Origin of the sequence: Nocardia carnea (assembly GCF_029868855.1) — a bacterium.
Classification (GTDB): Bacteria; Actinomycetota; Actinomycetes; order Mycobacteriales; family Mycobacteriaceae; genus Nocardia; species Nocardia carnea_A.
In genome coordinates this window covers 1-57,158 of sequence record NZ_JARWOV010000077.1, presented here as the reverse complement: position 1 = coordinate 57,158, position 57,158 = coordinate 1, and the positions used below count along the sequence as shown (strand labels likewise).

Below are 57,158 nucleotides of genomic sequence, written 5' to 3'. Positions count from 1 at the left end.
GTGCCTGCGGGAGAACGGGAAGGTCGGGAGCGACGCCGATTTCGTGTTCTACAACCAGCCGGTATCCCCCGATTCGGCGGTGCGGCTGGTGGCCGGCGAGATCACGGTCGATCTGGCGGCGGTCACCGGCAGCACCGACCGGATGGTGGTCGCGGCGTCGGTGGACACCGGAACGTTCGGCACGATTCCGCTCACAGTGCGGATTGCCGAAGCCGGCGCCGGTGACTACGAACTGCCCATAACCGGTCTGACCTCGGAGACGACGGTGCTGCTCGCGGAGGTGTACCGGCGGGCGGGCGGTTGGAAACTCCGCAATATCGGCCAAGGGTATGCCACCGGGTTGGCCGGACTGGCCACCGATTTCGGGATCACCGTCGACGACGACCCCACCACACCGCCACCCATCCCGGTCCCACCGGCACGGAGCACATCGACCCCGCCACCGGCGGGATATCCGGCACCATCGGCACCCGGGCACCACGCACCGGCGGGTGCGGTGCGGCATCCAGCCCCTGGTCCCCCGGGGTACCTGCCGCCGACCGCGCCGGGCTATCCGCAACAGAGCGGACCGGTCTCCCCGCAGCAGAGCGCACCCGGGTACTCGCCGACCTCGGATTTTCCGGCCGCCGCTGTGGTACCGGGTAGCCCGCCGGCCGGGTCCGCGGCTGCGCCCGGTCATCCGCCGGCGCTCCCGGGGACGACAGGCGCCGGGCATTCCCCATCTCCACCGTCCGGTGTGAATTTCAGTAAGGGCGCCGTCACGCTCACCAAAGGCGCCGGGCCGGTGTTGCTGGAGAAGGCGCCGCTGGTCCGGCTGCGGGTGGCATGGGCCAGTGGCACCGACTACGAGGCCTACGCCCTGGTCGTGCTGTCCGACGGAAAAGTCGTGCACGTCGCCACCTTTCCGGCGGCGGGTATTCCGGCGAGCCCCCAGTACGGCGATCTGGTACGCCATCTCGGTGACCGCGGGCGCGGGGATATCCAGCGTGGCGGCGGCCAGACCGAGGAGATCATCGAGGTGCGGCTGGCACCCGAGATCGTCGCGGTGGTGCCGGTCGCGTATTCGGCGATCAACAACGGGACCGGCTCCTTCCACAAGTACCGGGTCACGCTGTCCATCGAGAGCGGTGCGGATTCGGTGACCATTCCGGCCGACCAGGCGAAGAAGTCGAGCTGGATCTTCACCTGCGTACCGGGCATCGTCTACAACCGGCCCGAGGGTGTGCTCATCGAACGCCTCGAGCTCTACTCCCGCCGCTTCTCCGAACACCGCCCCGCGGTGACATTGCAGCCGGACGGGCGGGTGGCGGTCCGGATGGACAAGGGCCCGGTGAACCAGTTCAAAGCCGACCACACCTGAAGCCCGGAGGCGGCAGCGCGTAGGTCTTGCGTCCGTGCCGGCGGCGCACCGTTCTGGAGCGGATTCGGTGTCGCCCCGCGCGCGGTCCACGGTCGGCACGGGAGACAATTGTGCCGTGACGAGTTCCGCCGAACATCCGTCCTTCACCTATTCGGAGGTGGGCGCCACCCGTGGCGCGTTGCCCGCCGGGTATCACCGTCTGGAAGTCCGCCGCCGGCTCGGGCGCGGACGCGACGATTTCCGGCGCTTCGGCGACGCCGTACTTGCCTACCGGATGCAGCGTGCTCTGCGACTGCTGGCCGAGGCGGAAAAACAGCGGGCGGAACCGGGAACGCATGTCACGGTCCGGCTCGGGATCGGGCGGTTCGGCGTGCTCGCGCCGTGCCGGGTGGTGTATGTCCTGGACGAGGAGGATCGCCGCGGGTTCGCCTACGGCACACTGCCGGGCCACCCCGCATCGGGTGAGGAGCTTTTCGCGGTCGAGTACGACCGCGCCACAGCGCAGGTGTACGGAGTGGTCACCGCCTTCTCCCGGCCCGCGGCCTGGTACACGCGGTTCGGCGGACCGATGACCCGCGCTGTTCAACGGCTTGCCGCCGAAGCGTATCTGGTGGCTCTGCGCCGCACACCACCCGAATCGTGACGCCCACCGCCCGAACCGCAGCAACGGCCCGTACACCCACTGACCGAGTCCCACCCGAACCGCCTCGACAACTTCCGCAGTCACTCATCGAGTTCCACACGGCATCCGGAGACCGACGAACTGCCCCCGCCACGGCCCCGTCGCTTTCCGGCACTGTCCTATCAAATATTGCAATCATTGATGAACTAAGCGTTTCGCTATAAACTCGCGGCTATGGTGCACTTTTCCGGCCGGAAGCGGCTGTCGTGACGGCCCCGCGGCGTGGACGGGTCACCCAGCACCGGGTGGCGCAGACGGTGGCGGACGAACTGCGCACGCGCATCCTCAACGGCACCGACGACTACCGTCTGCCCACCCAGGATCAGCTGGTGCAGGAGTTCGGCGTCTCCTACCCCTCCATCCGCGAGGCGATCCGGATTCTCGAAACCGAGGGGCTGGTCACCGTGCGGCGCGGCAATGTCGGCGGCGCCGAGGTACACCGGCCCGACGAGACGTCGGCGGCGTACCACCTCGGCCTCGCCCTGCAGGGCGGCCGGGTGACCCTGCGCGATCTGGCGTCCGGGCTCCAGATGCTGGAACCGATGTGCGCGGCCGAATGTGCCCGGCGCGAAGACCGGCTCGAGGTCGTGGTGCCGGTACTCACCGAGAACATCGAGAAATCGAAGGATCTGGTGGACGACGGAGTCGCCTTCACCCAGACCGCGCGCGAATTCCACGATCTGGTGGTCTCGTTCACGCCGAACGCGACCGTCCGCTATGTGGTGAGCAGTCTGGTCGCGCTGTGGTCGGCGCAGGAGGAGGCATGGGCCGAGGCGCTCACCGGCCGCGGCGAGTATCCGTCGCGGGAGCAGGCGCGGGCCGCGGTGCGCACCCATCAGAAGATCGTCGACGATATCGCCTCCGGTCAGGCCTCGGCGGCCGAACATATGGCCTGCGCGCATCTCGCGGCGACCCAGGCGCTGCTGCTGGACCGGTTCGACGACGGCATCGTCAACGCGTCGTCCACCATGGCCCAGCAGGCGATCCGCAACGCCCAGGGTATCCGCCGCTGAACTACAGCCGCGCCTCGCTCGGGATATCGGTGACAGGCCCCCGTTCGAACGCGCGGATCATCGCTTCCTGGGTGAACGAAGCGATCAACCGGCCGCTTCCGGTGCTGATCTGGCCACGGATATGCGCGGAACCGGCTCCCACATAGGTCGCTTCGTGGTGATAGCGCAACCAGCCGTCCCATTTCACCGGATCGTGGAAGGTCACCGCGATTCCCATCGGTGCGGTCGACAGAGTGTGGTGGGCCTGTGCGGTACCGAGTCCGGGATGCGGGCGCAGCGCCGTGGAGATGCCGAGATGTCCCGTGAAATGCGCGAGTACGGCACGGTGCAGATCGTCGCGCGCCGGTACCTCGTCGTAGCGCAGCCAGGCGTCCACCACCGGCGGGCCGATATCGTCCGGGTCGTTGATATCGGCGCAGCCGACGATACGGACCTCGCGGCCGGGCAGTGGCAGACTTTCGGCCGGTAGTGCTTCGTCCGGTCCGGGCACCGGCGGTCCGGCCGGTTCGTCGCGGCGGACCAGGTCGGGTTGTGGTGTGTCCAGCAGCACCGTGCAACTCGTGCGGACCTTCAATTGCTGCCGGACGGTCACGGTGGCGCTGGCGAAACTGCGGCCGGCCTTGATCGGGGTGACGGTGAAGTCCAATGGAATATCGGGGTCGGCGGCGGAGACGAACAGGGCATGCGCGTTGCGCACGGTGCGGCCGGGCAGCGCTTTGGTGGCCGCGACGATGCTCTGCCCGAGGATCTGGCTGCCGTCGACCACTCGCCGGGTGCCGCCGTCGCTGTCGCCGAGATAGCGCGCCGGTACGACGGGGTCGGGCCGGACATCGAAGATTTCCAGCATTCGGGCCATCGACGACTCGGGGCTACCGCCCGTGGTTTCCGGCGGATGCCCGGCGTTCACGAGCGCACCCCGGTGTACCGGCCCGGACCGATGGTCACCTGCACCGCGGACTGGTCGAACGCGATATAGCCGGCCAGTCGCGCGACCTGCGGGTGCGGTTGCGGGTAAGACCACGCGACCCACGGACGGTCGCTCCCCGGCAGGGTCCAATACGACGCCTCGCCCTTGAACGGGCACACCGTATGCAGTTCGACGGGTTCGAGCAGGCCCGAGTTCACGGCCTGCGACGGGAAGTACACCACGAGGCCGTGATCCTGTTCGTCCACCAGCAGGCATTCGTCACTCACCGCCAACTGCCGGCCGTCGAGGGTGGCGGTCATCGTATTGGTGCGGGCCAGCAGATCGACCCGGTAGTCGGGGCGGTGCTGATACCCGGAAGGTACGGCTTCTTCGCTCATCATTGCTCCGAATCTCGGTAGGGCCGCCGGAATACATTCAGCGGCCGGCGATCCACTGATTTCACTGTCGCACAGGCAAGTATGGTTCGAGATCGGGTTCCGGCCGGACTCCGAACGACCGCATCGCCATGGCCGGCATCGCGTACGCACCCACGGTGAAGACGATATCCATCAGCTGCTGTTCGTCGAACTCTGCCGCAAGTGCCTGCCAGGCGGCGTCCCCGACCGTGCCCGCTTCACGCAGGTCATCGGCCGCCCGCAGCAGTGCGGCATCCGGTGAGGACCAGCCCGCGGCGGAGGGACCCTGGGCGATCCGGCGGATCTCCTCATCGGTCAGTCCGGCATTGCCGCCGAGTACGGCGTGCTGGGCCCGTTCGTAGTCACTGTCCCAGAGACGGGCGACCCGCAGAATCAGCAGTTCACGCTGCCGATCGGACAAGGCGGTGCCGTACAGCAGATGGCCGTTGAACGGCAGGACAGCCATGGTGAACCTGGGATGCCGGGCCAGGGTCCCGAGCAGATTGGTCCCCGAGCGGGTATTCGCGGGCGCGGGGCCGCCGTGGTGTACCCGAGTGCGGAAGTCGGCGAAGCACGCCCGGAGTTCCGCCGGCCATTCCGCGGGCTTCAGCGGGGGTATGCGCTCCATCTGCAACTCCTTGTCATCCATCTGCGTGGTCACGCTCCGCTACCGCCTCCGGGCCCGACTCGCTCATGCTCCGCCTGTTCGGCATGAGCGAGGGCCCTGCGTGGTCACGCTCCGCTACCGCCTCCGGGCCCGACTCGCTCATGCGATGGGTTCGGAACCGAGTACGGTCGACCGAGCCATGCGACGGGGTTCGGACCGATCGAATTCGCAGGCCCGGTGCATCAGGCCGGTGTTGTCCCACAGCACCATGTCGCCCACCGACCAGGTGTGGGTGTAGACGCGGTCGGGGGTGGTCGCGCGGTTTTCGAGATCGTCGAGCAGGCCCCGGCCGCCGGCCGGGTCGGTGCCCTCGATATGCGCGGCGGTGGCACCGAAAACCAGTGAGCGGCGGCCGGATTCGTGTTGCCATACCAGCGGGTGCACGCGGGGCGGGCGGCGCTCCCATTCGGCGATCTGCTCCGGGGTGGGATCGGGGTGGCTCAATCGCTGTACCCGCACCATTTTGTGTACGACCCGGATATCGGCCAGTTCTTCCTTCTCCCGCCCGCTCAGTTCGTCGTAGGCGACATAGGTGCTGGCGAACGCGGTTTCCCCGCCGTGGGCCGCGATCACCCGGGCGCTCATGATCGACGTCTCGGCGATCATCCGGTCCAGGCAGCCGTCGATATGCCAGTAGTCGTTGCTCGGGAAGTACGGCGCCAGCGGGTTCGCCGGATCGAAGCTGATCTCCATCACGTTCTTGTTCGGGAACTGCGGGAAAACAGCGAGCTCACCGAGTTCTGCACCGAACTCCACCTGTGCCGCATCGGTGGCGTGCAATTCGCGGAACAGCACCACCCCGTATTTTTCCAGTAGTTCCTGGCATATTCCCGGCAGATCGGGGTCGGCGACCAGCCGTTCGGCGTCGACGTCGAGAACCTCGACACCGACTTTCTCGCTCAGCTCTCGCGTGGCCACTGCAGGCATGACTGTCTCCTCACTTCCACGGTCAGCACGGGATATTCGGCCGGCGGATATTCCGCAACGGGCGCGCGTACGAGGGATCCTGCGGGCTGCGCGAAGGTGCACCGTTGGCGTGGATATCGGGAACATCGGCGAACGGTATGGGCATCGTCGGGACCATGCCCGACCATTCGATGATGTTGGTGCGCAGAATGATCCGCCATTTCCCGGCGCGCCGTTCGAGGCGGTCGAGATAGCGACCGCCGGCGAGCCAGTTGCTGTCGTCGCGGTTGCGGGCAGCGAAAAGATAGTAGGTTTCGGTGTGGGCGGTGTCGGCGTCGATATCGCAGGTGTGATTGAGCAGGTTGTGATGGGTCGCGTACTGCCCCTTCTCGTGCATCGCCGACGCCCACCCGTAGAGATCTTCCGGGCAGCCCACGAAATCACCGGCCGCGATTTCGGCGTCCGGGTGGAACGACGACAGGAACAGTGCGCGGTCGAACCGGTCCATTCCGCGACTGAAGCGGGTCAGGCAGTCGAGAATGTCCTGGCGGTCCAGGAGGGCGGCGAGCCTGGCCTGCTGATCGGTCGCGATGCTCATGATGTCCTCGGAATATCGTCGGTGCGCATGGGTTATGGGATCGGTGACCAGATCGGGGCGCCGCGGATTTCGCGCAGCGAGGGGATCTCGCGGCCGTCGATATCGGTGATGCCGTAGTCGCGACCCAGTTCCGCGGTGATGAAAGTCCCGCCGGTGCGCTGCATCAGTGCGGGATCCACGGAAAGTGCGGCGATGACCCGGCCCGGGTATTCGGGGGAACAGCCGTGCGCCGGGGTGGTGGCCGACTGCCCGGCCAGGCCCGGGACGGTCGCGAGATTGCGTTCCGCACGTTCGGTCATGGTCAGGCCCTGCCACAGCGATACCGAGGCGACGCCGAACGGTTTCAATTCGACCGCCATATCGCGGGCCATCCGGTCCACCGCGGATTTGGCGGTGCCGAACACCACCCCGTAGGTGTAGGCGACGCCCGTGTAGCCGGAAATCGCGACGATCAACCCGGATCCGTCCGGCACCATCAGTGCGGCGGCGTGCCGGGCAGCCACGAAATTCGATCGGACCCCGATATCGACCATTTCCCAGTTCGACAGCGGCTTCTTCCAGAACGGTTCCGGATCGGTCAGATCCTCCGGCAGCGAGAACGCATTGTTGACCAGGATGTCCAGCCGCCCCTGTTCGGCGGCAACCCGGTCGAACAAGGCGGCCACCTCGTCGTCGCGGCCGTGGTCGACCCGCACCGCGATACCCTGTCCGCCGCGGCGTGTGCAGTCGGCGGCGGTCGCACCGATCGTGCCGGGCAGCGCATGCTCGCCGGCGGCAACCGTACGGCCGGTGACGTATACGGTCGCACCCTGCTCCGCCAGCGCCAGCGCGATCCCCTTGCCGATACCGCGGCTGGCCCCGGTGACCACGGCGACCCGGCCGGACAGTGCACCCATCTGCGCCACCTACCCGCCGAAGAATTCTTCGCTGTAGTCACCGTGCGCGCGCCCGATGAACCGTTCCTCGCGCAGCGGGGCACCCAGCACACCCTGCGACCAGTCCGCCGAAACCCCTTCGTCCCGCACCCAGTCGTACAGCATGATCCGCTGCGCGATCCGCCACCGGCCGTCGCGGCATTCGAACCGGTCCAGACAGCGGCCGCCGAGTACCGAATCACGGTGCTCGGCGCCGGTATCGAGACGGTGGTAGGCGATCACCTGTGTTTCGGTGAGGGCGTGCTCACCGCGCAGGTCGATCGAGGTCTGCCCCAGCAGATGCTGGGTCGACACCACCGTCGGCGAGCCGGGGATCACCCAGTTCAGGTACTGGTCGAAGGTGCCGTCGAATATGCCGAAATCGACCGTGGCATCGGACCAGAACGCGTCCTTGACGAGGGTCGCATCGCGGCGATCCTCGCCCCGCGCGAGCCGGACCAGACAGTCACGGATACGCGCATGGGCCAGGATCGTCCGCACTTCGCCGGCGACGTCGTTCACCTCGGACGCCCTTATGCCTCGGCAGCTTCGGGGGCGTAACCGAGAATGCCCTTGACTTCGAGGTATTCCTCGAAACCGGCTTCGCCCCATTCGCGGCCGTTACCGCTCTTCTTGAAACCGCCGAACGGCGCCGCGAAATCGAAACCGCCGTTGATCCCGATCGACCCGGCACGCAGGCGCCGGGCGACAGCGCGCGCCTGGTCCAGATCCCGGCCGGCGACGAATCCGGCGAGGCCGTATTCGGTGTCGTTGGCGATGGCGACGGCATCGTCGATATCGTCGTAGCCGATGATGACCAGTACCGGACCGAAGATTTCCTCCCGCGCAATGGTCATATCGTTCGTGACGTCGGCGAAAACGGTGGGTTTGACGTAGTAGCCCTTCTCCAGGCCGTCCGGTCGCCCGGTACCGCCGGCTACGAGCGTGGCGCCCTCGTCGATCCCTTTCTGGATCAGGGATTGGATCTTCTCGAACTGCGCGGCGGCGACCACGGGACCGACAGCCACGTCACCGGTGGGGTCGCCGACGGTGATCGTTTCGGCGGCGGCACGGGCGGCCTCGATCGCCTCCGCCATACGAGCGCTGGGAACCAGCATTCGCGCGGGCGAACTGCAGGTCTGCCCGGAATTGCCCATCATGTTTCCGACGCCCGCGCCGACATTGGTGGCGAAATCCGCGTCGTCGAGGACGATATTCGGGCCTTTACCGCCCAATTCCTGGGTCACTCGCTTCACGGTCGGTGCCGCGTTACGGGCAATGTCGACGCCCGCGCGGGTGGATCCGGTGAACGAGATCATGTCGACCTCGGGATGCGACGACAGCGGAACGCCGACACCCGGGCCGTCGCCCTGGACAAGGTTGAACACACCGGCCGGAACACCGGCGGCAGCGAGGATCTCGGCGAAGATCTGCCCCGTGAACGGTGACCGTTCCGACGGTTTCAGCACCATCGTGCAGCCGGTGCCCAGCGCGGGGAAAACCTTCACGGCGATCTGGTTCATCGGCCAGTTCCACGGCGTGATCAGCCCGCAGACCCCGATCGGTTCCTTCACGATCAAGGTAGCGCCGCGCTGTTCTTCGAATCGGTAGTTCTCCAGCACCTCGATCGCCTGCTGCAGATGTCCCGCCGCCAGATCCACCTGGAATCCGTTCGCCAGCCCGGCGGGTGCGCCCATCTCCTCGGTGAGTGCCGCGGCCAGATCGGCGGTGCGCTTCTGGTATTCCGCGCCGACGGCCCGGAAGAGGTCCAGCCGTTCGCCGACCGTACTCGCGGCCCAGGCGGGGAAGGCCGCGCGCGCCGCGGTGACGGCCGCGTCCACATCGGCGGCCGATCCGGCCGCGACCCTCCCGGCGACCTCCTCGGTGGCGGGGTTGACCACGTCGAACGTCCGGTTTCCGGCCGGCCGGACCCATTGCCCGTCGATATAGAACTTCAGGTATTCGCGCATCACTGCATCCCTTCCGCGTACCAGGTGCGGAACTCGTCGTAGCTCGGCATCTCCTCGGAATTCGCCTTCGGATCCACCGCCACGTGGATGACTCCGGGTTTACCGCTGGCGAAAGCGCGTTTGATGGCGGGCGCGATCTCGGCGTCGGTATCGACGTATTCGCCGTAGCAGCCGAAACCCTCGGCGACCTTGTCGAGCCGGGTCTCCTTGCTCCAGTGCACCGCGGTCTCCCGGGAGCCCTGACCGAACGTACGTTTGTAGACGCCGACCTCGAGACCCCACGCGTAGTCGACCGCGACAACGGTGACCAGCGGAAGATTCAGCCGCGCAGCGGTTTCCAGTTCGGCGATCTGGAACTGGAACGACGAGTCACCGGTGATCAGCAGGACCGGCCGTTTACCGCCGTCGGCCACCGATGCACCCACCGCGTACGGCAGGCCGGTGCCCAGATGCCCGAAGTTCTGGTTCCAGACCACATCGTGCGGTTTGCACTGTGTGTAGGTCCAGCCGAAGATCGTGGTGGCGCCCCCGTCGCGGACCAGGATCCCGTCGGCGGGAAAATCCTTGGTGGCCTCCACGACCAGCCGGGCCGGATGTACCGGCGACATTCCCGAGGGCGCGGATTCGGCGAGCTCGGCCAGCCGGGTGGCGTCCTGTTCGATCCACCGGGCCAGCTCCGGGGTGGCGGTGCGCGGGGTGTCCTTCAGGGCGGCGGACAGCTGGGGCACGACGGCACGCAGGTCACCGACCAGCGGTACGTCGATGGGGCGGTTGACGCCGATGGCGGTGGGGTCCTGTTCGATCAGCACCCATTTCCGGATGGCTTCGTTCGCCAGCCAGTGCCGGCCCCGGCCGTAGTGCACCGGTTCGCCGAGTTCGGTGCCGATGGCCAGGCACAGATCCGAGTGCACGACGGCTTCCACCGCGGACGGCGAGAAGCCGTACGGGAAGGTGCGGTCCTCCAGTCCTTCGATGAAGGAGGTGCCGCCCGAGGTCTGCACGACCGGGCAGGCCATGAGATCGGCGAGTTCTTTCACCGAGGCGCCGGCGCGGGAGGTGTGCACGCCGTGCCCGACCAGCAGCACCGGCTGCTTCGCCTGCCGGATGAGCTCGGCGGCCTCGTCGATCTTGTCCTGACCGGCCGTCTGGCCGACCAGCCGGTAGCGGTGCGGCGGCAGTGGGTCAGCGACGTCGAGTTCCTCCTGGATGACGTGCGACGGGTATTCGATGTACACCGGGCCGGGTACACCGGTCAGCGCCTTGCGCAGGCCTTCGCGGATGATCTCGTCGGTCTGGTCGGCGTATTCGATACTCGCCGCGTATTTCACCGAGGGTTCCAGCAGGCCGGACTGTTTCACGAACTGGATCCGTCCGCGACGCACCCGCTGTTCGGTGATCCGCGCCCGCTGTCCGCCCAGGAAGATCACCGGGGAATTCTCCACCTTGGCGCACATCATGGCCCCGGCCATATTCGCCATACCGGGCCCGAGCGTGCCGATGCATACCGCGGCCTTACCGGTCATCCGGGAGACCGCCTCGGCCATGAACCCGGCGGATTCCTCGTGGTGCGGGGACACCACATTCCAGCCGCGTTCGTCGGCGAGATGGAACAGATGCACGAAATTCGGGTCGGGGATACCGAAAATCGTGTTGATACCTTCGGCGTCGAAGAGGTCCAGAATCCGTTCGTAAACCTTGACCGCCATATTCACTGTCCTCCCATGGCCATTGCGAAACTCCGGCCGATATGGTCGCTGTGCGCCGACGGCACCACCGGCAGCAACCACGAATCGGCGGTATCGCGTATGTCGTCCATTTGTTCGCCGACGTCCTCGATCGACCACTGCGGCCGATAGACGCCCGGCGTTTCCGCGATATAGGCCCGCGCCACCCGGCCGGCCAGCGCGACGAGCATCTCGCCGCTGATCGTGCAGGATTCGTGGGCCAGCCAACCCACGGCGGGCGCGACCAGCTCGGGTGCCATCGGCGGATATTTCGAGGTGTCCAGGCCGTCGGCGAGCCGGGTGACCGCCGCGGGCACGATCACATTCGATTTCACCCCGTATTCGGCGCCCTCGAGCGCCACCACATTCGACAATCCGATCACTCCGGCCTTGGCGACCGCGTAATTGGCGACGTTCCGATTCCCGTACAGACCGCCGATCGACGAAGTGAGAACCACCCGGCCGTAGCCGGCTTCGCGCATCGCCGGAAATGCGGCGCGGACCACGTGGAAGGCACCGCGCAGATGGACATCGAGGACGGAATCGAAATCCTCGTAGGACATTTCGGCCAGCGGCGCGTACCGGACGTTACCCGCATTGTGGATCATGATGTCGATGCGACCGTAGGTGTTCAGTGCGGTATCGACGATCGCCCGGCCGGCCTCCGGCGTGGCCACCGAATCGATACTGGCGACCGCTTCGCCACCGGCGGCGCGGATTTCGGCGACCACGCCACCGGCGACGCCGGCATCGCTGTCACCACCCGGAATACCGCCGCCCACATCGTTGACCACGACCTTCGCACCACGCTCGGCAAGCAGCAGGGCATAGGCCCGCCCCAGACCGCGGCCGGCGCCGGTTACCACCGCTACCCGGCCGTCGAAGCGCTTCCCGGAGTCCCCGGTCACCGGTCCAGCGCCAGACCCTCGAGGCGGCCGGTTCCGCGCCATTGCTGCAACAACTCTTCCAGGGCGTAGAAACCCGGCCAGTACGGTTCGCCGAGATGGGAGCGGATGTTCTGCTCGCCCTCGTTGTTGTAGTAGCCCGGCGTGCATTCCCGCTGGAAATTGCTGTTGTCCACCGCGGTTTCCTTGATGGTGGCGCACCACTGCTCGACCGCTTCCGGGGTGGGCTCCACCACCGTCGCGGCCCGGTTCAGTGCCTCGCCGATGATGTAGGAAGCGTGGGTGGCCTGCTGATCGAACATATCGGTGGTGCTCGCGGTGACCCCGCCCTGGATGAACCCGGTGAAGAAGATATTCGGGAACCCGTTGCTGGTCAGGCCGTGCAGGGTGCGGTAGCCGTCGCGCCAGTGCTCGTAGAGTGACAGGCCGTCGCGGCCGGTGAACGGGTGGATACCGAAGCGGCGGTCCAGTTCGGTGGTGATCTCGAAACCGCTGGCGAAGATGATGCAGTCCACCTGATGTTCCACACCGTTCGCGATGATTCCATCGGCGGTGATCCGGTCGACGCCCTTGGTCGCGGAAACATCGACGAGCGTCACATTCGGGCGGTTGTACGTCGGCAGATATTCGTCGTTGAAACACGGCCGCTTGCAGAGGAACCGGTAATACGGTTTGAGCGCGGCGGCGGTGGCCGGATCCTCGACGATCGCGTCCACCCGCTGCCGGACCCGTTCCATGGCCCGGTAATCCTGGATCTCCCGGATCTCCATGAATTTCTCCGGGGTCACCTCCGCCCAGCTGTTCGTCTCGTCCAGGTAGGCCTGCACATTCCGGCTGACCTCGGTCCAGCCGTCGCACACCAGATCCGGCTGCCCGGGCGCGAACGCCTCGAACGCGGCGGTGTGGAAATTTCGGCGCCGTTCCAGCTGCCAGCCGGGTTGCAGGGTTTTCACCCATTCCGGATCGGTGGGGACGTTGCCGCGTTCGTTGATATAGGACGGCGTGCGCTGGAAGACGTACAGGTGCTCGGCCGAGCGGGCGATATGCGGGATGATCTGGATACCGCTGGCGCCGGTGCCGATCACCGCGACCTTCTTGTCCTCCAGGCCGGTCAGGCCCCCGCGCATATCACCGCCGGTGTAGTCGTAATCCCAGCGCGCGGAATGGAAGGTGTGCCCGGTGAAATCGTTGATCCCCGGGATACCGGGCAACTTCGGTTTGTTGAACGGTCCCTGCGCCATGATCACGAACCGGGCCAGGATCCGGTCGTCGCGGTTCGTACCGATCCGCCAGCGCCGCAGCGTCTCGTCCCATTCCAGCGATTTCGTCATGGTCGAGAAGATCGCCTTCTCGTACAGTCCGAAATGCTTCCCGATACGCTGGGCGTGCTCGAAACATTCGTCGCCGTATGCATATTTCTGGGACGGGATGTAACCGGTTTCCTCGAGCAACGGAAGATAGCAGTACGCATCCGAATCGCATTGGATGCCGGGATAGCGGTTCCAGTACCAGGCGCCACCGAAATCACCCGCCAGTTCGATGATCCGGAAATCCTCGACGCCGGCCTGGGTGAGCCGCGCACCCGCGGTCAGCCCGGCCCAGCCCCCGCCGAGAACCACCACATCGACTTCCTCGGTGATGGGTTCGCGCGGCGTCACCGGGGTGTAGGGGTCGCCTTCGAAGACCTCGGCGAACCCGTCCTCGCTGGCGACGTACTGCTGTTGCCCTTCCGGTCGCAGCCGTTTGTCACGTTCGGCCAGGTATTTGGCCCGTAACGCGGCATGGTCGATCTCGGGGGTCTGCGTGGGTGCGCAGTTGTTCATCGGTAATCCTCGGTGGTGGATCGGGCCGGCGGCGCCGGGTCAGGTGAGGTCACGGGGTGCGCCGGTGCCCATGTACTTCGCGAGGTTGTGGTGCAGGTTGACGACACTGCGCTCGCGATACGGATTCGGTTTCGGGCCGGCGAAACCGGCGGTTTTCATACCCTGCTGAACTGCGGCCATATTGTCGAAATCCTGTGGCAGTACGGTGCGCCAGCCGGGATCGTCCTGCGGGGTGTGGATCCATTCCGTTTCCGGCGCTTCGCCTTCCGGGAACAGTTCGTAGACCGCGGCCTCGAAAATGCATTTGTCCGGGTCGTAGCCGTAGGGTCGCGCGCTGTAGCAGAGCATATTGTTCACCGCGTGCCCGATCTGGAAGTTCGGGAAGATCTGCCACGCGGTTCCGGCGGCCGCCACCTGGGACGGGGAAACGGTCGGCCAGACGACACCGCGTTTCTCGTCGGCGGCCCGGGCCGACGCCAGCCAATGCTGCATCACCTCGGGAGCCGGTGTGCCCTCCGGCAGTTCCTCGGTGAGCCGCCGCGCCGCCTCCACCATGGTCCAGGTGGTGTTGGTATTGGCGTTCTCCCAGGTGAAATTCTGCAGTTCGATGGTGGATTTGCGGGCGTCGGGCCCGTGGCCGAGGCGGATCTTGCCCTGGCTCTCCTCCTGGCCCTTCGGCGCGTCGTAGCCGATATTGCTGTGTTTTCCCTGCGCCCGCGCCCAGCCCAGGAACATGCCGAAGTTCATGAACTCCGGATGGGTGTAAGGCACGTGGTAGGTCTCCATGAAAGCCTCCAGCGCGACCTTCCAGTTGCAGTCGAATACCAGCCACCGCCGCCACCGGTAGCGCATGTTCTCCAGCTGGAACGGATCCAGGTGCGTCGCGGCCGGTTCCAGATATTCACGCAGCGTCTCCGCCGGGTTCGGATCCAGGTTGACGAAGATCCAGCCGCCCCAGGTGTCGACATGCACGTCGACCAGTCCGTCGTTGCGTTCGGTGAGCCCGCAGGGCCAGTCCTCGCGTTCCGGGACGAAGGTATTGCGGCCTTCCAGGTCATAACGCCAGCCGTGGAATCCGCAGACGAACTGCTTCTTCTGTCCCTTGGCATTGCGCTCACCCGGCGGGGTGTCGACCAGTTTCCGGCCGCGGTGTGCGCACACATTGTGGTACGCGCGGATCGTGTCCGCGGCAGTGCGCACGATGATGATCGAATCGTCGAGGATTTCGTAGGTGAGGAAATCGCCCACGCGCGGAATCTCCTCGACCCGGCCCACCTGCTGCCAGACCTTGCGCCACAGCTTGTCGCGTTCGGCCTTCACGTATTCGGGGCTGAGGTAGGCCTCCACCCCGATCGTCATCGGCGCGGACAGCGGTTCGGTGTTCGTGGCGATCTCGTCGACGGTCTCGGCTGTATTGATTGATCGCTCGCTGCGCTCGGCTGTATTGATTGATCGCTCGCTGCGCTCGGCTGTATTGATTGATCGCTCGCTGCGCTCGCTCATGGCGTTCTCCCACCCTGGGTCCGGGGACAGTCGGTGTCGGTGCAATACATTTCGGTGGCTAGCTGGTGATGGCGGCGCGGAAACCCTCGTCCTTCAGGAACAGCGAGGTGTTGTCGGCGCCCAGATGGGTCCATTTCAAGTTGAGCCCGCCGTCGACCAGGATCGTCTGCCCGGTGATGTAGGACGACAGCTGGGACAGCAGGAACAGCACGGCACCCGCCTGCTCTTCGGGCCGGCCGCGGCGTCCCATGGCGATCGCGGTCCGATCGCGTTCGACGTCCGCGTCGACGTAGGTTCCCGAGGCCGGAGTTTCGGTGACACCGGGCGCGATGGCGTTCACCCGGATATCGCTGAGCGCGAGTTCGACCGCCAGCGTGCGGGTCGCGGCGACGAGGGCGGCTTTCGCGGTGCCGTAAGCGATGTGGAAGGGGGCGGTGTTCATTCCGCTGATCGACGACAGCGAGACGATCGAACCCGGCCGCCCGGCCGCTTTGATCTCCGCGGCCACCGCCTGGCTCATGAAGAACATCGATTCGAGGTTCTGCGCGAACAGGGCCCGCCAGTCGTCACGCGTCACCCGGGTGGCGGGCATCCACGTGGCGGGCGCGGCCCCACCCGCGATATTGACCAGGCCGTAGAGGTTCCCGTCGGCCTGCCGCGCGGCTTCGAGCACGGTGGCCACGCCGTCGTCGGTCGCGGCATCGGCCTGTACCGGAACGACCTTCAGCCCCTCGTTCGCGAGCGGTTCCACATGTTTCGCCAGGTTCTCCGCGCCCCGGGCGACCCCGAGCACGGTGGCGCCGGCCTGCGCGACCAGTCTCGTCACGGCGGTACCGATCCCGCCGCCGCCCGCACCGGACACGATCACCACGCGACCGTCGAGCCCGAAGAATTCGCCTGTCATGGTTGTTTCACCCGTCCTTCCGGAACGCGAGCACACTGCCCTCGGCATCGGCGGCGATATACAGGGTTCCGTCCGGACCGGCGGCGATACCCGCGAACGGCCCTTGCGGCCCGGAGAACGGCGGCATACCCAGCAGCGGTTTCGGCGTCACCCCGGGCGGCGCGCCCACCGGGAGATTCCAGGCGAGCAGCTCGCGCGCCTTGGTCTCCAGGTCGACCGCAACCAGGTTCTTGGCGCCGGAATCGACGATCAGCAGCTGGGATCCGCGGACCAGAATGCCCTGCGGGGTGTCCAGACCGTCGACCACGGTATCCACGGCTCCGGCGGACACCGAGACGACCCGTCCCGCGCCGGATTCGGCGACCAGACAGGTCCCGTCCCCGGTGAAGGCGACGCCGATCGGCTTGTCCAGCCCCGAGGCGAGCACATCGACCCCGCCGTCGCCGCGCACCCCGAGCACCCGGCCGGTGCCGAATTCCGTGGTGACGACGAGCCCGCCCGGCCCGGCCTCGATCCCGTACAACTGGTCCAGCGGCGCCTCGGCACCGGCGAGGAATTCACTCTCTCCGCTTCCGGGCCGCCACCGAGCGACCTGACCGCCGGCCGTGGCGACGAGGAATTCGCCCGGCCCGGTGGCGGTGACACCGCGCGCGAAACCGGGATAGCCCGGGCTGAACAGCATGCCCAAGGTCTGCAGCCCGTCGGGTCCGACGGCGTAGAAGTAGGTGCCGTCGGCGACGAACAGGGTGCCGTCGGGGCCCACCGTGACGTCGAGCGGCCAGTTCAGGCCGCCCGGCAGCGTGGTGCGGGTGGTGCCGTCGGACCGGATTTCGGTGATCTCACCGGTGAAGTTGGAGACGAACAGCCGGCCGTTCACCAGCGTGCAGTTGTCCAAACCCGGATCCAATTGCGCGAGAATAGTTTTCTCACCGTTTCGCGGATTGATGCGCAACACCTGCCCCGAGGCGACCTGGGTGGAGACGATGAACCCGTCCGGATCGAACTTCACCGAATCGGGGACGCCGAGATCCCCTGCGACCCGTTCGGGTTCGCCGCCGTCGGGATGCACCCGCCAGATCTCGTTGAGACCCATCACCGGGTAGTAGAGCAATCCGTCCGGCCCGACCTCCATGGCGTTGGGCTGTTCGAGGTTCTCCAGCAGGATGCGCGGCGAACTACCGTCCAGCGGCAGTTCCATGAGCCGCCCGCCGGGCCGGCATTCGTTGACGAACAACCGGCCCTGGTACACCGTGATGCCGTTGGCGCTGGGCAGGTCCGCGCGCAGCAAGCGGGTGGTGCCGTCGGCGTTGCGGGCGCTCACGCGGCCGTCCATCACCTCGGTGGCGTACAGATTGCCGTCGGGGTCGAAGGCGCAGTCGTCGGGCGCGATGATGTCTCCGCCCTTGGCGCTGATGGTTTCGATCGCGCCGGTGTCGATATCGAGGGCACTGATCTGGCTACCGGTCACCTGGGCGATATAGATCCGCCCGTCCGGCCCGGTTCGCAATCCGTTGGCCCCGAACAGCCGGCTCGGCGGGGTGATCCGCCGCTGACTCCAGCCCGCCGCGACCCCGATCGATTGGCCGCCTCGATAGCGAGCCTCTTGCTGCAACATTCCGACTGACTCCCAACCGACCCGGCCGCTAGCGCTGATCTGCCTCGATGTCGAGGACTTTGTAAGGAATCTAACGCCCCATCCAGGCAAGCGCAATAAGTATTGCAATCTTTGTAAGGATAGCTACGAGCATGGGGTATCCGCAGCGGCACGATGTTTTCGGTGCCATCCACACGAGCGCACGAGCACCTCGCCTACACAAAGGAGAATATCATTCTCCATTTGGGAAATGGTCCGGTCTGCCGAGATCAGCGCGCTTTGGGAAAGCGCAGGCCGGACCGTGGGCAACCGCACCCGAACCAGTCCTCCCGACACCGGCTCGGCACGGCACAAGTGCTCATGAGGCAGTCGGATGGCTGCGGACGTATCGGCCGAACTATCACATCGGCGGTCGGTGCAGGCAGCTTCTGGTGCCGGGGTCACCTCTGTCGACGCCGGCAACCTGCCTTCGCCCTCTCCTCAGAGAGCGAACCGGCGACGCCGACGCCCGAGCAGATACCGTCAGAAGTACGTTCCGCTGAACGGGTGATCGTCCACCGCGAACAACGTATCCGCGGCAGACGCGGCGCCGGGGCGGTGCTCCACAGCTCGGCCCGCGAGCGCCAGATGACGCCACGGCGTACCGCCGAGATAGGCGGCCGCAAGGGTGGCGATATCGGTGCTGAGATCGGCGGCGGCGTCGGTGGCGGCCGCGCCGTTCTCGGTGATCCGGAAGGTCGCGTTGTTGGCCGGCAAGACCGGGTCCGTGACTCCGAGAACCACCGGCAGGCCGGGTTTGTAGGCACGCCGCTGTAATGCGGCGGCTACGTCGACCAGCCGCAACCAGGTCTCGTCGCGGATATCGGTGACGCCGACCGCCCGCTCGTCGGTGAGCAGATGCCGCAGCGGCGCATCGGGTGCCGCCACCGGGATCACCACGGAATCGACGATATCCGCGGCCAGTAGATGCCGGATGAGCCCGAGGTAGGCGGCGGGGGTGGTCGCGACCAGATCGTCGACCACCACCGTGCGTTGCGGGCTACGCACCCACCCGGCGGATTCGGCACCGTGGTAGCGGACGAAACCGTCCTCGGCGCCGGGTTCGCCGTGCACGGCCACATGCCCGCGGCCGCCCTTCACCTGCAGCAGCCGCCACCACTGCGGCGGCCGGTCGATGGCCCCGACCCAGGACACCCCGGCCGTGGCGTAGATCTTCGCGGGCACCTCCCACGCGTCGGCGGGCGCGAGCAACCGCACCGGGCCCGACTCCGGCACGGTATCGCGGAGCCGGGCACGCCGCCGGTCGATCTCCAGCCGCGCGGCCGAGCCGGCGACTCCGTAACCGAACCGTTCGTAGATACCGCCCTGAGTGGCCCGCAGCGTGGCGACGATCTCGCCGCGCTCCGCGGTATCGGCGAGCTGGTGACGCAGCAACGCCGACGCGATTCCCCGCCGGGCATGCGTCGGCAGGACACCGACATGGGTGACCGCGGCATGCGGTACCCGCTGCCCGCCCGGCACGACCAGCCAGCTCGTGTACGAATTGACGGTCCCGACGAGTTCACCGTCGATCCGCGCACCGAACGTACGGCCGGGTTCGTTCAGCTCTCCGGCGTCTCCCGATTCCAGCAGTGGCACCCCGACCATCGCGGTCCGGAACACCTGCTGCGCGGCCCAGAGGTGCGCCGGGTCGGTCAGGATTTCGATATCGACGGGCATATCAGCACTCCACTGTCTGGTTGGGGTCGGTGCCACTCGCCGCCGCGAACCCGGCGGCAGGGGCAGGGCCGGGCACCCGAACAGTCATACCCTGGGGCCCACTCGGCGCGCTCGGTGACAGGTCGCGCTACCAGGTGTGCGACCACCCCGGCCGGTACGCGACGGCCGCAGATGCTCACCGCGGACAATCACCGGGTACGCGATGCCGTCGGCAGGCGGGTCGGGTCCCGACACAGTGCCGATCCCGGCAAGCGAGGCCGAAACCGGGCGCGGCCGGGTTCGACACCTACGACACCGCGACCGGTTCGTGTGCGCGCGCGGGCAGCGGTGGTAGTTCGAGATTGTCGCGGAACGTCGCGCCCAGGTAGTCGGAGCCGACGATATCCCGGCGGCGCAATTCCGGAAGGAGTCCGTTGGTCACGAAATCCCGCGTGCGCGGATCGTCGAGGCCACCCAGCGAAACCACGTCGAGAACACCCGCGCGATAGCGTTCCTCGATGGCGTCGGCCAGTTGCTCGGGGGTGCCCGCTGCCGACCAGTGGCCGGTGTGCCGAGATTCCAGGATGAGTTCGCGCAGGGTGAGCCCCGAGGCGGCGAGGCGGGCGAAGATTTCCACCCGGCCGCGTCTGCGGTTAACCGAATCCACATCCGGCAGCAGCGTTTCCGGCAGCGGACGATCCAGCGGAAGGCCGGTCAGGTCGACACCACCGCCGAGCATATCCGCCAGCAGCCGGCGCCCCGCTTCGATGTCGAAGGATTCCTCCTGTTCGCGGACCAGCCGCGCGACCTCGGCCTCGGAAGCACCGTAAGTGGCGTGGAACGAACTGAAGATATAGGGCAGTCCCGGCGCGCGCCCCAGTTCCCCGGCGCGGGCCCGGATGCCGCGGGTGTAGGCGAGCGCATCGTCGAGCGTGGTGAGGGAGGTGAAGACGACTTCAGCGAAACGGGCACCGAGTTCGACGCCGGCGGCCGACTGACCGGCTTGGAATTGCACGGGCCGGCGCTGCGGTAGAGGCGGGATGTTCAGTGGTCCACGCACGGCGAAGTAGCGGCCACGGTGCTCGATCGGCCGGACCAACGCGGGGTCGAGTACGGCACCGCCACGGCCGTCGGGCCCGAGTGCCCCCGGCTGCCAGGAGTCGTACAGGGCGTGCACCACCTCCAGTGATTCCGCGGCCCGCGCGTACCGTTCCTCCGGGCTCGGCAACTCCAGATCGCTGTAGTTCTCCTCCCCCAGCGAAGACGTCACCGCGTTCCAGGCGGCGCGGCCGTTGCTCACATGGTCGAGCGTGCCGAACAACCGCGCGAGGTTGTACGGGTGGTGGAATGTGGTCGTGACGGTGGCGATCAACCCGATGTGTGAGGTGACCGCGCTGAGCGCCGAGAGGTAGATCAGCGGCTCCTGCGCTCCGATCGCGCCCTGTGCGCCGAAACCGAGCAGATCGGCCGCGAAGAGCGCGTCGAACTTGTGCTCCTCGGCGATCTTCGCGACGGTGATCGCGGTATCCAGCGTCGAGCGCGCCGGGTCCACCGCTGCTGCGTAGATATCGGTCCCACCGCTGACTCCGGTCACCGTCTTCAGATGTCGCCGAGGGCTGCTGCGCGATACCACCGCCCGACAGTATGGCGGCTTCGCCGGGCGAAAAACCGTTGCGCTCGAGGTGATTGCTGCGCATCCGCCGATCCGGTTCCGCACGACGCAATACCGGCGGCACAATTGCCGGACAGTTCTTGCACGGTCGACGATCACCGTGCAGTGGCCGATGGCGGCCGCACGGGAGCACCGCCCGCAGGTCCGTCGGTGGCGACCGAATCCGATGGCTGCACTCCCGGGGTCGGTCGCGGCAATCGCCGACACTCACACCGACGAGGCTGAGCGAGGGCCACCGGCAGCTGGGTCCGCGGATACAACCGGGTCCGTGACTGCCGGTCGGGTATCCCTGAACGACAGCGGCCGGATCCTCTATCAGAAAGCACGCCGCCTGTCACCGTTGCGATTCGGCATGATTGCATTTGCCCGGGCCGGAATAGCGCACGCCATCCGGCCGGTTGCGGCGGATATGGCACTCACCGCACCGATCGGTATCGCGCTCAATCCCGACCCCGCGGCGGCGAATACCGTCGACGATCTACTGGAGCGGTCGCGTTTCGTGCAACGCGCCGGAATCGACCGGGTCTGGTTCGCGCAGCGTTTCGACTTCGACTCGCTGTCCGTCGCCGCCGTCGTCGGCGCCGCGGTTCCCGGGCTGCACGTCGGCACCTCGGTGGTACCGATCAATCCGCGGCATCCGCTGGTGGTCGCGAGCCAGGCGCAGACCGCCCACGCCGCCAGTCATCGGCGCTTCACACTCGGACTCGGCCTCGGGGCGCGGGACCTGGAAGAACCGGCGTTCGGGGTTCCCACCGACCGCCCGATCCGCCGATTGCGCGAATACCTGACCGTCCTGCGTTCGGTACTCACCACGGGCACGGTCGATTTCACCGGAGAGACGGTCACGGCCGCCCCACGGCTTCCTGCCGCTGTCGCCGGCGGCGAGAATCCCGATATCGTCGTCGCCGCCATGGGACCACAGGCGCTGGCGGTCTCGGGTGAACTCGCCGACGGAATCGTCCCGTTCCTGGCCGGCCCACGGGCCCTCGGCGACGATATCATGCCCCGGGTCGAGAAGGCCGCCCGCGCCGCCGGACGTCCCCGGCCGCGGGTGATCACGGGGGTCGCGGTGGTGGTCACCGCCGACCCCGATCGGGTCCGCGCCGAGGCGGCCGAACGGATGGCGTTCTACGACGCGATCCCGTCCTATCGGTCGGTGCTGGACCGGGAGGGTGTCGCCAGCGCGGCCGATCTGGTGGTCACCGGCAGCGAAACCGAGGTCGAGGCGCAACTGCGCCGCTACGTGGACGCGGGCGCCACCGAATTCCTCATCACCCAGACGGATCTGGGCGGCGCCGAGGACGAGCGCGCCACCTGGCGTTTCCTGGGTTCGATCAGCGGCCGGAGGGGCTGAGTTCAGGCCCGCCGGTGGAGCGGATTTCGCTCACGGCGCGTTCAACTCTTCCCGCTACCGAACCGAGTCGGTAGCGTCGCCGCTCGTGCCGATCGCCGCTGGTCGGCTCGGCAGCCCTGGTCGGGCGGAGGTATGGAGAACGGTGTGGCCGACTCGGGGCGAATTGTGTGGTGTGAACGATGACCGCCACAGCAACACCGGTGCAATCCCCCACGGAGGCGCCGGATAAGACAGCCCGGCGTGGTTACCGCTCGCTGGTTCGTCCCGCACTGACCCGGCTCGGCGCCCTCGCGCTGGTACTCGGGCTGTGGGTGCTGGCGACGGCGGCCGGGCTGGTGGACCCGCTGTACCTCCCGTCGCCCGGCGCCGTATGGGATGCGTTCGTGCGGGCCGGTACCCGGCATCCGATCGCGCCCGGTGTCGACCGGATGGTGATCGGCGCGCAGGACTACTACCTCTGGGAGCACTTGGTGGCCAGCCTGCAACGGATCGGAGTGGGGGTCGGGCTGGCAGTTGTGGCCGGACCGCTGATCGGGTTCGTCATGGGCATGCTGGCACCGGTCCGGCTGATCACCGAACCGATCCTCAACTTCCTGCGCGCACTGCCGCCGCTCGGCTACATCGGGTTGCTGATCGTCTGGTTCGGTATCGGCGATGTGTCGAAGATCTGGCTGCTGTTCCTGGCGGCGTTCCCGCCCATCGCGATCGCCACCCTCAACGGTGTCGCGGGGGTCCGGCAGGATTATCTCGACGCCGCCCGGTCGCTGGGCGCCGGCCGCGGGCAGGTGATCCTCCGGGTCGTCCTCCCCGCGACCCTGCCCGAAGTGATCAGTGGTATCCGCATCGCCACCGCGTTTGCCTGGACCACCGTCGTCGCCGCCGAACTGAACAACGGCATACCCGGTATCGGCGGTCTCGCCTATATCTCCGGAACGCAGCTGGATACCCCGCTGACCATCGCCTGCATCATCGTGATCGGCTGCGCGGCACTGGTTCTCGATTCGATCATCAAACTCGCCGGTGACGCGGCAGTTCCCTGGAAGGGCAAGGTATGACACGCATATTGCGTACCGTTCTGGCGCTGGCGCTGGCGCTCGCCGCCGCTGGATGCGTGGAATCCGGCCGCGGCGATACCGGTACGCCGAGCGGCGCGACCTGCCCGTTCGAACCGGACACCGGGATCACCGCCACCGCGCGCCTGGGCTATCAGGCGATCCCCAATGCCGACCTGTACGTGAAGGACCGCGGCCTGCTCGAGGCCTGCCTACCGAACGCGACCATCACCTGGAGCCGGTTCGCCTCCGGCGCCGATGTGGTGCAGGCCTTCGGTGCGGGCAGTGTCGATATCGCCACGCTCGGGTCCAGCCCGGCCACGAAAGCGGTGTCGGCGCCGCTGAACCTGCCGGTGCGGGTGTTGTGGATCCACGATGTGATCGGGGAATCCGAATCACTGGTGGCCAAGGCGCCGATCACCGAGGTCGCCGGTCTGCGCGGGAAACGGGTCGCGACCCCGTTCGGCAGCACCGCGCACTACAGTCTGCTGGCCGCGCTCGACCGAGCCGGGCTGACCGGTCAGGTCGATCTGGTCAACCTGCAGCCCGAGGCCATCCCCGGCGCCTGGACCGGTAATCAGATCGACGCCGCCTGGGTCTGGGCGCCGACGTTGCCGAAACTCATCGAGGCGGACGGTACAGTCATCGCCTCCAGCGCCGATACCGCCGCCGCGGGCTCGGCCACCTTCGATGTCGCCGCCGCGACCACGGCATTCCTGGACCGGCACAGCGATTTCGCGGCAGTCTGGGCGAAGGTCCAGAATTACGCCATCGGGCAATTGCGGGACAATCCGCAGGACGCGGCCGTGTCGGTGGGCGCGCAGCTGGGTATCGACCCGCAACAGGCGTTCCCGCAGCTGGCGGGATACACCTATCCGACCGCCGCCGAGCAGGCCGGACCGCGCTATCTGGGCGGCGAATTCGCCGGCAACCTGCGCAGTACCGCGCGGTTCCTGCTGAATCAGGGCGGTGTGGAGGCGGTCGGCAGCGAACAGGACTACCGGGCCGCCCTCTACTCGGACGCGGCCCGGGCCGCGCAATGAGCGAAACCGCCCACCGGGTCACCTTCACGGGGGTGGCCAAGAGCTATCCGGGCGCCGACGGACCCACCCAGGTGCTCGCGCCGACGGATCTGACCATCGAGAGCGGCGAATTCGTCTGTGTGGTCGGGCCTTCCGGGTGCGGAAAGACGACTCTGCTGAAACTCCTGGCCGGATTTCTGGAGCCCACGCAGGGCACGGTGCGCGTCGGGGACCGTCCGGTCACCGGACCCGACCCGGATCGCGGCGTGGTGTTCCAGCAACCCGCCCTGTATCCGTGGCTGACGGTCCGGCAGAACGTCGAATTCGGCCCGAAGGTCCGCGGGATCGCCCGCGCCCAGCGCACGGCCGAGGCCGACCGCCTGCTCAGCATGGTCGGCCTCGACCACCTCGGCAGCCGCCGCCCCTACGAACTCTCCGGCGGCCAGCAGCAGCGCGCCCAGATCGCCCGGGTCCTGATCAACGATCCGCGGATCATCCTCATGGACGAACCCTTCGGCGCTCTGGATGCCCTGACCAGGGAGAACCTTCAGGGCGAGCTGCTCGCGCTGTGGCGGGAACGCCGCAAGACCATCCTGTTCGTCACCCACAGCATCGACGAGGCGCTCCTGCTGGGCACCCGGGTACTGGTCATGGGCACCCGGCCGGGACGCGTCATCTACGACCGTCCCACCGCCCTCAAAGCCGGCCTCGGCGACGCGCCGTTCCCGGCACTGCGCGCGGACCCGGGCTTCACCGCCATGCGCGACGAGGTCGCCCAGCACATCTACACCGCCCACGCGTCCCCGTGACCGACCGCAGCAGGCCTGCTTTCCGGGCCCGGGCGACTGTGCGCGCTTCATCGCTGCTGGAGAAGTCCGGCGGCGAGTGCCCGGCCCATCTGTAGCGGCTCGATCGCATGCTCGAGTTTGGAACCGGCGAGGGCACCGTCGTAGATCAGCTGGATGCGGCGGGCCAGGGCAGCCGGCTCCGGGGTGTCGCAGGCCTCGAGCAGTTCGGTCAGGGTTTCGAGCATCCAGCGGCGGTGCGCGATCACGGGCGCGAGCGCCTCGTCCGGGAATTCCGTTGCGGCATTGGCATATTGGCAACCGCGGAAACCGCGGGACGGGGCGGAGGCCAGCGCGAGGTCGAAGAAGGTGAGGATCCGGTCGCCCGGATCCGCCACTTCGGCGACAGCCTCGCTCCAGCGGGCGCGATCACGCTGATCGAGATTTTCCAGATAGGCGATGACCAGTGCGTCCTTGGATCCGTAGGCCGAGTACATACTGGCCCGCGCCACCCCGGCCTCGGCCAGTACCCGGTCGATACCGACCGCGCGGATACCGTACCGGGCGAACAGGGTGGTCGCGGTGTCCAGCAGGCGTTGCGCCGGGGTGGGTTTGCCGCGGCGGTCCGCCGAGGACACCGCCGACTCCGTTGTTGTGGCCACGTCCCCACCATAACCATTTCCACGTATAGACAGATCGTTCTGTCTAAGGTTAGTCTTGAACAGTGACCCGCAGCAACCTCACCCGCCGCCTGCACGTGGACCTCGTGCGCGTGGCCACCGCTGCCTGTCGTCACCAGCGCTGATCCGGCTCGTCCCCACGGGCCCTATCTTTCGCGCATCTCACCGCCGGCCGCCGCGAGCGGTCGCGTCCATTCGCAGATTCCACTGTTGGAGGCAGCTGCCCATGTCGTTGTACCTGTACGAGCTCGTGCCCACCGGTCCCGCGCACCGGACCATCGAGGAGTTCGGCGCACGCGCCGAGAAAGAAGGCGGTGCGCTGATCGAGGCACAGGTCACCGGCGGCGCCTCGCGTATCTTCGCGATCACCGAATTCGCCGACTGCCGTGCGCCCGAGCTGCCCGCCGCCGAAGTACTCGCGGACACTGTCGACGGGCCGCACCAGGTCCGGCTGGTCGGCGCCGAGCTGGCGGCCATCAAGGCCGCGCGACCCACCGCGGGATACCTCGTCGAATGGGATATCCCCGCCGAGATCGATATGGACACCTACCTCGCGCGGAAGAAGGCGAACGCACCCAAATACGCCGATGTACCCGAGGTGAGTTTCCTGCGCACCTACGTCCGCGAGGACATGGACAAATGCCTGTGCTTCTACGACGCGCCCGACGAGGCCGCGGTGCGCCGGGCCCGCGATGCGGTGAACACCCCGGTGGACCGGTTGCACGAACTGGCGGATCCGCGGATATGACCGCCACTGTCACCGCCCTGTCCGCCGTCACCGGATTCGTCCGCGACCGCGCCGCCGACCTCGACGAGGGCCGTACCGATATCCGCGCCGATATCGGTGAAATCGGCGGGCAGGGTCTGCTGTCGGCCGGATTGGGCGATTCGGATATCCGCGAGATCACCGAGGTGGTGGAGCAGGTCGCGGCGGAAAGTCTAGCGGCGGGCTTCTCGCTCTGGGCTCAGCGGATGACACTCGAATACCTCTGGCGCGCACCCGAATCGGTCCGGGACCGGTATCTCGGCGAACTCTCCTCCGGCCGGCGCATCGGGGTCACCGCCATGGCCGCCGCGCTGAAACACCTGGCAGGACTCGGCGAGCTGCCGTTGCGGGCGGAAGGAGCCGAAGGAGACCGGGTCCGCGGACCGATCGCGTGGGCCTCCAACGTTTTCCGCGATTCGGTGATCGTCTTCCCGTTCCGCGGCAGCGACGGACGGGGACGGGTCGGGGTGGTGGACGCCGATACCGAAGGCGTCCGTATCCGTCCGGCACCGGAACTGCTCGCTCTCGGTGCCACCGCTTCCACAGCACTGACCTTCGAACAGGTCGAGGTTCGCCCGGATCAGCTCGTCACCGCGGACCTGCCCGGCTTCTGTGGTGCGATCCGGCCGGTGTTCCTGCTGCTGCAGTCCGCGTTCTGCACCGGTATCGCCGGCACCGCGATACAGGAGTCCGGGCACCGCCTCGACGGGCTCGGTGCCCAGTTCCGCGACGAATACCGCGTCCTCGCCGACCGCTACGCCACTACCCGGCAGGCCCTCTACGACCACGCCGCCGATGCCCACGCGACGCCACCGGCCGAGCTACTGCGGCTGCGACTCGCGGCCGCTCGGCTGGCGGTGGAGGCGACCCGGCTGGAATCCACGCTCTGCGGCGGCGCCGGCTACGCGCTGCGCTGCGGCACCAACCGGCGGTTCCGGGAAGCCGCCTTTCTCCCCGTCCAATCTCCTTCGGAAGGCCAGTTGCGGTGGGAACTGTCGCAGTACGACTAGCGGATGCCCGCAAAACCTATTCCGGCCGCGGCGCACCCGTCCTCGACGGCGTGGATCTCCGGATCGGTACGGGCGAACTGCTCGTGGTGCTCGGCGCCAGCGGCAGCGGGAAATCGACCCTGCTGCGGGTGATCGCCGGACTGGACCGGCTCGATGCCGGGGAGATCACCTGGGGCACCGACCCGACCGAGAGCCCGGCCATCGGAATGGTTTTCCAGCAGCCTTTGCTGATGCCGTGGCTCTCGGTGCGCGACAACGTCCGGTTCGGTGCCCGCTTCGCCCGGCACCGCGCGAGTTTCGATCCCGGCTACGCGGACGGGCTGCTCGAACGATTCGGGCTGGGCGGTCTCGCCGGCCGCCGCATCGACGAGCTCTCCGGCGGGCAGGCGCAGCGGGTCGCGGTGATCCGTTCGGTGGCGGTGCGACCACAGCTGCTCCTGCTCGACGAGCCGTTCAGTGCGCTCGACCCGGCGGTCCGCGCGGATCTCCAGGATTGGCTGGCCGATCTGGTGCGCGATATCGGCTGCACGACCGTGCTGGTCACCCACGATATCGACGAGGCGCTGCGGCTGGGCGACCGGATCGTGCTGATCGGGCCGGGCGGAACGGTCCGCGAAGAGTTCACCGGGCTCGGTGACAGCGGGGAACGGGACAGCTTGCGGCAGCGGATCATCGACCGCTACCGGGATTCGTCGGTGACGGTATGAGCGGGCCGTCGATCTCGCGGCGTGGACTGCTCTGCGGCTGCGCCGGACTGGTTGCGGCGGGCGGTCTCGCCGGAATGGCCGACCTCGGCCGGGCCGCGGCGCAGCGGCGCGGCACCGGCGGTGAACGGCTCCGCATCGGCTATCTGCCGATCACCGACGCGGCTCCGCTACTCGTCGCCGAACGGGGCAGTGCGCCAGTTGCTTTCGCCGAACCGGTGCTGTTCCGCAGCTGGGCGTCGCTGGCCGAGGCGTTCCTCACCCGGCAGGTCGATATCGCGCATCTGCTGATGCCGATGGCGGTGCAGTTGAAGTTCGGCCTCGGCGCGCCGGCGCGGATCCTCGGCTGGAACCACACCAACGGATCGGCGCTGACGGTCGCGCCCGGCATCACCGAACTCGGGCAGCTGGCCGGAACCCAGGTCGCGATCCCGTTCTGGTGGTCCATCCACAACATCGTGATCCAGCAGTTGCTGCGCGCGAACGGGTTACGGCCGGTGATCCGTGGTTCGGCGTCGCGGTCGGCGGGCACGGTGGAACTGGTGGTGATGAGCCCGTCGGATATGGTTCCCGCGCTGGCGAACGGTTCGATCAGCGCGTTCACCGTCGCCGACCCGTTCAATGCCGCCGCCGAAATCAAGGGTGTAGGCCGCATCCACCGGTTCCTCGGGGACCTGTGGCGCGACCACGCCTGCTGCGCGCTGGTGGTGCAGCAGGATCTGGTGGACCGGCGGCCCGCGGCCGCGCAGGCTGTCGCCGATGTGGTGGTCGCCGCTCAGCAGCGGATCGGCGCCGACCGGCCCGCGGCCGCGAAACAGCTGGCGGGCAGGTATCTGCCGCAGCCGCTACCGGCGATCACCAAGGCCCTCACCTACTCCGACGAGCTACCGGTCCGCCATCCGGAGTGGCGGCCGCAGCGGATCGGCTTCCAGCCCTTCCCTTTTCCGAGTTTCACCACCGCGCTGGTCGCCGCCATGCACGACACCGTGGTCGACGGTGACACCCGCTTCCTGTCCGCCCTCGACCCGGACCGGGTCCACGAACAGCTCGTCGACGACCGCTTCGTCCGCGCCGCACTCGACCGGGCGGGCGGCCCGGCCGCGTTCGGGCTACCGGACCGGCTCACCCGTATCGAGGAGATCGACCCATCGTGAACACCGTCGTCACCCGGCCCCGGACCCCTACCTGGCTGCCCCGGCTCGCCGCCGTCGCACTCGCGGTACTGCTGTGGTGGGTGCTCACCGATCTGGTGGCCGGGCCCGGCTCGCTACTGCGGGAATTCGGGCCGCAGCATGTGCCCGGCGCGGCCGCGCAACTGTTCGACCGCGGAGTCCTGCTCCCCGATATCGCGGTCAGTATGTGGCGGCTGCTGGTGGGACTGCTGATCGCGGTCACCGTCGGCGTCCCGCTCGGCTTGCTGCTCGGCCTGCACGCCGCCACCGAGCACGCGGTGGCCCCGGTGGTGCAGTTCCTGCGGATGATCTCCCCGCTGTCCTGGGCGCCGATCGCGGTCGCGCTGTTCGGGATCGGGAATCAGCCGGTGATCTTCCTCGTCGCGGCGGCGTCGGTCTGGCCGATCGTGCTCAACACCGCGGCGGGTGTGCGGGCGATCGACCCCGGACTGCTCCTGGTGGCCCGCTCGTTCGGGGCGTCGCGGCGCGAACAGCTGTCGTCAGTGGTGCTGCCCGCGATCCGAGGTCAGGTGCAGACCGGTTTCCGGGTGGCGCTGGGGATCGCGTGGGTGGTGCTGGTACCCGCGGAAATGCTCGGTGTGCGTTCCGGGCTGGGCTACCAGATCCTCAACGCCCGCGACCAGCTGGCATACGACCAGGTGATGGCCGTGATCGTCGTGATCGGCATCATCGGCTATGCACTCGATTCGCTGTCCCGGATACTGCTCGACCGCCGGTGACCCGCCGCCGTGCCCCCGGTGCCGGACCGCCGATTCCGGGACGGGCGCCACGGGGTGGACACAGTAGGCCCGTGGCGATACGGTCGGTCCCGGGCAGGGCGGTCGTCGACGATGTTCCGGTACCGCATGATGTGGGCGCGACTGTCGAGATCGATGGGCGCCTGTCATCCAAGCAGGCGGCGTCGGAGGTCGGGAAACCGATGCTGCCGACGACGTCCTCGCCCTGGTCAGCGGGGTTCGATCAGCTGGATCTCCAGTTCGATCTGCACCGTATCGCTCAACAATCCGGGCAGCGCGGCGCCGACGGCGAAATCCGAGCGTTTGACGGTTCCGGTCGCGGAGAATCCGGCGTGCCGTTCACCGTCGGGACCGAAATCGCCGACACCGCCCCATTCGACCGCCAGGGTGACCGGTGCGGTGAGCGCGCCCAGTGTGGCTTCGCCGGCGACCGTGAACTGCTCGGCGACCTGCACCGGCTCGGTGGCGCGGAAGCTGAGGGTCGGGCGATTGGCGACGTCCAGGAAGTCCGCGGTGCGGATATGCGCGTCGCGGTCGGAATTTCCGGTGTCGAACGAATCGAGGTGGATGGTCGCGCCGATGGTGGCCGCGCCCGAGTCGTCGACCTCGAACCGGGTGTCGAAGCGGCCGAACCGGCCACGGACCTTGGAAATACCCAGGTGGCGAATGCTGAACGCCACGGACGAGTGGCTGGAATCGAGGGCCCACGAACCGGCGCGCAGGATCGTGGTGGAGGTGTGCGGTGTTGTCGTCATGAGACCCACCATCTCCGGACGGCGGTCCGCCGGCCAGACCCTGGTTATCCCCGCACTGTCAGGGCGTGGCTGAGCTCGCCGCGGCACGGCACCATGGTGGAATGCCCCGCAACGCCTTCGCGGAATACCTGGTCGGACGGCGCGCCGAGCTGCGTCCCGCCGATCTCGGCCTGCCCGGCGGCGGCCGGCGCCGCACCCCGGGGCTGCGGCGCGAGGAAGTGGCCGTCCGGGCCGGGGTGAGCGCCGACTATCTGGCCCGGCTGGAGCAGGGTCGCGATACCAACCCGTCGATCGCGGTGGTCGAAGCGCTCGCCGAGGCGCTGCTGCTCGACGAAGGAGAACGCAGTATCTTCGGCTGGCTGGCGATGACCAGCGGCCACGAGGCCCGCTGCCCGGCGCCACCACCGGCCCGCGAGCAGGTCTCGGAGACGATGGAGACGGTCCTGCGGTCGCTGGACCCCACCCCGGCGTTCGTCCTCGGCCTGCGGCTGGATGTGCTGGGCTGGAATTCGGCATGGGAGGATTTCGCCCGCCCGCTGGGCCTGCTGGACCAGCGGGAGAGCGTGAACCTCGCCCACTACGTCTATTCGCATCCGCAGGCACGGCGGATGCTGCGCAACTGGGCCGGTGCCGCCGATACCTTCGCCGAGTTGCTACGCCGTGCCACCCTGCGCCGGCCCGGCGACGCGGTCCTGCGCGACACCATCGCCACGCTGCGCAAAAACCCTGATTTCGCGGCCCGCTGGCGACCGCAGGGCGCGGGCCTGCCGGTATCCAAGGTCCTGCGGTTCGACCATCCCGAACTCGGCGCCGTCGACGTCCCGGTCGAGATACTGGAGAACGATGCCGACCAGAGCCTCGCGATCTGGCTCCTCGACCGCTCCGCCGCGGCCGGCCCCGGCCTGCGCCTGGTACCGCCGCGGGCCGCCGGAGCGTGAATCGCGACCGGTATAGGTCAGTAGTACACCGGCCCGGGGACTCCGCCGCCCGCCGCGACGGCGTCGCCGGTGATCGCGATACTGCGCGGTGAGGCGAGGAAGGTCACCACATCGGCGACCTCCCGCGCATCGATGATCCGGCCCACGGTGTTCTTCGCGAGTTCCGCTTCGAGTTCGGCGACCGGCTTTCCGGATTCGGCGGCCTGCGCGGTCAACCGCTGGGTGAGGCGTTCGGTCCGGGTCGGTCCCGGATGCACGACCGTCACGTTCACGCCGTGCGGGCCGAGTTCGTCCGCCAGATTCTTGGTCACCGCGGCCACACTGATATTGCGGACGGTCTGCGCGATGGAATTGGCCTGCCGGGCACCGAGCCCGCTGATATTGACGATCCGGCCCCAGCCCTGCGCCACGAAATGCGGCGCCACCGCGCGGGCGGTCCGCAGATAGCCGAGAACCTTGATCTCGATCTCCCGGCGCACCACGTCGTCGGTGGTGTCGGCGAGACCCGCGACCGACCCGGCGCTCCACGGTGCCGCCGCCGCATTGACCAGGATGTCCACTCCGCCCAGCTTCGTGACAGTGCGCTGCACCAGCTCCCGGACCTGCTCGTCGTCACCGGTATCGGTAGCCACGGCGAGTACCCGCCGCCCCGATTCGCCGGCCACCGCGCGCGCCGCGGCCTCGAGCGGTTCGGCCGAACGCGCCGCCAGCACCACATCCACCCCTTCGGCGGCGAGCCCACGGGCGACGGCCAGCCCGATCCCTTTGCTGCCGCCGGTGACGATCGCGCGTTTCCCATCCAGTTCCAGGTCCATACCGGCGACGCTAACAACCGGCCCGTGCCCGGTCGCCGATCCTGATCGACTCGAGCCGAACCCGGTGTGCGCCGTGCCGGGGCACGGCGTAGCCGTATTCCGCTACGCTCGTCCCGGCGTGGCCGCGGTCCGGCGGACAGCATCGCGGGTACGCAGGGCGCCCCTGGGCTGCCCGGCCCCGGAACCTGCGCAAAATAACCAGGCCCCACGGACCGAACCAGGTTTTGGTTCAGCACTATCCGAACCATTGCCGCCACCCGGGCAGGGCGGCTGGGATTACCGCGTCGATATCGCCACGAGTATTCGGGAGCACGGGTTGAAATTCCCTCGGTTACTGACGATCCCCGCTGTGCTGGTGGCCGCGGTGCTGACCCTCACCGCCTGCGGTGGTGAATCCGAGTCCGGCGATGTGGTGCGGATCGGCACCACCGAGAGCAGTCCCGAGTGGGACGTCTTCGAGCGGAAGGCGCAGGAGCAGGGCATCACGCTGGAGATCACGAACTATTCCGACTACTCCCAGCCCAATATCGCGCTGTCACAGGGGCAGATCGATATCAACCTGTTCCAGCATCTGCAGTTCCTCGGCGAGTACAACGTCGCCGACAACGCGGATCTCACCCCGATCGGCGCCACCCAGATCGTGCCGCTGGGCCTGTACTCGAAGAAACACAAATCGGTGGCCGATATCCCGCCGGGCGGGGAGATCGCGGTCCCCAACGATCCGTCGAATCAGGCCCGGGCGCTGTTCGTACTGGAGGCGGCGGGACTGGTGAAACTGTCCTCGGACACCCTCGCCCCCTCCCCCGCCGATATCGACCGGGGAGCATCCAAGGTCAAGGTGACCCCCGTCGACGCCGCGCAGACCGCGCTCTCACTCGAATCGGTGGACGCCTCGATCATCAACAACACATTCCTCGAGCGCTCGGGTATCGACCCGCTCTCCGCGCTCTACAAGGACGATCCGGAGAGCCCGGGCGCCGAACCGTATATCAACGCCTTCGTCACCCGCGCCGAGGACAAGGACAACCCGACCTACCAGCGGCTCGTCGAGATCTGGCACGACCCCGAGGTCCAGCGGGCGGTCGCCGAATCCTCCAAGGGCACCTCGGTGGAGGTGCGCCGCACCGGAGCCGAGCTCGCGCCGATCCTGCAGCGGGTACAGCAGACCATCCGCGACGGGCAGTGAGCGGCAACCCGGGCGGCCCGGGGAGCGTTCCCGCGGTCGAATTCCGGTCGGTGACCAAAGTTTTCCGCACCGGTAAGCAGGAGCAGACCGCACTGGCCGACATCGACCTGCGGATCGAGCAGGGCGAGATCTTCGGCGTGATCGGTTATTCGGGAGCGGGTAAGAGCACGCTCGTGCGGTTGATCAACGCGCTGGAGAAGCCGACCAGCGGCACCATCGACATCGCCGGAGCACCGATCACGGGCGTGCCGGAGGCCCGGGTGCGGCACCTGCGCCGCGATATCGGCATGGTGTTCCAGCAGTTCAATCTCTTCCGCTCCCGCACCGCGGCCGGCAATATCGAGTACCCCCTGAAAGTGGCCGGGTGGCCGCGGGCGAAACGCAAGGAACGGCTCGCCGAACTCCTCGACTTCGTGGGACTGTCCGACAAGGCCCGCAGCTATCCCGACCAGCTCTCCGGCGGGCAGAAACAGCGGGTCGGGATAGCCCGGGCGCTGGCGACTTCCCCCGCGCTGCTGCTGGCGGATGAGGCCACCTCCGCGCTCGACCCCGAGACGACCGGCGAGGTGCTGCGCCTGCTGCGCAGCATCAATACCGAGCTCGGTGTCACTATCGTGGTCATCACCCATGAGATGGATGTGATCCGCGCGGTCGCCGACCGGGTCGCGGTGCTGGCCGAGGGCCGGATCGTGGAGCTGGCGAACACCTTCGACGTCTTCGCCGCCCCGCGCTCGGCGCCCACCCGCTCGTTCGTCGACACCGTCCTGCACAACCGGCCCGCACCCGACGAGCTGCGCCGGCTGAGCGAACTGCACCGGGGCCGGCTGGTAACCGTCGATATCGACGACTCCCGCGGTATCGGCCCCGCGCTCACCACCGCCGCGCAGTCCGGCGTGCGCTTCGAAGTGGTGTACGGCGGTGTGAGCACCCTGCAGGACAAAACTTTCGGCAGTATCACCCTGGCGCTGGACGGACCCGACGCCGCCGTCGACAAGGTGATCACCCAACTCGGACAACGGTAGCGAGAACACCGCATGCACACCGACTGGGACAAGTTGCGCCCACTGCTCACCGAGGCCATCGGCACCACCGTCTATCTCGTCCTGCTCACGTTCGTGGTGGGCGGGCTCATCGGCCTTTTCCTGGGCACCGCCCTCTACACCACCCGCAAGGGCGGCCTGCTCGCCAACGCCCCGATCCACTGGCTGTTGAACGTGGCCGTCAATATCGTGCGGCCGATCCCGTTCATCATCCTGCTCGCCGCCCTGGGCCCGGTGACGCTGGAGGTCGTGGGTACCACCATCGGCACCGAAGCGGCCGCCTTCGTCATGATCGTGGCCGCCTCCTTCGCCATCGCCCGGATCGTCGAACAGAACCTGGTCACGGTCGATCCCGGCGTGATCGAAGCCGCCCGCGCCATGGGCGCCGGACCGCTACGAATCATCCTCACCCTGCTCATCCCCGAGGCCCTGGGCCCGCTGATCCTCGGGTACACCTTCATCATCATCGCCATCGTCGACATGTCCGCGATGGCGGGCACGGTGGGCGGCGGCGGCCTCGGCGATTTCGCCCTCGTCTACGGCTACCAGCGTTTCGACTGGGAGGTCACCCTGGTCGCCACCCTGCTCATCATCGCCGGTGTGCAGGGCATCCAGTTCCTCGGCAACTGGCTGGCCCGCAAGGTCCTCCGCCGCTGACCCCGATACCCCGGAGCACGGTGCCGAGGCGACGTTCGGCCACCGAACGCCGACCCACCTCCCCCGCTACGGCGTTTCGACGACCTGGGTGCCGTCGGCGAAACGGTCGTGCCAGCCCTGTTTGGTGGAGCTGGAACTCACAGTGACGGCGATTCCCAGGGCGGCACCGAACCACAGCACACTGCCGAGGCAGGGAATCAGGTTCAGCAACATGTACGCGTTGCGGAACGCGGATTGCTTCAGGCTGGGCTTGGGCTCCCCACCCGCCCCATTCACGTGCAGACCCAGCAGTTTCTTCCCGGGCGTGGAGCCGGTGGTGACCTCGAATCCGAGGAAGTACAGGAAGCCGAATCCCGCGCCGGGGAGGATGGAAACCCATCCGGGTGTGTGGGCAGATTTGTTCAACAGCCAGAACAGGATTGCCCCGACGAGAGCGGCGATTATCCAGTCGACGAAGCGGGCGGCAGCGCGTTTACCCAGTCCGCCCGGGGTTACCGTGGTGTAGTCGATGCTCATCAGCTGAGTGCTCCTTCGATCGCCGCCGACGTCAGAGGTTCACGCCGTAATCGCGGGCGATTCCGGCCAGCCCGGAGGCGTATCCCTGGCCGATCGCGCGGAACTTCCACTCCGCACCGTGACGGTAGAGCTCACCGAAGACCATGGCGGTCTCGGTCGAGGCGTCCTCACTCAGGTCGTAACGGGCCAACTCCGCACCCGTCGTCCGGTCCACGACCCGGATGAACGCATTGCGGACCTGCCCGAACGACTGCTGCCGTGCGTTCGCGTCGTGGATCGAGACGGGAAAGAAGATGCTGGTGATCGTGGGTGGCGTGGCGGCCAGGTCGACATTGATCACCTCGTCGTCGCCCTCGCCTGCACCGGTGAGGTTGTCGCCGGTGTGCTCGATGCTGCCCTCCGGGGAACGCAGATTGTTGTAGAACACGAAATGCCGGTCCGAGACGACCTTCTGATCCGGTCCGGTCGCCAGGGCGCTGGCATCCAGGTCGAACTCGGCACCCGTGGTCGATCGGACATCCCAGCCCAGACCGACCGCCACCGCGGTCAGATTCGGTGCCTGTTTCGACAGCGATACATTGCCGCCCTTGGCGAGGGTCACGCCCATCCCGCAATACTCCTTCTCTCCTGTTGTTTCACGGCGGCCCGGAAACCCGTTGCGCCCCAGCCGGCCGGGGGCCACAGCGATCCGGTGTCCGAGGGCCGGGACACCTCGGAGCCCGAGGCGAACGGCCGCGGCCATGGTGCCGGGCCGATGCTTAAGCCAGCATTAACGGCGGTTCTGCTCATACTGGGCGGCGTGCGCATATTGGTGGTCGATGACGAGATCCGTTTCGCCGACGGGCTCAGACGGGGGCTGCAGGCCGAGGGCTTCGCTGTCGATCTGGCATACAACGCGACCGACGGCTTGTGGCGGGCAGGTGAGGTCCGCTACGACGCGCTGGTGCTGGACGTGATGATGCCGGGTATGAGCGGATACGCGGTGTGCCGGACTTTGCGGGACGAGGGAAATTGGACACCGATCCTCATGCTCACCGCCAAGGACGGTGAATGGGATCAGGTAGAAGGCCTGGACACCGGCGCCGACGACTACGTGATCAAACCCGCCGATTTCCCGGTCCTGGTAGCCCGGCTCCGGGCTCTGATCCGGCGCGGACGTCCGGAACGCCCGACCGCACTGCACGTGGGTAGCTTGTGTCTCGACCCGGCCACCCGGGAGGTCCGGCGCGGCGATACTCCGATTCGGTTGACGGCCCGGGAGTTCGCGATTCTGGCGTTCTTCGCCCGGGAGCCGGGCGTGATCCGGTCCAAGAGCGATATTCTGGCCGGCGTCTGGCACGGAGAGTTCGACGGTGATTCCAATATCGTCGAGGTGTACATCGCGTACCTGCGAGCCAAGATCGACAAACCGTTCGGCGTCGACACCATCCGCACCATCCGTGGCGCGGGATACCGGCTGATGCCCGATGCCTAGCCTGGGTCTGCCCTCGCTACGGGTGCGGATCACGGTGACGACCACGGCTGTCGTCCTGGCGGTCCTGGCAGTCGGTGCGGTGAGTTTCCTGATGCTGTTCCGCCATACTCTGGTCACAGCGCATTCGAACGCGGCCGATATCCAGGCCGACCAGATCGCCGCGGACGCACAGCACCGGCTCCGCGACGGCACGAACACCGCGTTGTTACCGGTCTCGGAAGTCGACAATGTCATCGTCCAGCTCCAGCAGGACGGTCGCGTGATCACCACGGCCGAGGGCGACTCCGCCACCGGCCCCGTACTGCCGGTACCGTCCGCGGAACGCTTCGCCCTCGACGGGGCCGACTATGTCGTGCACTCGGCGCCGATCACGCTGCCGTCGGGCGCGATCCAGTCCGTCGTCGTCGCGCGCTCGCTCGCGGACGCCGATGACGCGGTGCGCTCGGCGGCCCTGTTGCTGGCCGTCGCGGTGCCCGCCGTCAGCGCGTTCGTCGCGGCACTGATGTGGGCGGTGGTGGGCCGCTCGCTCCGGCCGGTCGAGCGCATCCGGCTCGACGTCGAATCCCTCGGCGCGGATCTTTCCCGGCGAGTGGATCCGCCCGCCGGGAACGACGAGGTCGCACGGCTGGCCGCGACGATGAACCGGATGCTCGGCCGCCTCGAGGCCGCACACCGGGCACAGCAACGGTTCGTCTCCGACGCCTCGCACGAACTGCGCTCGCCGGTGGCCGCCATCCGCCAGCACGCACAGGTCGCGCTGCACCATCCCGGCGCGACCGATCTCGCGTCGCTGGCCGAGGTCGTCGACAGCGAGGCCGCCCGGCTCCACGACCTGGTGGACGATCTCCTGCTACTCGCCCGGCTGGGGGAAGGCACCGGCCACAGCTGCGGCGAAGTCGATCTCGACGATATCGTGCTCGCCGAAGCGGGCAGGCTACGCCGGCTCGGTATCACCACCGATACCGCGGCCGTTGGACCGGCCCGGGTTTTCGCCGACGAAAGACTCCTGGCCAGGGCCGTGCGCAACGCCACCGACAACGCCCGCCGCCACGCGCACAGCCGCGTCGATTTCACACTGCGCTGCGCGAACGGACAGGTCGTGCTGTGGGTCGACGACGACGGTGACGGTGTCCCCGAGCACGACCGCGACCGGCTGTTCCGCCGATTCGAACGTCGCGACGACAACCGCAGCCGCACCCACGGCGGCGCCGGACTGGGCCTGGCCATCATCGCCGAAGCCGCCCGCACCTGCGCCGGCAGCGCGCAGCTGTCGAACTCGCCCCGCGGCGGAGCCCGGCTCGAAATCAACCTGCCGGAGCACACTGCCGGCTGATCCTGCGGAGATCACGCTGTCACCGCACCCGAGCACATCGGAACACTCGGCATCATCCGGTTCGGTAACTCCCCGCACCGACACCTTTCCTCCGTCCTTCGACGGGGCATCACAGGGCCGCTGCTTTGACCACCGTTACTGCCGTATTGCGGGCCCACAACGGCTTTGAAGAGCCCGTCCAGGAATGCCAGTACCGCGCCGAACTGCCACATGATCAGGGCTCCCTTTTCCGGTGTACCGCGATATCCCTGTCGCCCTCTTGGCCGGATACAGCAGCGGTTCTCGCGCCGACCCGGGCTTTCCGAAGTGGTTCGGTCCCAGCCCCTTCGCCTCGGGCGGCGGCTGAATCAGCCACTGCCCTCGGCGGATCCGGACCGATACTCGGCGATGGCCGCATATGGGTTTCCGCCCAGTCCCGCGGCGCGGCGAGCCGCTTCTCGAGCGATCGCCCGAGATCGGTGAGCCCGTAGTGCACCTGCGGTGGCACATTGTTCTCGACGCACCGGGTCACGAGCCCGTCGGCGACCAGACCTTGCAGGGTCTGCGACAACATCTTCTGGGAGACCCCGGGAATCCGCTTGCGCAACGCGGCGAAGCGCACGGTATCCGGACTGCACATCATCCCACTCGACCGGCCCGAAGACCTTCTCGCCCAGATGATCCCATTTTTGAGCTGAGACTGTCGGGCCCTCTATCCGACCCGCCCTACCGGCGCAGACGCGGTACTCTTCGAACATGCATTCGGGGGTGGGAACGGTAGCCGCCTGCCGCCCATCCGAGGGTAGAAAGGAAATCGTGAGGTCGATCCATATCATCCGGCACACCCACATCCACAACCTCCCGGCCCGAAGATGTCCATCTGGAGCAGCAGCTACTGCGCACCTGGTCGGTCCGCAAATCGCAGTTCGTCGCGCACGCACCCGCGGCCATCCTGTCGGCGAGGCACCGTGACGGTTGAGGTCGACCCCCGATTCCGAGGCGCCTTCGAGCGGCTGCTGGCTGTGGTCGACTTACTGGACTTCGACGGGTTGATGACGTGTAACGGATATTTCGACGAGCTTCCGCTCTTCACGACCTATTCCCAAATCGCTTTCCTGGACGAGCTTTCGCTTGTCGAACGCAATCGTGTGCTGATTCGGGCGGCCGTCGCTCATCTCGGCCGTATCCTCGAACACGCCGAACGCTACTTTGCCGGAGCCGAATTCGACTTCTTCTGCGCGGTGACGGTCACCGGCTGGGACTTCTTCTCGGAAGAAGACCTGCTGACACCGCGATTCTGGCGGGCGAATGCCAGCAAGGGCGTTTTCGACTACCTGAGACTCCAGCCGCCGACCAGTGAGGGCAGCAGCACAGTCGCGTACTTACTCGACCACGACCCCGATTACCTGATCAACGATGACATCGTGGACGAGTTCGGCGAGAAACGCCTGGAGCGTGTCTTCGTCCAGCACGTCGACTACCCGATTCCGAGGAGCAACATAGAGGCGCTATAAGAGCTACCGGTCAACCGGTTTCGGTAGGAGCGCGCTCCTGCACCGGGACGTATCGCGAAGAAGTGACCCATCGGGCCAGCCGAGCAGGCCCTAGCCGTACGACCGGACGAACTCGGCCCGGCCGAGGCCGCGGTTGGTACGGCACGATCTCCCCGCTCCGGACAGGGTCGCGGCGACCTTCGTATCGGCGGAAGTCGCGGAGTGCGCGGCACCGTATCCGGCGACGCTGGTGCTCATGGTGTGGTTCGGTGCCCGGCGCCTGCGGGCACAGAATCAGGCCGAGCGGAAACGTTTCTCCTTCGGCCACCGCGGCGGATGATCGCAGCACGGTCTCGCCCCCGATTCGGAGGGAATATTCATGACGACAGCCGCGGCCTCGGCCGATACCTTCACCGCCGAATGGCAGGACTGGCATCGGCAGCAGGAAACGAACCTGGCCGATCCGCACGGCTTCCTGGCCGTCACCGGCCTGCACTGGCTCACCGCGGCACCACAGCGGTTCCCCGGCGCGCCGGGTGCCTGGTCCACCGGACCCGACGGGGTCACGGTGGTGCTCGACGACGACGAGGAGCTGCTGATCGACGGGAATCCGGTGCGCGGCACACACCGGTTCGGCGTCATCCCGGAACGGAGTGGGATCAACGCGGTCTGGGGTGACGCGGTGATCGAGGTCGCCAAACGCGGCGGGCACGATATCGTCCGCCCGCGGCACCCGGACAACCCGTTGCGCACCGGTTTCCGCGGCACCCCCGCCTACGCTCCGGATCCGAAGTGGGTGGTCGGCGGGCGGTACACGGCTTTCGCGGAGCCGCGGCCGACCACGGTGGGTGCCGCGGTGGAAGGACTCGAGCACGTCTACGACGCACCCGGGCAGATCGAGTTCGAACTGGACGGGCACGAATTGCGGCTCACCGCGTTTCCCGGGAAGGCACCGGGGTACCTGACGGTGTTGTTCACCGACGCGACCTCCGGTGTGACGACCTATGCCGCCAACCGCGTACTCCAGCTCCCGCCACCCGAATCCGACGGCGCGGTGACCCTGGACTTCAACCGCGCGGTCAATCTCCCCTGCGCGTACACCGATCTCGCGACCTGCCCGCTACCGCCGGCCGAGAACCGGCTGCCGGTCGCGATCGAGGCGGGCGAGAAGATCCCCTACAAGCGCGGCTGATCCGATGGCCGCCGGCGAACCGTCGATCACGAAACTCGCGCTGCTCACTCCCGGCAACTATCCCGACGGTGATCCCGCCGCCGGGCTCGAGGACACCCTGCGGCTGTTCGAATACGGCGAACGCCTCGGTGTCGACGGTGCCTGGATCCGGCAGCGGCATCTCGAGCACGGCGTGGGGTCGGCGGCGGTGTTCCTGGCCGCCGCCGCCCAGCGCACCAGCCGGGTCGAGCTGGGAACCGCGGTGATCCCCATCGGCTACGAGAGCCCGTTCCGGCTGGCCGAGGATCTGTCGATGGCCGATGTACTCTCCGGTGGGCGGCTGCAACCCGGTTTCAGCGCGGGCACCCCGCCGCACGCGGACCTGATCGGCGATCTCGTCTTCGACGGCGACTGGCGCAGCTACGACCTGTCCTACGGCCGGATCACCCGGCTGATGGACAATCTGCGCGGCAACTACCTGGCTGGCCCGGATACGGTGATCCACTCCCCCGGCAACACCCAGCGCCCCCGCCTGCAACCGCACAGCCCCGGGCTGATCGACCGGCTCTGGTACGGCGGCGGCAGTACCCGCTCGGTGCGCTGGGCCGGGGAGACCGGGCTCAATCTGCTCACCGGGAACATCGTATTCGGCGAGCACAGCGACGATTTCGCCACCACCCAGCTGAGTTTGCTCGACGACTACCGCCGCCACATCGATCCGTCCCGGCCGGCCAGGGTGGCGGTGGGCCGGGTACTCGTCCCCTTCGACAGCGCCGGCCGCGCGACCCGGGAACGTTACCGGCAGTATGCGGCCGCCCGGCACGACCGAACCCTTGCCCCGCAAGGCGAACGGCGAATCCTGTTCGCGCCGGATCTGGCCGGCCCCGCCGAGCAGATAGTCGAACGCTTACGCGCCGACCCGGTGCTTGCCCACACCACCGAACTACGTCTCGAACTGCCCTACGAATTCCATCGGGACGACTACGAGCAGATCCTGCACGACACCGTCGAACTCATCGCCCCCGCCCTCGGCTGGAAACCCGCGGGGACGAACCCGCGACCGGACCTCCCGGCCACGGAGTCGACAGAAACGAATCACGCTGAGCCAATGCCGTGAGCGCCCGGATAAATCATCCTATGTTTCTGCGTCGGAAGTCTTCGTTACCGACGGAAAGTTTGCGACCAGTGCGTAGGAACAAGCGCTACACCCTTCTCGCGGCAGGTTTGGCCGCCGTGGTCCTGCTCACCGGTTGCTCGGCCGGCGGGAACGGCGGGACCCCCGTCGACGGCGGTGAGTTCATCAGCGGCCTGTATCTGGAACCACGCGGGCTGGACCCGCACCGGCAGACATTCTGGGAGACCTACCGGGTCTCCCGCAATATCTTCGAACCTCTTGTCGGGGAAGACCTGACCACCACGACGGGCGTACCCGGCCTGGTCCCGGTGCTGGCCACGAAATGGGAGCACAGCGCCGACGGCCGCGTCTGGAATTTCCGGCTCCGCGAAGGCGCCACCTTCCACGACGGCTCCCCGTTCGACGCGGCCGCGCTGGACAAGAACGTCCGGCGGGTCTGGGATCGCTCGTACGAGTTCTTCGACGAGGAGAGCGCGGGCCGGGTGCGGGTGTGGTTCGACAATCTGCGCGCTGCCCGCCCCACGGGTACACACAGCTACACCTTCGAATTCGACAAACCCTTCCTCGGCTTCCCGCGCATCCTGGCGCAATCCATGTACACCCTCCCCATCGGAAATCCCGCGGTGTGGGAGAAGTACGGGAACAACGGTTTCGCCGAACATCCCGAAGGCACCGGGCCGTACCGGTTCGATTCCCGCGCGATCGGCGATCGCATCGTGCTGCAACGCAATCCCGGCTACTGGGGTACGCGACCACGCCTGGATACGCTGACCTTCCGGGTGATTCCCAACAACCAGACCCGGGTCGCCTCCCTGCTCAACGGCGAAGTGGACCTGATCAGCTATGTCCCGCCCGACGATGTCGAATCCCTGGAGAACGCGGGCTTCGACGTCCCCGAGGGCACCGGCGCCGAACTCGTGTACTTCTCCTTCAACCGGAAGAATCCGGTGTTCGACGACGACCGGGTGCGCAAGGCACTCATCCACGGTTTGAACCGGAAGGCCCTGGCCAACGAGGTCTACAACGGGTACGCCGCACCCCAGTACTCGTTCCTGCCGCCGGGCAACGAAGCCTTCGACCCGGCGGTGCGGGATTTCCCGTACGACCCGGACCGCGCCCGGCGACTGCTCGCCGAAGCCGGTTTCGGCCCCGGGGAACTCCGGTTCGGCCTCGTCATCGATGTGGCGAACGAGAATGTGGGCCAATGGCTGCAGGCCCATCTGAAGGAGATCGGCGTCGAGGTCGATATCGTCAGCCTCGACCGCGTCAACTACTCGTCGCGCATCCGCAATCCGCAACCGGGCGACGGCCTGAGTATCGACGAGTTCGGTGAGACGAACGCCGAATGGCTGCACAACGGGTACACCGGTCTACAGAACCGCGGCCTGGACCCGGCCGAACACCCGGAGGTGACCGCGGCCATCGAAACGGCCCTGCACACTCCCGACGCGAAGGCGCGGATCGGGTTGTGGAAGCAGGCCGAGGAGAAACTGCGGAACGAGGCGCTGGTGATTCCGGCGGTGAACCTGAACCGCTACTACGCGACCGGCCCGAATGTGGAAGGTTTCGTGTTCCCGGCCACCAACTGGTACGACCTGTCCCCGGTCTGGTTATCGGGCGCCCGATGAACCGGTTGCGTCATATCGGGTTGCGCGTCCTCAATGTGCTGCCCATCCTGTTCCTCGTTTCGGTCCTGGCCTTCCTGCTCGGCGCGCTCACCCCGGGCGACCCGGTGGAAGCCCAGTTCGCCCTGCGGTTCACGCCCGAACAGCTCGACGAACTACGCGCCACCTACGGGCTGGACCGTCCGCTGTGGGAGCAGTACTTCGTCTGGCTGAAGAATCTGGCCGCCGACGGCGGCGGATTGTCGCTGACCCTGGGCACGCCGGTATTCGATATCCTCGTCCCGCCCTTCCTCAACACGCTGATACTCACCGCGGCCGGGACCGTGGTGTGCGTGGTGTTCGGCACACTGATCGGCGCGGTCGCCGGGATCCGGCACGGCACCTGGGTGGATCGCGCGGTGATGCTGGTGGCCCAGATCGGCAGCAATCTGTCGGTGTACTGGTTCGGGCTGGTGCTGATCAGCGTGTTCGCCCTGCAATTGGGCTGGCTGCCGGTGGGCGGGATGCAGTCCCGCGGCGGCGGTGGATTCGGCGATCTCCTGCAGCATCTGGTGCTGCCCGCGATATCGGCCGCACTGATCTCCATGCTGGTGCTGGCCCGGTTCGTCCGGATCGGCATCGTGCGCGAAACCGGCACCGACTATGTACGCACCTTCCGGTCACAAGGGTTACCGCGGCGAAAGATCTACGGCAAGAATGTCTTCCGCAATATCCTGCCGAGTCTGGTCAATATCACCGGCCTCGAAATCGGCACCTTGATCACCGGAGTGTTCTTCGTCGAAATCGTGTTCAACTGGCCCGGTATCGGCACCCAGCTGGTGAATGCCGTGAACGGTAAGGACTATCCGGTGATCCAGGGCGGGATCGTGCTGGTGGCGCTGTGCTATCTGCTGGTCAACCTCGTCACCGATGTGATCGTCGATGCGCTCGATCCACGATTGCGAGGCGCGTGATGGTCTCCGTCCGGGTATCCCGCGCGCCCCTGACCGCCGGCCGGCGACGAGTTCGCGGGCGGCGCTACAGTGCGCAATTCGTCGCCGCCGTCGTGCTCATCGGTGCCGTGGTCCTCGTCTCCCTGCTGGCGCCCGTACTCGCGCCGTACGACCCGCTGGCCACCGACCCCGCCGCCAAATTCCTGCCGCCCGGCAGCGCCGGGCATCTGCTGGGCACCGACGATCTCGGCCGGGATCTGCTGAGCCGGCTGCTCTGGGGTGGCCGAACCTCGCTGCTGCTGGCGGTACTCGCGGTGGCCGCGGCCACGGTCGCCGGGTCCGGGGCCGGGCTGCTCGCCGGTTTCGCCGGCCCGAAGGTGAGCGGTGCCGTCATGCGGGTCGTGGACATGCTGTTCGCCTTTCCGGTGATTCTGGTCGCGGTGGCGCTGGCCGCCGTCCTGAGCCCCGGGCCCGTGGTGGTGGCGGCGGCGATCGTGTTCACCGTGGTCCCCTATGTGACCCGCGTGGTGTTCACCGAGGTCAAACAGCAGGTGCGGCGGGAGTACGTCGAGGCCGCCACCGCGCTCGGTGCCACCCGGCAGGAGCTGATGGTGCGCGAGGTGCTGCCGAATGTGCGCGGTGCGATCGTCGTCTACGGCACCGGCATGGTCGCCACCATGGTGGTGTTCTCGGCGAGCCTGAGCGCGGTGGGGATCGGCGTGCAGCCCCCGACCCCGGACTGGGGCCAGATGATCGCTTCCGGCGCGAAAGTCGTGCTGTCCGGGCATATGCACGTGGCGGTGATTCCGGGTCTCGCGGTCGTGGTCGTCGCCCTGGCCTTCAACTGGCTCGGCGACGCCCTGCACGACCTGTCGAATCCCCGCACCCGAGGAAACCGCCGATGATCGCACTGTCCACACCGCAAACCCGCCCCGGCGAAACCGGTGCCGCGACCCGCACCGTCCTCGAAGTCGACAGTCTGAGCATCGCCGTCCCCGGCGACGAACCCGGCGGCCCCACGGTCGCGGATATCCGGTTCACCCTCACCGCCGGCGAGGTACTGGCCCTCGTCGGGGAATCCGGTTCCGGGAAAAGCCTCACGGCGGCCGCGATCATCGGCCTGCTGCCGCGCGCGGCACGGATCACCGGCGGCGCCGTCCGCTTCCATCCCGGGGCGGACGAGGCCGTCGAGCTCACCGCGCTGCCCGACCGCCGGCTCCGCGGCTACCGGGGGTCCGGGATCGGCATGGTGTTCCAGAACCCGCTCGGCGCGCTGGATCCGGCGCACCGGATCGCCGCCCAGCTCGACGAGATCATCGTCCATCATCGCCCGCAGTTGCGGCGTTCCGCGCGGCGCGAACTGGCGGCCGCCTGGCTCGCGCAGGTCGGGTTCGACAGTCCGGACCGCGTCCTGGCCTGCTATCCGCACGAACTCAGCGGCGGAATGCGCCAGCGGGTCGCGCTGGCACTGGCCGCCCTGGCCGAACCGCTGGTACTGATCGCCGACGAACCGACCACCGCCCTCGATACCATCGTCCAGCGCCAGATCCTCGATCTGCTCCGCGATATCACCCGCGCCACGGGCTCGGCGCTGCTGTTGATCACCCACGATTTCGATGTGGTCGCCCATATGGCCGACCGGGTGGCCGTACTTGCCCAGGGCCGGATCGTCGAAACCGGGGTCCGGGAGAAGGTGCTCTCCGCACCCGATCACCCGTACACCCGGCGCCTGCTGGATGCGGTGCCCCGGCTGGGGAAACGCGCCACGCTGCCACAATGGGACGGATCGCGGCGCCTGGCGTCGCTACCCGCCCCGCCGGTGACCGCACTTCCGGTCCCCGCACCGCCGGTCCCCGCGCCGCCTCCCGATGCCGGGAACACCGAACCGGTCGTGCGACTCGATGCGGTCTCCAAACGATTCCGGGTGGGTGGTTTCGGAACCGGGCTCGCCGCACGCGAATTCGTGGCGGTGGACAACGTATCGCTCACCGTGCGGCCCGGCGAAATCTACGGGTTGATCGGGCCGTCCGGCTCCGGGAAGTCGACCCTCGGCCGCGTTCTGGGCGGACTGCTGCCCGCCACCGCGGGTTCGGTGACCTTCGACGGGAATCGGCTCACCGGTGCGGCACCGGACGAGCTGCGCGCGCTGCGATCCCGACTGCAATATGTCTTCCAGGATCCGGTCGGCGCGCTCAACCCCGCGCTGCGTGTCGGCGAGCAGATCGCCCGGCCGCTGTACCGCTTCGGCCGGGTGCGGAGCCGGAAACAGGCCGCGGAGGCGCTGGCCCGGTCCCTCACGCTCGTCGGCCTGCCCGCGGGTTTCGCCGACCGCTACCCGCATGCGCTGTCCGGTGGCCAGGCGCAGCGGGTCTGCCTGGCGCGGGCGCTGGCGCTGGAACCCGATCTGCTGGTCCTCGACGAGCCCACCTCCTCGCTGGATGTCTCCACCCAGGCCGAGATCATCGACCTGCTGCTCGAGCTGCGCGAACGCCTGAACCTGACCTGTGTGTTCATCGGTCACGATCTGGGGCTCGTGGAATGGGTCAGCGACCGGATCGGCGTACTCACCGGCGGCCGGCTGGTCGACGAATTCCCCACCGCACTCCTCTACGACAGCGCGCGCTCCGAGGAGACCCGCGCACTGCTCGACGCCGACCTCGGCCGACGGAAAGAACAGGCGGCATGACCTCCGCACCCGGCACCCCGATCCTCGCCCTGGCGGTGACCACCGCCGAAGCCGCGGCGATCCTCGCCGACAACACCCTGCGCACCGCGTGGGAACGGCAGCCGGCCGCCTTCGCGGTGATCGGAATCGACCGGCTCACCGGCTCCGCGCCCGCCGCCACCGATCTCGACCCCAGCCTCCTGGCCACGGCACTGGCGACCTACGGCGGGCCGCCTGTGCTCTTCGCCGCGGCCGCCCATATCGACCTGCCCTACAACCTCGCCCGGCGGGCGCTCTCGCTGGATCACCTCACCCGGGGACGGTCCGGAATCCTGCTCGGCAGCCGCGATACCCGTGGCCGCACCGGCGATGCCTGGAGCGGAGCGGGACTGGGCAGCAGTGCCGAAATCGGGCCGGAGACCACCGCGGATACCGCGCGCGCCCTGATCGGGTTGTGGCAGAGCTGGCCCCGCGACAGCATCATCGGCGACAAGGACAGCGGAATCCTGGTGCGTTCCGAGCGAATCCGCCGAGTGGACCACCGGGGTGTCACCCGAACCGCCGGACCGCTCAGCATTCCGGCCTCGGCCCAGGGCACACCGGTTCTCGCCCGGTACATCACGGGGCCGGAATCGGAGATTTCCCGAACCGATACGGGTGATCTCACCGTACTCGGCGGGTTTCCCGATCGTGGTTCCGTCGCCGCCGCGCTGGAACACCGCACCACTCCCCTTGTCACCGAGTCCGCCGATATCGATACCGCCGACGTACTCCTGACCGCCGGCGCGCACGGAATCCTGCTCCGCACGGGTATCGGCGGCTCCCCCGCCGAAACCGCCACCGATCTGCTACGCACCGCAGCCGCATTCGTCGCGGACCGCGGTGGGCCCGGCGCTCTCGACTCCGACGCCACCCTGCGGAACGTCCTGGGCCTGGCACCACCCGCCGATCTGCTGGCCGACGCCCCACCGGCGTTCGCCGTACCGTCGCCCGCCGTCTACCGCTGAAACCGCGCGCAGTGCACCGACTTACCGAAGGGACCCCATGACAGCCTCCACCTCGACCGGCCTCAGATCGCTGCTGGCGGACCCCGACGCCGGATACGAATCCCTCAGCGCGACCTATCAACCCGTCTTCGACCGGATCGGCGAAGGCGACCTCGCCCGGGAACGCGCCCGCGAATTCCCCTACGAACAGGTCCGGCAGCTGGTGGACGCCGGATTCTCCCGGCTGCGGATCCCCCGCGAACTGGGTGGCGACGGCGCGACCCTGCAGCAGTTGTTCCGCCTGCTCGCCGATCTCGGCGCCGCCGACCCCAATGTGGCGCATATCTTCCGCAACCACCTCGCCTTCGTGGAGGACCGGCTGAACTCGCCGGAGCATCCGGCGACCGAGATCTGGCTCGACCGGTTCCGCCGCGGCGAGTTCGTCGGCGGCGGCTGGACCGAGGCCAACAACGCGAAATTCGGTGATATCGGCACCCGGATCAGCACCGTCGACGGAGTCACCCGGGTCACCGGCGAGAAGTTCTACGCGACGGGCAGCCTCTACGCGGACTGGCTCGATGTGATCGGCAAGGACGCCGACGACCGCCTGGTCACCGTGCTCGTCGCCCGGCATCAGCCCGGCGTCACGCTCGTCGACGACTGGACCGGGTTCGGCCAGCAGACCACCGCCAGCGGATCGGCCCGCTACCACGACGCGGTGGTCGACGAACACGGCCTGTTCCCCGCCGAGGAACGCTTCGCCTATCAGGGGCTCTTCTATCAGACAGCGCTGCTGTCGGTACTGACCGGCATTGCCCGGGCGGCGTTCCGCGACGGCGCCGCCGCGCTGCGCCGCCGGCCCCGCAACTATCCGCTGGGCATCGACGAGGTACCCGCCCGCGACCCCCTGCTCCAGCAGCGTATCGGTGTGCTGGCCGGCCGGGTGTTCGCGGCGGAGGCGGCGCTGGAGAAACAGGCGGCCACCCTCGACGCCGTCGCCGAAGCCCATTTCCGGCGGGACGCGGAGGCCGAACAGCAGGCGCTCGTCCAGGCGACCGTGCGCACCCACGAGGCGCAAACGGTGGTCATCGAAGCCGCGCTCGAGGTCACCGCGACCGTGTTCGATGCCCTCGGCGCCTCCGCGACCGCGGTCGGCGCGGGCCTGGACCGGCACTGGCGCAATGCCCGCACCCTCGCCTCGCACAACCCCCGCGTGTTCAAGGAACGAGTACTCGGCGACTACTACATCAACGGCACCCCACCGGCGGGCGGATCGAACTCCTTCCTGCGCCCGCAGGGCCAAGGAGCGTGACCGCATGACCGAACCCCGCACCGGCCACGTCCTGCTCGGTGTCAATGTGCTCGTCTACGGCTATATCCCCGCCGCCTGGCGCTCACCGCTGCTCGGAACCCAGGATTTCGTCGAACCCGAGTATTGGGAGCGGATCGGCCGGCTCGCCGAACGCGCCCGGCTCGACGCGGTCTTCCTCGCCGACGCGCTGGGTCTCGGCGATCCCGCCTACGACGCCAATCCCATCCGACTCGACCCGACGGTCACCTGGGCCCATATCGCCCGCAGCACCGAACACGTCGGTCTCATCGCCACCGCGTCCACCACCTTCAACGACCCGGTGGACCTGGCCGCCCGGATCCTCACCCTGGACCACGTCTCGCACGGCCGCGCCGGCTGGAACCTGGTGACCACCCGGGACGACCGGTCCGCCGCGAACTTCGGTCTCGAACAGGTGATACCGCGCAGCCGGCGCTACGAACGCGGGGCCGAATTCGCCGAACTCTGCCACGCACTGTGGTCGGCAGCCGGAACCGGCGCCCGGGTCCACCATCACGGCACCCATTTCGACTACGACGGCGAATTCCGCGCCCCCGCCTCACCGCAGGGAATGCCGGTGCTGTTCCAGGCCGGCGGTTCCCCCGGCGGCCGCGATATCGCCGCCCGCTACGCCGACGGCGTATTCACCGCCGAGATCACCCTCGAGACCGCGCGCGAGCACTACCGGACTGTGAAGGACGGTGCGGCGCGGGCCGGACGCGACCCCCGCGACGTCGCGATCATGCCCGGCCTGCTGCTGACCCTCGGCTCCACCGAGGAGGAGGCCCGGCGCCGCGTCGACGAACTGTACGAGTCGAGCCCCAGCGCGTATTCGGCGGCTTGGCTGTCCCACGCCATCGGGGTCGATATCGCCACCCTGGATCTCGACGAGCGGTTCCCGGACGAGATACTGCGCGGCCCCGCGGATCCGGAAATCTTCACCGGCAGCATCGGTTTCCGCGAATCCATCCTCGAGCAGATCCGGCAGACCCGCCCGACCGTCCGGGAGTACCTGCGTCAGACGCGCTACTCCGGTTCCGGGCACGGCGGTTTCGTGGGCACCCCCGAACAACTGGCCGACCGTATCGAGCAGTGGTACCGCAGTTACGCCTGCGACGGATTCAACCTGCAACCCGATATCCTCGTCGACAGCCTCGAGGTGATCGCCGACGAACTGGTCCCGCTGCTGGCGTCCCGCGACCTTTTCCGTGCGGACTACGAAACCACCACGCTGCGAGGTCATCTCGCCGCCGCAGCTCCTCGCGACCGGGTGGCCGCCGACCCCCTGTATCGCTGACAGCGGCACTGCGCCGGGGTAACCGGGTACGCGGCCCCGGAAGGCATCCAGTGGCCTCGCGATCGTCCGGCGCGAACAGGGCCGAACGGTGGCGAAGGGGCGCGGTTCCGGCATCTACAGTGGGACCGTCGCGGCGTGAATCGGATCGTAGAAGGAGCGCAATGCCACGTGAACTGGCCGAGCTACCGTTCGCACAATGGCTGGAACCGGCGGGCGCCCCGGATCTCGAGCGTGAGTACGACTGCACGCGGTTCGAAGACCTGGTGCTGACCGAACCGGACCTCCGCCATACGGTGTTCGACCAGTGCGCCTTCCGCTCGGTGCATATCGACCGCGGGGTGTCCGGTGGTGCGCGGTTCGCCGATGTCTGGTTGCACGGTGTCCGGTTCACCGGTACCGATATGCCGGACGCCGCCTGGTTGGACGCGGAAGTGATCGAGGGCGCCTGGTCGGGTGTGGAGGCCAGCGGCGCCGAACTACGCCGGGTGGTCTTCCACAACTGCAAACTCGACTCGGTGAATTTCCGGAACGCCCGGTTGACCAAGGTCCGCTTCGTCGATTGCGTACTGCGCCACGTCGATTTCGGTAGCGCGAAACTTTCGGAAGTGAGCTTTCCCGGTTCCGAGATATCGGCCTTGACGGTGCGGAACGCACAGCTGAAGAAGGTCGACTTCCGGGGTGCCCACAGTATCGGTATCGCCGACGGCGTGGAGTTCTTGCGCGGCGCGCTCGTCACACCCGGTCAACTCCTGGACCTCGCGCCGACCCTGGCCGCGGCGATCGGGCTGGCCGTGCAGGAGTGAGCCCACCGGGTACATCCGCCCCGCCTTCCCCGTCCTGCGTGGCAGGTACCCGGCGAGTTCAGTTCGTCACGGTCTCCAGGACCGCCGTGGTGGCGTCGGCGATAGCCTGATCGCTGGGGGCGGCCATCGGGTAGCCGGTGGTCGAGCGGCTGAAGACGACCAGTACGACCGAGGTTCCGGTGGGGCTCCACACCACCCCGGCGTCGTTGACGGTGCCGTAGGCGCCGGCACCGGATTTATCGGCCGCGACCCAGCCGACCGGCAGCCCCTCGCGCATCCGCTCGCCCGAGGTGACGCTCGAACGCATCCAGCCGGTGAGCATCCGCCGGTGTTCGGGGATCAGCGCATTGCCCAGAACCAGCCGATGCAGACCACCGGCGAACGCGGCGGGGGTGCTGGTATCGCGGGTGTCCCCGGGAAGAGCCTCGTTGAGTGCCGGTTCCCAGCGGTCCAGCCTGGTCTCGGTATCGCCGATCATGCGGGCCAGGGCGGTGACCGCGGACGGTCCGCCGATACGCCGGAGGATGAGATTGGCGGCTGTATTGTCGCTGCGCACCAGGGCGGCTTGGCACAGGTCGTACCAGCTGAGGGTCTCACCGACCCGGTAACTGGTGGTCGGTGACGCGATCACGATGTCCTCGGGCCGGATCGGCACCCGCTCGTTCAGGTCCACTTCCCCGCGTTCGGCGAGTCGCAGCAGCGCGGCGACCGCGTACACCTTGAAGGTGGAGGTGAGGGCGAACCGGTCCGCGGCATTCCACTCGAAGGTCCGCGCACCCGTCGGGCTGTAGGCCGCGATCCCGAACAGCACGTCGTGGCGTTCCTGGATCTCCATCAGCGTATTGCTGAGGTCGGCGACGGCCGGCGGGCTGATCGTGGCCGGCGTCGAGGTGGTGGACTCGCCCGGATCGGAACCGCATGCGGTGACGGCGAACGCGGTGACGGCGAGTACGGCCGCCAGCGATCGGCGCGGGACGCGGAATTCGGATCGGATCGCTTTCACATCGGCAGCACACACGGGTACGCGGCCGGTCGCCAATATCCGACACTCCCGCACACGATACGCAATAGATATAGAAGCAGGTAGACGCAGGTTTCGCCGTGCTGTACCGGCGCTGAAACCGCAGTTGGACGGTGGCCGGGCGTACCGCTGGTTCAATATGGCTATGGATCTCATCCGCCACCTCGGCTATTTCGTCGCCATCGCGGACGAGGGCCATTTCGGGCGGGCGGCCACTGTTCTGGATATGACCCAGCCGCCGCTGTCCCAGGGGTTACGACGACTGGAGGCACAGCTCGGTGTCGAACTCGTGCACCGCACCCGGCAGGGCGCGGTACTCACGGCGGCCGGCCGGCAACTCCTGCCACGGGCCCGGCTGCTCGTCGACGATGCGGCCCGGCTGCTGGCCGAGGCGCAGCGCATCGCCCGCACCCGGGGCACCGTGCACTGGGGCGCGACCACCGCACTCTCCGACCGGATCCTGACCGCCTGCGTCACCGCGCTACGCACCGAGAAGAACAGCGGCGACGCGGTTTCCACGACGGTGGCCGCCACGGTCGATCTGGTGGCGGCGGTGCGGTCGGGATTGTGCGATGTGGCGGTGATCGAACATCCGGCGCTGGTGGACGGTGTGGCGGCCCGGCCGGTGGTTAAGCTACCGCGCTGGATCGTGGTCCCCGCCGAACATCGCAGCGCCGCCACCGAACGTCCGGCGTTCCCGATGCTCGCCGACCTCACTTATGCGGCGTATCCGCGTGCCGCCAACCCCCCGGCCTCCGATACGGTCCGGGACCTGCTGCGCGAACGCGGACTCGACGCACCGACGGTCACCGTGCACGACGACCGCTCGATACTCGCCGCCGTGGCCGCCGGAACCAGTTTCGGTCTCACCACCACCCCACCCTCCGATATCCCCGGCGTCGCCTGGCTGCGGATGGCGCCGCAAGCGGTGGCATTGCGCTGCCGGGTGATCCACCGGCCGGGCGCCGAGGAACAGGCCGACGCCTTGGACGGCGTGCTGTACCGGGAACGAGTGCGGTGACCGTCGCCGAGCGGATCCACGCGGTGTTCGCCGACGCGGGCTGCACCGGCCGGTTACACGCCAGGCGGTGTGACGGTGGCACCGCGGAGGTCTCCATCGGCGGCACCGAGCGGGTGGTGACCGCCTCGGTGTACAAACTTCCGCTACTGCTCGCGTACTGCCGCGCGGTGGACGCCGGCCGGATCGACCCACTGGAGCGGCTCACCCTCACACCCGCCGAATGCACACCGGGGCCCACCGGAATCTCCGCCCTGCACGATCCGGTCACCATGAGCCGCCGGGATCTGGCGACCTCGATGATGACCGTGTCCGACAATGCCGCGGCAGATCTGCTGCTGGGTGAGATCGGGCTCGCCCGCGTACACGACCTGCTGGAATCCCTCGGACTCACCCGGACCCGGCTGGTCGGCGGCACGGCCGATATCCAGCGCAGCCTGATCTCCGATACCGATACCCACAGCACGGTCGAGGCCTTCGCGGCCCTGGCCGACAACGACGAGGCATGGACGGTCTCCGCCTACGATCCCGCCTACACGAGCGCGACCACACCGGAGGAGATGACCCGGCTGCTGTCGGCACTGTGGCGCGGCGAGGTGGTGTCGGCGCAACAAACAGATTTCGCGCGCGCAGTGATGCGCCGTCAGGTCTGGCCACACCGGATCGCGGCGGGCTTCCCGCATCGCGCGGTATCGGTGGCGGGTAAAACGGGAACCATCGGCATCATCCGCAACGAGGTCGCGGTGGTCGAATTCCCGGGCGAATATCCGGTGGCAGTGGCGGTATTCACCCGCGCCGCCCGCGCCGACCCGGCACTACCGGCCGTGGACGCCGCCATCGCCGAGGCCGCCCGGATAGCAGTCACCGAACTCCGCCGCGCCCTGCCCGGAGAATGAGTCCCCGATAGCACCGGCCTCAGAAGGCCAGTGCCGACCAGGGGATATCGATCGGAAACGGGTAGCCGATCGATATCCGCTCGGAATCTTGCGGCGTCCATTTACCGGCCAGCAAATAGTTGGCGGGGTAGAGCGGGCGGACTCCTTCCGGTAACCGGCCGTGAGTGGTCTGCAGGGCGAATGCCCTGACCGTCTCGATGGCACTTTTCTAGAGCACCTCTCCGGCGAGAAGGACATCGTCGGCACGGAGATCCTGATAAGCCTCCGCAAGGCACCGGGCAACCAGGAAATCCGGGGTGACGAAATCGGATTTGCCGCTGCGGCCGAAAAAGATATTCGTTTCGGTATGCACCCGCCAGCACAGCTCGGCGCTTCGCCCCATCTCGTATCGGGCGCATCGGCGTAGCTCGCTCCACAGCAGATTGGTGAACTCTTGGTGCTCAGCCGGCCCTCGGCGGACCCAGACGACTCGACCGTCCCAGAGTTCGATCTGCTCGGCGATCTCCACCGGTAGCTCCTCGAGCTCCTCCCACGTCATGTATTCGGGGAGGTCAGGATGATCGACAGATAGCCGAGACATGCCCATATCGTAGCCGCCGCCACGATCGTGACCCATGAAGTGAACGGAATTATTCCCGGGTGACCAGCAGGTTCACGCGATAATCGGAAAGGGGGATTTCACTGGTGGATCCCGGCGGCGCTATCGACCGCAGCGCGATCCGGTAGCCGCCCGTCAGTACGTCGGCGGGGAACTGCGGGTTCGAATGGAGCTCATGGGCCGACCGTGTACCGTCGACCGTGACCTCGGTGAGCACGGTGGCGTCGCCCGCCCACACACAGTCCACATCGGCGGGGCATCTGCTGTCCTCGGGGACATCGCGAAACAGCACCGTCACCCGGCCCGCGTCCAGGACAGCGGTATCGCCGCCCGACAGGGTGAATTCGGAGCCCAGTTCCGGGGGTGGCGCCGGCTCGGCCGGCGCACAGCCCGCCGCGGCCCCGATGATCCCCAGGGCGACTACCCACCGACCCGCGCTCGCGGCATTCATAACACCCGATCCTCGCACAGGGGTGTCGTCGGACAAGTCGATTCGGTGCGCTCGGTCTCTCTCCGAGCCGAATATCGATCGCCGGAAAAATACTCACGGAGGTACACCGGCCCCGTCGACACCGAGCATCCGCCAACAGTCGGGACCACTGATCCTCTCCGGCCGCGGCGCGCCGATGCAGTCGGGCCGGAATCACACCACTGCGGAGAAGGGCTTCCCTCCGCCACCCGCGGGGTTGCCCGGCGGCCCGGTGGGGGGGGGCGGGGTGCCGGGGGGGGCCCCCCCAGGGGGGCCCCCCGATTTTTGGGAAGGAACGCCCGCGGCCGGGCGCGGGGGGCCCGGGGGGGTTCGCGGGGCTGCGGGCGCGACGGCCCGGGTAACCCTATACCGCTAGCGGCACCCCGAGCGCGGGCCGCGGTGAACGCGCACTCGACGATCTGATCGGTATGTTCGTCAACACCCTGGTGCTGCGGACACCGGTCGAT

General features: G+C 67.8%; 58 protein-coding genes (1 of these 58 running past the window's edge). 32 read left to right on the top strand and 26 right to left on the bottom strand.

The features are described 5' to 3' along the window. From QH195_RS06920 to QH195_RS06910, 3 genes are all read left to right on the top strand, one after another. Positions 1–1,360: the 3' portion of a TerD family protein gene (locus QH195_RS06920; RefSeq protein ID WP_280434761.1), read on the top strand. 95 nt of this gene lie to the left of the window's left edge; 1,360 of the gene's 1,455 nt are visible here — the last part of the coding sequence; its start codon lies off the left edge, out of view; its stop codon occupies positions 1,358–1,360. Between the two features lie 115 nt (positions 1,361–1,475). After that, complete coding sequence (locus QH195_RS06915; RefSeq protein ID WP_280434760.1) at positions 1,476–2,003, top strand: DUF1990 family protein; 528 nt, start codon at positions 1,476–1,478, stop codon at positions 2,001–2,003. A 245-nt stretch (positions 2,004–2,248) separates the two neighbouring features. Then, positions 2,249–3,055, top strand: a complete 807-nt coding sequence (locus tag QH195_RS06910) for a FadR/GntR family transcriptional regulator (protein WP_280420801.1) — start codon at positions 2,249–2,251, stop codon at positions 3,053–3,055. A gap of 1 nt (position 3,056) precedes the next feature. Here QH195_RS06910 and QH195_RS06905 read toward each other — a convergent pair whose 3' ends face one another. The 16 genes from QH195_RS06905 to QH195_RS06830 all read right to left on the bottom strand — a co-directional run bounded on the left by QH195_RS06905 (position 3,057) and on the right by QH195_RS06830 (position 21,217). After that, on the bottom strand, positions 3,057–3,962 hold the full coding sequence (locus QH195_RS06905; RefSeq protein ID WP_280434759.1) for an acyl-CoA thioesterase: 906 nt from the start codon (positions 3,960–3,962) through the stop codon (positions 3,057–3,059). Next, a complete protein-coding gene (locus QH195_RS06900) occupies positions 3,959–4,363 on the bottom strand; it encodes a DUF427 domain-containing protein (protein ID WP_280434758.1) in 405 nt (134 codons plus the stop codon). Before QH195_RS06900 ends, QH195_RS06905 begins: the two co-directional genes overlap by 4 nt. 58 nt (positions 4,364–4,421) lie before the next feature. Continuing rightward, entirely contained in the window at positions 4,422–5,039 is a 618-nt protein-coding gene (locus tag QH195_RS06895) for a carboxymuconolactone decarboxylase family protein (protein ID WP_280434757.1), read from the bottom strand. A 105-nt stretch (positions 5,040–5,144) separates the two neighbouring features. After that, positions 5,145–5,972, bottom strand: coding sequence for a TauD/TfdA dioxygenase family protein (locus QH195_RS06890; RefSeq protein WP_280434756.1), 828 nt, complete (start codon positions 5,970–5,972; stop codon positions 5,145–5,147). 22 nt (positions 5,973–5,994) lie between these two features. Continuing rightward, on the bottom strand, positions 5,995–6,549 hold the full coding sequence (locus QH195_RS06885; protein WP_280434755.1) for a nuclear transport factor 2 family protein: 555 nt from the start codon (positions 6,547–6,549) through the stop codon (positions 5,995–5,997). A gap of 32 nt (positions 6,550–6,581) precedes the next feature. Beyond that, positions 6,582–7,445 (bottom strand): SDR family NAD(P)-dependent oxidoreductase, encoded by an 864-nt coding sequence (locus QH195_RS06880; protein ID WP_280434754.1) that lies wholly within the window; start codon positions 7,443–7,445, stop codon positions 6,582–6,584. Between the two features lie 9 nt (positions 7,446–7,454). Next, a complete protein-coding gene (locus tag QH195_RS06875; RefSeq protein ID WP_280434753.1) occupies positions 7,455–7,985 on the bottom strand; it encodes a nuclear transport factor 2 family protein in 531 nt (176 codons plus the stop codon). Between the two features lie 11 nt (positions 7,986–7,996). Continuing rightward, positions 7,997–9,433 (bottom strand): aldehyde dehydrogenase family protein, encoded by a 1,437-nt coding sequence (locus QH195_RS06870; protein ID WP_280434752.1) that lies wholly within the window; start codon positions 9,431–9,433, stop codon positions 7,997–7,999. Next, a complete protein-coding gene (locus QH195_RS06865) occupies positions 9,433–11,139 on the bottom strand; it encodes a thiamine pyrophosphate-binding protein (RefSeq protein ID WP_280434751.1) in 1,707 nt (568 codons plus the stop codon). Before QH195_RS06865 ends, QH195_RS06870 begins: the two co-directional genes overlap by 1 nt. A 2-nt stretch (positions 11,140–11,141) precedes the next feature. Continuing rightward, entirely contained in the window at positions 11,142–12,065 is a 924-nt protein-coding gene (locus tag QH195_RS06860; RefSeq protein WP_280434750.1) for an SDR family NAD(P)-dependent oxidoreductase, read from the bottom strand. Further along, positions 12,062–13,885 (bottom strand): flavin-containing monooxygenase, encoded by a 1,824-nt coding sequence (locus QH195_RS06855; protein ID WP_280434749.1) that lies wholly within the window; start codon positions 13,883–13,885, stop codon positions 12,062–12,064. Before QH195_RS06855 ends, QH195_RS06860 begins: the two co-directional genes overlap by 4 nt. A 39-nt stretch (positions 13,886–13,924) precedes the next feature. After that, positions 13,925–15,244: an aromatic ring-hydroxylating oxygenase subunit alpha gene (locus QH195_RS06850; protein ID WP_280420852.1), complete on the bottom strand. Its 1,320-nt coding sequence runs from the start codon at positions 15,242–15,244 to the stop codon at positions 13,925–13,927. Between the two features lie 202 nt (positions 15,245–15,446). After that, positions 15,447–16,292: an SDR family NAD(P)-dependent oxidoreductase gene (locus QH195_RS06845; RefSeq protein WP_280434748.1), complete on the bottom strand. Its 846-nt coding sequence runs from the start codon at positions 16,290–16,292 to the stop codon at positions 15,447–15,449. Positions 16,293–16,299: 7 nt separating this feature from the next. Continuing rightward, on the bottom strand, positions 16,300–17,907 hold the full coding sequence (locus QH195_RS06840) for an SMP-30/gluconolactonase/LRE family protein (protein ID WP_280434747.1): 1,608 nt from the start codon (positions 17,905–17,907) through the stop codon (positions 16,300–16,302). A 501-nt stretch (positions 17,908–18,408) separates the two neighbouring features. Continuing rightward, positions 18,409–19,605, bottom strand: a complete 1,197-nt coding sequence (locus QH195_RS06835; protein WP_280434746.1) for a GNAT family N-acetyltransferase — start codon at positions 19,603–19,605, stop codon at positions 18,409–18,411. A gap of 286 nt (positions 19,606–19,891) precedes the next feature. Beyond that, positions 19,892–21,217 (bottom strand): NtaA/DmoA family FMN-dependent monooxygenase, encoded by a 1,326-nt coding sequence (locus QH195_RS06830; RefSeq protein ID WP_280434745.1) that lies wholly within the window; start codon positions 21,215–21,217, stop codon positions 19,892–19,894. Positions 21,218–21,665: 448 nt separating this feature from the next. Between QH195_RS06830 and QH195_RS06825 the strand changes: the two genes are divergently transcribed. From QH195_RS06825 to QH195_RS06810, 4 genes are all read left to right on the top strand, one after another. Next, on the top strand, positions 21,666–22,610 hold the full coding sequence (locus QH195_RS06825) for a TIGR03564 family F420-dependent LLM class oxidoreductase (protein ID WP_432278449.1): 945 nt from the start codon (positions 21,666–21,668) through the stop codon (positions 22,608–22,610). A gap of 179 nt (positions 22,611–22,789) precedes the next feature. Next, a complete protein-coding gene (locus QH195_RS06820) occupies positions 22,790–23,665 on the top strand; it encodes an ABC transporter permease (protein ID WP_280434743.1) in 876 nt (291 codons plus the stop codon). After that, positions 23,662–24,705 (top strand): taurine ABC transporter substrate-binding protein, encoded by a 1,044-nt coding sequence (locus tag QH195_RS06815; protein WP_280434742.1) that lies wholly within the window; start codon positions 23,662–23,664, stop codon positions 24,703–24,705. Before QH195_RS06820 ends, QH195_RS06815 begins: the two co-directional genes overlap by 4 nt. Then, positions 24,702–25,493, top strand: coding sequence for an ABC transporter ATP-binding protein (locus QH195_RS06810; RefSeq protein WP_280434741.1), 792 nt, complete (start codon positions 24,702–24,704; stop codon positions 25,491–25,493). The genes QH195_RS06815 and QH195_RS06810 overlap by 4 nt, the downstream gene beginning before the upstream one ends. 47 nt (positions 25,494–25,540) lie before the next feature. Here QH195_RS06810 and QH195_RS06805 read toward each other — a convergent pair whose 3' ends face one another. Further along, on the bottom strand, positions 25,541–26,131 hold the full coding sequence (locus QH195_RS06805) for a TetR/AcrR family transcriptional regulator (RefSeq protein ID WP_280434740.1): 591 nt from the start codon (positions 26,129–26,131) through the stop codon (positions 25,541–25,543). Between the two features lie 62 nt (positions 26,132–26,193). On the opposite strand from QH195_RS06805, the gene QH195_RS35170 reads away from it, so the two are divergent. From QH195_RS35170 to QH195_RS06780, 6 genes are all read left to right on the top strand, one after another. Beyond that, positions 26,194–26,274: a putative leader peptide gene (locus QH195_RS35170; RefSeq protein WP_356954177.1), complete on the top strand. Its 81-nt coding sequence runs from the start codon at positions 26,194–26,196 to the stop codon at positions 26,272–26,274. Between the two features lie 101 nt (positions 26,275–26,375). Continuing rightward, positions 26,376–26,897: a DUF4242 domain-containing protein gene (locus QH195_RS06800; protein ID WP_280420783.1), complete on the top strand. Its 522-nt coding sequence runs from the start codon at positions 26,376–26,378 to the stop codon at positions 26,895–26,897. Next, a complete protein-coding gene (locus QH195_RS06795; RefSeq protein ID WP_280434739.1) occupies positions 26,894–27,925 on the top strand; it encodes an acyl-CoA dehydrogenase family protein in 1,032 nt (343 codons plus the stop codon). Before QH195_RS06800 ends, QH195_RS06795 begins: the two co-directional genes overlap by 4 nt. Continuing rightward, positions 27,901–28,632, top strand: coding sequence for an ABC transporter ATP-binding protein (locus tag QH195_RS06790; RefSeq protein ID WP_280434738.1), 732 nt, complete (start codon positions 27,901–27,903; stop codon positions 28,630–28,632). Before QH195_RS06795 ends, QH195_RS06790 begins: the two co-directional genes overlap by 25 nt. Further along, positions 28,629–29,783 (top strand): ABC transporter substrate-binding protein, encoded by a 1,155-nt coding sequence (locus QH195_RS06785; protein WP_280434737.1) that lies wholly within the window; start codon positions 28,629–28,631, stop codon positions 29,781–29,783. Before QH195_RS06790 ends, QH195_RS06785 begins: the two co-directional genes overlap by 4 nt. Then, positions 29,780–30,541, top strand: a complete 762-nt coding sequence (locus QH195_RS06780; protein ID WP_280420780.1) for an ABC transporter permease — start codon at positions 29,780–29,782, stop codon at positions 30,539–30,541. Before QH195_RS06785 ends, QH195_RS06780 begins: the two co-directional genes overlap by 4 nt. Positions 30,542–30,768: 227 nt before the next feature. On the opposite strand, the gene QH195_RS06775 is transcribed toward QH195_RS06780, so the two are convergent. Then, the gene (locus QH195_RS06775; protein WP_280434736.1) at positions 30,769–31,314 is read right to left on the bottom strand and encodes a YceI family protein; all 546 of its coding nucleotides are present in this window, start codon (positions 31,312–31,314) and stop codon (positions 30,769–30,771) included. A gap of 101 nt (positions 31,315–31,415) precedes the next feature. Here QH195_RS06775 and QH195_RS06770 point away from each other — a divergent pair, with 101 nt between their 5' ends. Continuing rightward, positions 31,416–32,252 (top strand): helix-turn-helix transcriptional regulator, encoded by an 837-nt coding sequence (locus tag QH195_RS06770; protein WP_280434735.1) that lies wholly within the window; start codon positions 31,416–31,418, stop codon positions 32,250–32,252. A gap of 17 nt (positions 32,253–32,269) precedes the next feature. Here the strand turns inward: QH195_RS06770 and QH195_RS06765 are convergent, their stop codons facing one another. Next, positions 32,270–33,067: an SDR family NAD(P)-dependent oxidoreductase gene (locus QH195_RS06765; RefSeq protein WP_280434734.1), complete on the bottom strand. Its 798-nt coding sequence runs from the start codon at positions 33,065–33,067 to the stop codon at positions 32,270–32,272. A 316-nt stretch (positions 33,068–33,383) separates the two neighbouring features. Here QH195_RS06765 and QH195_RS06760 point away from each other — a divergent pair, with 316 nt between their 5' ends. From QH195_RS06760 to QH195_RS06750, 3 genes are read left to right on the top strand one after another with little or no spacing between them, the layout of a single operon-like run. Continuing rightward, positions 33,384–34,253 carry a MetQ/NlpA family ABC transporter substrate-binding protein gene (locus QH195_RS06760; RefSeq protein WP_432278450.1) on the top strand — a complete coding sequence of 290 codons (870 nt, stop codon included), beginning with the start codon at positions 33,384–33,386 and terminating at the stop codon, positions 34,251–34,253. Then, positions 34,250–35,275 carry a methionine ABC transporter ATP-binding protein gene (locus tag QH195_RS06755; RefSeq protein ID WP_280434733.1) on the top strand — a complete coding sequence of 342 codons (1,026 nt, stop codon included), beginning with the start codon at positions 34,250–34,252 and terminating at the stop codon, positions 35,273–35,275. The genes QH195_RS06760 and QH195_RS06755 overlap by 4 nt, the downstream gene beginning before the upstream one ends. A gap of 12 nt (positions 35,276–35,287) precedes the next feature. Continuing rightward, a complete protein-coding gene (locus QH195_RS06750; RefSeq protein WP_280434732.1) occupies positions 35,288–35,950 on the top strand; it encodes a methionine ABC transporter permease in 663 nt (220 codons plus the stop codon). 66 nt (positions 35,951–36,016) lie between these two features. Here the strand turns inward: QH195_RS06750 and QH195_RS06745 are convergent, their stop codons facing one another. Both QH195_RS06745 and QH195_RS06740 read right to left on the bottom strand, forming a co-directional pair. After that, positions 36,017–36,466: an RDD family protein gene (locus QH195_RS06745; protein WP_280422296.1), complete on the bottom strand. Its 450-nt coding sequence runs from the start codon at positions 36,464–36,466 to the stop codon at positions 36,017–36,019. Positions 36,467–36,497: 31 nt separating this feature from the next. Then, positions 36,498–37,073, bottom strand: coding sequence for a TerD family protein (locus QH195_RS06740; RefSeq protein ID WP_280422297.1), 576 nt, complete (start codon positions 37,071–37,073; stop codon positions 36,498–36,500). Positions 37,074–37,265: 192 nt separating this feature from the next. On the opposite strand from QH195_RS06740, the gene QH195_RS06735 reads away from it, so the two are divergent. Then, positions 37,266–37,940, top strand: coding sequence for a response regulator transcription factor (locus QH195_RS06735; RefSeq protein WP_280422298.1), 675 nt, complete (start codon positions 37,266–37,268; stop codon positions 37,938–37,940). After that, positions 37,933–39,273: a sensor histidine kinase gene (locus tag QH195_RS06730; protein ID WP_280434731.1), complete on the top strand. Its 1,341-nt coding sequence runs from the start codon at positions 37,933–37,935 to the stop codon at positions 39,271–39,273. The genes QH195_RS06735 and QH195_RS06730 overlap by 8 nt, the downstream gene beginning before the upstream one ends. Before the next feature lie 214 nt (positions 39,274–39,487). On the opposite strand, the gene QH195_RS06725 is transcribed toward QH195_RS06730, so the two are convergent. Next, positions 39,488–39,892: a winged helix-turn-helix transcriptional regulator gene (locus QH195_RS06725; RefSeq protein WP_280434730.1), complete on the bottom strand. Its 405-nt coding sequence runs from the start codon at positions 39,890–39,892 to the stop codon at positions 39,488–39,490. A 328-nt stretch (positions 39,893–40,220) separates the two neighbouring features. Here QH195_RS06725 and QH195_RS06720 point away from each other — a divergent pair, with 328 nt between their 5' ends. Continuing rightward, entirely contained in the window at positions 40,221–40,766 is a 546-nt protein-coding gene (locus QH195_RS06720; protein ID WP_280434729.1) for an Imm15 family immunity protein, read from the top strand. Positions 40,767–40,856: 90 nt separating this feature from the next. On the opposite strand, the gene QH195_RS06715 is transcribed toward QH195_RS06720, so the two are convergent. Beyond that, positions 40,857–41,003 (bottom strand): hypothetical protein, encoded by a 147-nt coding sequence (locus QH195_RS06715; RefSeq protein ID WP_280434728.1) that lies wholly within the window; start codon positions 41,001–41,003, stop codon positions 40,857–40,859. Between the two features lie 121 nt (positions 41,004–41,124). On the opposite strand from QH195_RS06715, the gene QH195_RS06710 reads away from it, so the two are divergent. The 10 genes from QH195_RS06710 to QH195_RS06665 all read left to right on the top strand — a co-directional run bounded on the left by QH195_RS06710 (position 41,125) and on the right by QH195_RS06665 (position 52,689). Then, a complete protein-coding gene (locus tag QH195_RS06710) occupies positions 41,125–41,937 on the top strand; it encodes a DUF1684 domain-containing protein (protein ID WP_280434727.1) in 813 nt (270 codons plus the stop codon). Positions 41,938–41,941: 4 nt separating this feature from the next. After that, positions 41,942–43,033, top strand: coding sequence for an LLM class flavin-dependent oxidoreductase (locus tag QH195_RS06705; protein ID WP_280434726.1), 1,092 nt, complete (start codon positions 41,942–41,944; stop codon positions 43,031–43,033). A gap of 68 nt (positions 43,034–43,101) precedes the next feature. Beyond that, positions 43,102–44,679 carry an ABC transporter substrate-binding protein gene (locus QH195_RS06700; RefSeq protein ID WP_280434725.1) on the top strand — a complete coding sequence of 526 codons (1,578 nt, stop codon included), beginning with the start codon at positions 43,102–43,104 and terminating at the stop codon, positions 44,677–44,679. Beyond that, a complete protein-coding gene (locus QH195_RS06695) occupies positions 44,676–45,629 on the top strand; it encodes an ABC transporter permease (protein ID WP_280434724.1) in 954 nt (317 codons plus the stop codon). The genes QH195_RS06700 and QH195_RS06695 overlap by 4 nt, the downstream gene beginning before the upstream one ends. Next, a complete protein-coding gene (locus QH195_RS06690) occupies positions 45,629–46,513 on the top strand; it encodes an ABC transporter permease (protein ID WP_280434723.1) in 885 nt (294 codons plus the stop codon). Before QH195_RS06695 ends, QH195_RS06690 begins: the two co-directional genes overlap by 1 nt. Next, complete coding sequence (locus tag QH195_RS06685; RefSeq protein ID WP_280434722.1) at positions 46,510–48,294, top strand: ABC transporter ATP-binding protein; 1,785 nt, start codon at positions 46,510–46,512, stop codon at positions 48,292–48,294. Before QH195_RS06690 ends, QH195_RS06685 begins: the two co-directional genes overlap by 4 nt. Next, complete coding sequence (locus QH195_RS06680) at positions 48,291–49,280, top strand: hypothetical protein (protein WP_280434721.1); 990 nt, start codon at positions 48,291–48,293, stop codon at positions 49,278–49,280. Before QH195_RS06685 ends, QH195_RS06680 begins: the two co-directional genes overlap by 4 nt. Before the next feature lie 37 nt (positions 49,281–49,317). Beyond that, positions 49,318–50,571, top strand: a complete 1,254-nt coding sequence (locus QH195_RS06675; RefSeq protein WP_280434720.1) for an acyl-CoA dehydrogenase family protein — start codon at positions 49,318–49,320, stop codon at positions 50,569–50,571. 4 nt (positions 50,572–50,575) lie between these two features. Continuing rightward, positions 50,576–51,886, top strand: a complete 1,311-nt coding sequence (locus QH195_RS06670; protein WP_280434719.1) for an LLM class flavin-dependent oxidoreductase — start codon at positions 50,576–50,578, stop codon at positions 51,884–51,886. A gap of 161 nt (positions 51,887–52,047) precedes the next feature. Then, the gene (locus QH195_RS06665; protein ID WP_280434718.1) at positions 52,048–52,689 is read left to right on the top strand and encodes a pentapeptide repeat-containing protein; all 642 of its coding nucleotides are present in this window, start codon (positions 52,048–52,050) and stop codon (positions 52,687–52,689) included. Between the two features lie 58 nt (positions 52,690–52,747). Here the strand turns inward: QH195_RS06665 and bla are convergent, their stop codons facing one another. Beyond that, on the bottom strand, positions 52,748–53,692 hold the full coding sequence (gene bla, locus QH195_RS06660) for a class A beta-lactamase (RefSeq protein WP_280434717.1): 945 nt from the start codon (positions 53,690–53,692) through the stop codon (positions 52,748–52,750). 163 nt (positions 53,693–53,855) lie between these two features. On the opposite strand from bla, the gene QH195_RS06655 reads away from it, so the two are divergent. After that, complete coding sequence (locus QH195_RS06655) at positions 53,856–54,731, top strand: LysR family transcriptional regulator (RefSeq protein ID WP_280419840.1); 876 nt, start codon at positions 53,856–53,858, stop codon at positions 54,729–54,731. Beyond that, on the top strand, positions 54,728–55,624 hold the full coding sequence (locus QH195_RS06650) for a class A beta-lactamase-related serine hydrolase (protein WP_280434716.1): 897 nt from the start codon (positions 54,728–54,730) through the stop codon (positions 55,622–55,624). The genes QH195_RS06655 and QH195_RS06650 overlap by 4 nt, the downstream gene beginning before the upstream one ends. A gap of 208 nt (positions 55,625–55,832) precedes the next feature. Here the strand turns inward: QH195_RS06650 and QH195_RS35050 are convergent, their stop codons facing one another. Both QH195_RS35050 and QH195_RS06640 read right to left on the bottom strand, forming a co-directional pair. Further along, positions 55,833–56,204 carry a hypothetical protein gene (locus QH195_RS35050; protein WP_348536860.1) on the bottom strand — a complete coding sequence of 124 codons (372 nt, stop codon included), beginning with the start codon at positions 56,202–56,204 and terminating at the stop codon, positions 55,833–55,835. A gap of 49 nt (positions 56,205–56,253) precedes the next feature. After that, the gene (locus QH195_RS06640; RefSeq protein ID WP_280419838.1) at positions 56,254–56,673 is read right to left on the bottom strand and encodes a hypothetical protein; all 420 of its coding nucleotides are present in this window, start codon (positions 56,671–56,673) and stop codon (positions 56,254–56,256) included. Between the last annotated feature and the right edge of the window lie 485 nt (positions 56,674–57,158).

Coding starts and splice junctions, on each gene's coding strand:
- QH195_RS06865 (WP_280434751.1), bottom strand. CDS start 11,139: ATGGCGGTCAAGGTTTACGAACGGATTCTGGACCTCTTCGACGCCGAA.
- QH195_RS06715 (WP_280434728.1), bottom strand. CDS start 41,003: ATGAGCACCAGCGTCGCCGGATACGGTGCCGCGCACTCCGCGACTTCC.
- QH195_RS06820 (WP_280434743.1), top strand. CDS start 22,790: ATGACCGCCACAGCAACACCGGTGCAATCCCCCACGGAGGCGCCGGAT.
- QH195_RS06685 (WP_280434722.1), top strand. CDS start 46,510: ATGATCGCACTGTCCACACCGCAAACCCGCCCCGGCGAAACCGGTGCC.
- QH195_RS06885 (WP_280434755.1), bottom strand. CDS start 6,549: ATGAGCATCGCGACCGATCAGCAGGCCAGGCTCGCCGCCCTCCTGGAC.
- QH195_RS06775 (WP_280434736.1), bottom strand. CDS start 31,314: ATGACGACAACACCGCACACCTCCACCACGATCCTGCGCGCCGGTTCG.
- QH195_RS06655 (WP_280419840.1), top strand. CDS start 53,856: ATGGATCTCATCCGCCACCTCGGCTATTTCGTCGCCATCGCGGACGAG.
- QH195_RS06765 (WP_280434734.1), bottom strand. CDS start 33,067: ATGGACCTGGAACTGGATGGGAAACGCGCGATCGTCACCGGCGGCAGC.
- QH195_RS06750 (WP_280434732.1), top strand. CDS start 35,288: ATGCACACCGACTGGGACAAGTTGCGCCCACTGCTCACCGAGGCCATC.
- QH195_RS06855 (WP_280434749.1), bottom strand. CDS start 13,885: ATGAACAACTGCGCACCCACGCAGACCCCCGAGATCGACCATGCCGCG.
- QH195_RS06640 (WP_280419838.1), bottom strand. CDS start 56,673: ATGAATGCCGCGAGCGCGGGTCGGTGGGTAGTCGCCCTGGGGATCATC.
- QH195_RS06770 (WP_280434735.1), top strand. CDS start 31,416: ATGCCCCGCAACGCCTTCGCGGAATACCTGGTCGGACGGCGCGCCGAG.
- QH195_RS06680 (WP_280434721.1), top strand. CDS start 48,291: ATGACCTCCGCACCCGGCACCCCGATCCTCGCCCTGGCGGTGACCACC.
- QH195_RS06725 (WP_280434730.1), bottom strand. CDS start 39,892: ATGTGCAGTCCGGATACCGTGCGCTTCGCCGCGTTGCGCAAGCGGATT.
- QH195_RS06815 (WP_280434742.1), top strand. CDS start 23,662: ATGACACGCATATTGCGTACCGTTCTGGCGCTGGCGCTGGCGCTCGCC.
- QH195_RS06825 (WP_432278449.1), top strand. CDS start 21,666: ATGGCACTCACCGCACCGATCGGTATCGCGCTCAATCCCGACCCCGCG.
- QH195_RS06840 (WP_280434747.1), bottom strand. CDS start 17,907: ATGTTGCAGCAAGAGGCTCGCTATCGAGGCGGCCAATCGATCGGGGTC.
- QH195_RS06795 (WP_280434739.1), top strand. CDS start 26,894: ATGACCGCCACTGTCACCGCCCTGTCCGCCGTCACCGGATTCGTCCGC.
- QH195_RS06785 (WP_280434737.1), top strand. CDS start 28,629: ATGAGCGGGCCGTCGATCTCGCGGCGTGGACTGCTCTGCGGCTGCGCC.
- QH195_RS06900 (WP_280434758.1), bottom strand. CDS start 4,363: ATGATGAGCGAAGAAGCCGTACCTTCCGGGTATCAGCACCGCCCCGAC.
- QH195_RS06695 (WP_280434724.1), top strand. CDS start 44,676: ATGAACCGGTTGCGTCATATCGGGTTGCGCGTCCTCAATGTGCTGCCC.
- QH195_RS06800 (WP_280420783.1), top strand. CDS start 26,376: ATGTCGTTGTACCTGTACGAGCTCGTGCCCACCGGTCCCGCGCACCGG.
- QH195_RS35050 (WP_348536860.1), bottom strand. CDS start 56,204: ATGTCTCGGCTATCTGTCGATCATCCTGACCTCCCCGAATACATGACG.
- QH195_RS06890 (WP_280434756.1), bottom strand. CDS start 5,972: ATGCCTGCAGTGGCCACGCGAGAGCTGAGCGAGAAAGTCGGTGTCGAG.
- QH195_RS06665 (WP_280434718.1), top strand. CDS start 52,048: ATGCCACGTGAACTGGCCGAGCTACCGTTCGCACAATGGCTGGAACCG.
- QH195_RS06690 (WP_280434723.1), top strand. CDS start 45,629: ATGGTCTCCGTCCGGGTATCCCGCGCGCCCCTGACCGCCGGCCGGCGA.
- QH195_RS06880 (WP_280434754.1), bottom strand. CDS start 7,445: ATGGGTGCACTGTCCGGCCGGGTCGCCGTGGTCACCGGGGCCAGCCGC.
- QH195_RS06850 (WP_280420852.1), bottom strand. CDS start 15,244: ATGACGATCGGGGTGGAGGCCTACCTCAGCCCCGAATACGTGAAGGCC.
- QH195_RS06745 (WP_280422296.1), bottom strand. CDS start 36,466: ATGAGCATCGACTACACCACGGTAACCCCGGGCGGACTGGGTAAACGC.
- QH195_RS06675 (WP_280434720.1), top strand. CDS start 49,318: ATGACAGCCTCCACCTCGACCGGCCTCAGATCGCTGCTGGCGGACCCC.
- QH195_RS06835 (WP_280434746.1), bottom strand. CDS start 19,605: ATGCCCGTCGATATCGAAATCCTGACCGACCCGGCGCACCTCTGGGCC.
- QH195_RS06810 (WP_280434741.1), top strand. CDS start 24,702: ATGAGCGAAACCGCCCACCGGGTCACCTTCACGGGGGTGGCCAAGAGC.
- QH195_RS06740 (WP_280422297.1), bottom strand. CDS start 37,073: ATGGGCGTGACCCTCGCCAAGGGCGGCAATGTATCGCTGTCGAAACAG.
- QH195_RS06730 (WP_280434731.1), top strand. CDS start 37,933: ATGCCTAGCCTGGGTCTGCCCTCGCTACGGGTGCGGATCACGGTGACG.
- QH195_RS06845 (WP_280434748.1), bottom strand. CDS start 16,292: ATGACAGGCGAATTCTTCGGGCTCGACGGTCGCGTGGTGATCGTGTCC.
- QH195_RS06710 (WP_280434727.1), top strand. CDS start 41,125: ATGACGACAGCCGCGGCCTCGGCCGATACCTTCACCGCCGAATGGCAG.
- QH195_RS06705 (WP_280434726.1), top strand. CDS start 41,942: ATGGCCGCCGGCGAACCGTCGATCACGAAACTCGCGCTGCTCACTCCC.
- QH195_RS06870 (WP_280434752.1), bottom strand. CDS start 9,433: ATGCGCGAATACCTGAAGTTCTATATCGACGGGCAATGGGTCCGGCCG.
- QH195_RS06670 (WP_280434719.1), top strand. CDS start 50,576: ATGACCGAACCCCGCACCGGCCACGTCCTGCTCGGTGTCAATGTGCTC.